Source organism: Streptomyces daliensis (genome assembly GCF_054782395.1).
Genome location: NZ_BAAGSO010000007.1, coordinates 1 through 57,671, shown reverse-complemented (window position 1 = coordinate 57,671; position 57,671 = coordinate 1). Strand labels below are relative to the sequence as shown.

The window sequence follows — 57,671 nt, the reverse complement described above, 5'->3', positions numbered from 1 at the left end:
CGCCCTCCTCGCAAGGTGAGCCGCCTGCGAAGCGCTTCTCGCCGAAGCCGCCGTCCGAGCGCCTCGGGTCGGAGCACCTCGCGTCCCAGCGCCCCTCGCACGATCCCACGGCCAAGCGCGTTCTCCCGGAGTCCGTCGAGCGCTACCTGCCGCAGCAGCCCGAGTCTGCCGACGAGGCGCAGGCCGTCGAGGCGCAGGAGGCCGTCGACGGGCAGGCGGCGGACCTTCAGGCATGGCACCAGGAGCGCGCGAAGGAAGAGGCCATCGAGGTTGGCCTGACCAAGAACCTCGCCACCATGGAGGCGACGCAGGTACTGGAGACCCAGCAGCGGGCGGCGGACAACCCGGGGAGCCGGGGGCACGCCGCGGACGCGGCCGAGTCCCACAGGCGGTGGGCGGTGCGGGACCAGGACTACGAAGAGGCGAAGAGCTTCGCGGCCGATGAGCGGGCCCGAGCGGCGGTGGCCGGGAAGGAAGCCCGCGAAGCGCAGCGCGCACAGGGCAAACAGGACCCGCAGAGCGGGACGGCGTCTCCGGCGAGCGAGGCGGAGTTCCCGAGCACCCAGCGGGCGGCCCAGGCGAGGGTCAACCCGGCGAGCCCGGGCTCCGGCCAGGCGTCAGCGGTCGCTTCGCCTGTCAACGCCACGGCCGTCCGCGCGCACAGCCCGACGCGCGCCAGGGGAGGCCCCTCCCGGGGCACGATGCCCACGTCGGCGACCCGCCCGCCTCTCGCCCCGACCCGCGCTCGCAGCGGCGGTGCGCCCGCGCGCGGCAGGCGCTGAGACGAGCGGTGCCGCCGTCCCGGGGTGATCGCCCCCACCCCGCGCGGGGCCAGGGACACCCTCCCCCGTCTGCCACACTGGATGGACCATGCCTGCACCCGGAGAACTCACTTTCGTCGCGCCGCGCGGGGCCAAGAAGCCGCCGCGGCATCTTGCTGATCTCACTCCCGAGGAGCGCCGTGAGGCGGTTGCCGCGGTGGGGGAGAAGCCGTTTCGTGCCAAGCAGATCTCGCGGCACTACTTCTCGCGGCTGGTCCATGACCCCGCGGAGTGGACCGACGTTCCGGCCGCGGCGCGCGAGAAGCTGGCGGCCGAGCTGCTGCCGGAGCTGATGAGCGTGGTGCGGCACATCAGCTGTGACGACGACACCACCCGTAAGACGCTGTGGAAGCTGCACGACGGGACGCTGGTCGAGTCCGTGCTGATGCGGTACCCGGACCGGGCCACCATGTGCATCAGCTCGCAGGCCGGCTGCGGCATGAACTGCCCGTTCTGCGCGACGGGCCAGGCGGGGCTGGACCGGAACCTGTCGACGGCCGAGATCGTGCACCAGATCGTCGACGGCATCCGGGCGCTGCGCGACGGGGAGGTGCCAGGGGGTACCTCCCAGGCCGGAGGCTCTGGGGGAGGGCCCGCGCGCCTGTCCAACATCGTCTTCATGGGCATGGGCGAGCCGCTCGCCAACTACAAGCGCGTCGTCGGCGCCATCCGGCGGCTGACGGACCCCGAGCCCGACGGGCTCGGCCTCTCGCAGCGCGGGATCACCGTGTCCACCGTCGGCCTCGTCCCCGCGATGCTCCGCTTCGCCGACGAGGGCTTCAAGTGCCGCCTCGCCGTCTCGCTGCACGCGCCTGACGACGAGCTGCGCGACACCCTCGTCCCCGTCAACACCCGCTGGAAGGTCCGCGAGGTGCTGGACGCGGCCTGGGAGTATGCGGCCAAGTCCGGGCGCCGTATCTCCATCGAGTACGCGCTGATCAAGGACATCAACGACCAGGCGTGGCGCGCCGACCTGCTCGGGCGGCTGCTCAAGGGCAAGCGGGTGCACGTCAACCTGATCCCGCTCAACCCGACGCCCGGTTCCAAGTGGACCGCCTCGCGCCCCGAGGACGAGGCCGAGTTCGTGCGGACCCTCGCCTCGCACGGCGTGCCCGTGACCGTACGGGACACCCGCGGCCAGGAGATCGACGGCGCCTGCGGACAGCTCGCCGCCACCGAGCGCTGACCCCTCCGGGGCCGTCCTCTCGTGCCCCGACGCTGATACTGTTCGAAAAGGTGTCGATACTCACCGGCCGTGCCACCGAAGGCGGCCGATGAGTATCGGCACCGCCCACAACACACCGACAGGGGAGCGCTCACAGCGCTGAGAGTGCGGACGCGGACGTCGCGTCACCGCAGACCCTCGAACCTCGCCCGGGTCATGCCGGGTAGGAAGTCGAATGATCAGCATGCACAAGTCCGCGCGGCACACCGCTGCCGCCGTCACCGTCGTCCTCGCCCTCGTGGGCACCCTCGCCGCCTGCGGCGGGGAGTCCGGGAGCGGCGGCTCCAAGACGGTCACTCTCGTGACCCACGACTCCTTCGCGGCCTCGAAGTCCGTGCTCAAGGAGTTCACGAAGAAGACCGGCTACAAGGTCGACGTCCTGCGCGGCGGCGACGCGGGCGCCGCCGTCAACCAGGCGGTGCTCAACAAGGGCAACCCCCAGGGTGACGTCTTCTTCGGCGTCGACAACACGCTCCTCTCGCGCCCCCTCGACGAGGGCGTCTTCGCGCCCTACCGCGCCAAGGACCTCGACAAGGTCCCCGAGAAGCTCCAGCTCGACGCGGAAAAGCACCGGGTCACGCCCATCGACACCGGCGACATCTGCGTCAACTACGACCGCGCGTACTTCGAGAAGAAGAAGCTCGACCCGCCCAGGACGCTGGACGACCTCACGAAGCCCGCGTACAAGAACCTCCTGGTCACCCCGAACGCCGCCACGTCCTCGCCCGGCCTCGGCTTCCTCCTCGCCACCGTCGACAAGTACGGCGACGACGGCTGGCAGGACTACTGGAAGAAGCTCAGGTCCAACGGGGTCGAGGTCACCGACGGCTGGGAGCAGGCGTACAACGACCGGTTCTCCGGCTCGCGCGGCGGCAAGGGCAAGGGGGACAGGCCGCTCGTCGTCTCGTACGCCTCCAGTCCCCCGGTCGAGGTACTGGACAAGAAGCCGCGGCCCGCTCAGGCGCCGACCGGCATCGCGAAGGACACCTGCTTCCGGCAGACCGAGTTCGCCGGGCTGCTCAAGGGCGCGGGGAACGAGAAGGGCGGCAAGGCGCTGCTGGACTTCCTCCTCAGCAAGAGGTTTCAGGAGGACATGCCGCTTCAGATGTTCGTGAACCCGGTCCGTGACGACGCCGAGGTACCGGAGCTGTTCACCAAGTACGGGGAGACCGTCGACGACCCGGCGGCGCTGGCACCGGAGCGGATCGCCGCGCACCGCGAGCAGTGGATCAAGTCGTGGACCTCGCTCGTCGTGAAGTAGCAGCGGGCAGGGGCGCGGGCGCGCGCGCCACCTGGACGCGGCTCGGGCTCATGGCTGTGCCCGCCGCGTTCTTCGCGCTCTTCTTCGCCTACCCCGTCGTCGCCATCGTCGGCCGAGGGCTCCGCCCCGACGGGCAGTGGCACGTGGGGCGGCTCGGCCAGGTGCTCGGCGACCCCGACGTGCTGCGCGTCCTGTGGTTCACGCTCTGGCAGGCGGGCGCCTCGACCGCGCTGACGCTCGCCCTGGCGCTCCCCGGCGCCTACGTCTTCGCGCGCTTCGCCTTCCCCGGCAAGCAACTGCTGCGCGCCGTGCTGACGGTGCCGTTCGTGCTGCCCACCGTCGTCGTGGGCTCGGCCTTCCTGGCGCTCCTGGGGCGCGGCGGGCTGCTCGACGAGTGGTTCGGGGTGCGGCTGGACACCAGCGTGTGGGCCATCCTCCTCGCGCACGTCTTCCTCAACTACGCGGTCGTCCTGCGCACCGTCGGCGGACTCTGGTCCCAGCTCGACCCGCGCCAGGAGGAGGCCGCGCGGGTGCTGGGCGCGGGCCGCTTCGCCGCGTGGCGCCGGGTGACCCTGCCCGCGCTGGCACCGTCCGTCGGCGCGGCGGCACTGATCGTCTTCCTGTTCACCTTCACCTCCTTCGGCGTCATCCAGGTCCTCGGCGGACCCCGCTACGCCACCCTCGAAGTGGAGATCTACCGCCAGACCGCGGCCCTGCTGGACCTGCCCGTCGCCGCCGTCCTCACCCTGACGCAGTTCGCCGCCGTGGCCGCGCTCCTCGGTGTGCACGCGTGGTCCGTGCGCAGGCGGGAGTCCGCGCTGCGGCTGGTCCCCGCGGAGCAGACCGCGCGCCGCCCCTCGGGCGCGGGCCAGTGGACGCTGCTGTGGTCCGTGCTGACGCCGACCGTGCTGCTGGTCCTGACGCCGCTCGCCGTGCTCGTGGAGCGCTCCCTCGACACCCCGGAGGGCTACGGCTTCGGCTTCTACCGCGCCCTGGGCTCCGTGTCCGACGGCGGCACGTTCGTCGTCGCGCCCGTCGAGGCCATCGGCAACTCCCTCGCCTACGCGGCCGTCGCCACCCTCATCGCCCTCGCCGTCGGCGGGCTCGCCGCGGCGGCGCTCACCCGGCGGGCCGGGCGGCTGGTGCGCGGGTTCGACGCGATGCTCATGCTGCCGCTGGGCACCTCGGCCGTCACCGTCGGCTTCGGCTTCCTCATCGCCCTGGACGAGCCGCCCCTCGACCTGCGCTCCTCCTGGATCCTCGTCCCCCTGGCGCAGGCGCTGGTGGGGGTGCCCTTCGTCGTACGGACGATGCTGCCCGTGCTGCGTGCCGTGGACGCCAGGCTGCGGGAGGCGGCGGCGGTGCTGGGGGCCTCGCCGCTGCGGGCCTGGCGCGAGGTGGACCTGCCGCTGGTGCGCAGGGCGCTGCTGGTCGCGGCGGGCTTCGCCTTCGCCGTCTCGCTCGGCGAGTTCGGCGCGACGGTGTTCATCGCGCGGCCCGACGCGCCCACCCTGCCCGTCGCCGTCGCCCGCTTCCTGGGGCGCGCGGGCGAGCTGAACTACGGCCAGGCGATGGCCCTGAGCACCCTGCTGATGCTGGTGTGCGCGGGCACGCTGCTGGCGCTGGAACGCATCCGTACCGACCGCTCGGGAGAGTTCTGATGTTGCGTCTGGACGGAGTGACCGTCCGCTTCGGCGACCGCGCGGCCCTTGACTCCGTCGGCCTTGAAGTGGCCGAGCACGAGACGGTGTGCGTGCTGGGGCCCAGCGGCAGCGGCAAGTCGACGCTGCTGCGCGTCGTCGCGGGGCTCCAGGAGGCCGACGAGGGCAGGGTGCTGCTCTCGGGGCGCGACCAGTCGGGGGTGCCGCCGCACAAGCGGGGCGTCGGCCTCATGTTCCAGGACCACCAGCTCTTCCCGCAGCGTGACGTCGGCGGCAACGTGGCCTTCGGACTGCGGATGCACGGCACGGACAAGGCCGCTTCGGCTGCGCGGGTCGGCGAACTCCTCGACCTCGTCGGCCTCCCGGGGGCGCAGCGGCGCGCGGTGGCCGCGCTGTCCGGGGGCGAGCAGCAGCGCGTCGCGCTCGCCCGCGCGCTCGCGCCGCAGCCCCGGCTGCTGATGCTGGACGAGCCGCTGGGCCAGCTCGACCGCAGCCTGCGCGAGCGCCTCGTCGTCGAACTCCGCGCCCTGTTCCACCGCCTGGGCACCACCGTCCTCGCCGTCACGCACGACCAGGGCGAGGCGTTCGCGCTCGCGGACCGCGTCGTCGTGATGCGCGACGGGCGTGTCGCGCAGGCGGGCACCCCGCTGGAGGTGTGGCGCCGCCCGGCCTCGGAGTTCGTGGCGCGCTTCCTGGGCTTTGACAACGTCGTGGCGGCCACCGTGGAGGGCGAGGCCGCCGTGACGCCCTGGGGCAAGCTGCCGGTGCCCGGCGGTACGGAGCAGGGCGACTGCCTGCTGCTCGTCCGCCCCACCGGGGTGCGGCTGACAGCGCCCGAGGACGGGCTGCGCTGCGCCGTGGAGGCCCGCACCTTCCGGGGCGGCAGCGCCTCGGCCGTGACGCTGCTGCTGCGGCCCGGGGACGGGCCGGTGCTGGAAGCCTCCTGCGGGCTGCGCGAGGCGCCGGAGCCGGGCGAGACGGTCGGCGTCACCTTCGACGCACGGGACGTCGTACGGCTGGAGGGCTGAGGGCCCTCACCGTAGGGGCCTGTACAGCTCCGTACCGCCCCGTACGAACCGCCCGAGCCACCTACGGCCCCCTCAGCGCCCGCCCGCCGCCCTCACAGCGCCCCCCGCGACCACAGCAGCACCCGCTCCAGCAGCCTGGCCTCCTCCCCCAGCCTGGCCAGCCACTCGGCGCCGTACTCCCGCACGGTGCGCGGCATCCGGATCAGCTCGGGCCTGCCCATCACATGGGAGAGCAGCCCTTGGCCGACCAGCCCCTCCACGGTCCGGCCGACGGCCGACCTGGGCAACTGCCTGTCGTGGCACACCGTCTCGGCCGCCGAGCGCGTGAACGTGCCCTCGAACGCGCTGAGCCGCGCCCACAGCAACCGCTCCTGCGGAGCGCACAGTTCATGGCTCAGCCCGTGACACCGGCGCAGGGTCCGGTGCCGCTCGGGCACGCCCTGGCCGCCGCCCGTCAGATCCAGGCAGGCGCCCGCGCGCGACAGCCGCACCAGCAGCTCGCGCGGCGTGCAGCCGGTGAGCTGGCCCGCGGCGAGGCCGACGGCGAGGGGCAGGCTGTCGAGGCGCAGACAGATGCGCCCGGCGGTGACCCTGTCCTCCTCGGCCGAGCCGAGCCGTACGCCGAGCTGACCGGCCCGCAGCTCGAACAGGGTGACGGCGTCGTCCAGGGCGAGCGGGGCCAGCGGCAGCACCGTCTCGCCCGCCGTGCCGAGCCTGCGCCGCGAGGTGGCCAGGACGCGCAGCCCCGGCACCTCCGTCAGGAGCCGCCCGATGGCGGCGGCGCAGGCGGCGGCGAGGTGTTCGCAGTGGTCGACGACGAGCAGTGTGCGCCGCTCGCCCAGCCCTTCGTCCCGCTGGGGGCCCAGGGCGTGGACGAGGGCGTGCCGCGTCAGGTCGGGGTCGCTGAGTTCGGACAGATCGACGGTGCCGATGGTGTGCCCGGTGCGGGCGATGCGCTCCACCGCCTCGGCGGCGAGCGCGCTCTTGCCGACGCCGCCCGGGCCGACGACCGTCACCAGCCGCGAGTCCCGCATCAGCCCGAGCAACCCCTCCGTCGCGGCCTCCCGGCCGATCAGACCTGGTCGCTCCGGTTGTTCGCTCCGTTGCCTCACGGCCCTTCCCCCGAAGATCCCTGGCATCACGATTCCGCTTCTGAACGCTGATTCCTCCATTGCCGTCAGCGTCGTCCAGGGGATGCCGTCCCGGCATCGGTCGGGGGGAGGGATAGGTATACGTACGTTTCGACGTGCGCCGGGAAGTGCCTAGGTATGGCGCGTACGTACCTCGCCGTCCCTGCCGAGGAGCGCGGTGATCTCGGCGCGGGAGGAGAAGCCCAGCTTGGCGAGGATGTGCTCGATATGCGCGTCGGCCGTGCGCTTCGAGATGACGAGCCGTTCCGCGATCTCCCGGTTCGACAGGCCCTCGGCGACCAGCCCCGCCACCTCGCGCTCGCGGCGGGTGAGCACCTCGGCCCCTGACCCGGCGCCGTCGGGGCCGCCCGCGCCGCCGGGGACGAGGGCGCGTGCGCCGTCGGCGCCGCCGCCCCACGCGGTCACCGGCCTGGCACCGGAGCGGTCCGAACGATCCGAACGATCCGAACGGTCCGCGCGGTCCGACTGGAGGGGCTGCCGGGGCACGGTGGGAAGCGTGTCGGTGTCGTTGGCGGCGAGCAGCACGGCCTGGGCCTGCGTGAGCTGCTTGCCCTGCCGCGACGTGCGCTCGAACCGCTCGTCGCCCAGCGCGTCCCTGAGCGTGGCCTCGACGGCCGCGTACACCAGTTGCAGCGCCTCGATGCCGCCGAACCTGGAGTCCCCGCACACGCGCCACTGCTCCAGGGAGGCGCCCAGCAGCCAGGCGGCGCGGCGGTGGCGGCCCTGTTCGGAGGAGACCCAGGCGAGCAGGCTGAGGCTGTAGGCGACGCCCATGACGTCGCCGATGTCGCCCTTGAGCTGCGCGGCGCGGCGTGCCGACTCCGCGCACTCCTCCCGCTGTCCGCGCAAGATGTAGGCGAACCCCTTCACGATCAGCAGATAGCCCTGGTTCCAGCGCTCTCTGCTGTCGGGCCCCAGCTCCCGCAGCCCCTCCTCGCAGGCGGCCAGCGCCTCGTCGGGGCGCCCCACCAGGGCGTGCGCGAGGCCCTTCGCGTAGCAGGCCATCACCAGGGGCAGCCGCTCGCCGGTCTTGCGGGCCAGGGCCACGGCCTCGTCGGTCAGGGTGAGGGCCCGTTCGTGGTCGCCGCTGAAGTTGTACGCCGCTCCCTCGAAGCCGACGGCCCAGGCGTGCGAGAGCCGGTCGCCGATGCGCTCGGCGAGCGCGCGGCCCTCGTGCAGGCGGGGCAGCGCGTCGTCGGGGCAGCCGAGCATGACGGCGAAGAACCCGTACCAGACGAGGGTCTTGGCGCGGTCCGGGCCCGAGCGTTCGCAGGGGGGCGCTGCCAGGGCCTTGTCCATCCAGTAGGTGCCCTCGGTGAGCAGCCCGCCGCAGGTCCAGTAGGGCCACATCGCCGCCGTCATCGCGAGCCCCCCGGCACGGTGGTCCGACGCGCCTTCCGTGGGGTCCTCCCCGTCGTCCCCGTCTTCCGTACGCGCGTCGTTCTCGACGGCGTACTCCAGCGCCGCGCGCAGGTTGTCGTGGTCGTCGGCCAGCGCGCTGTGCAGCGGGAACTGCTGGGAGGAGAGGAAGCGCCGCTCGAAGCCGAGGAGCCGGGCGCGGTAGTGGGCGATGTGGCGGTCGCGGCAGGCGGCGGTCTCGCCCAGCGACTCCAGCCACTCGGCGCCGTACTCGCGGATGGTGTCCAGCAGCCGGTAGCGGCTGGTGCCCCCGTTCTCGACGCGGAGCACGACGGACTTGTCGACGAGGCTGATCAGATGCTGCACCACCTCGCCTGGCGGCAGTTCGGGATCGGTGCACACCTCCTCGACGGCCGCCAGTTCGAAGGTGCCCGCGAAGACCGAAAGACGTGCCCACAGCAGCCGCTCCGGCGCGGTGCACAGCTCGTGGCTCCACCCGATGGTGGTACGCAGCGTCTGGTGCCGGGAGAGCGTGGTGAGACGGCCACCGGCCAGCAGCGCGAAGGTGTCGCCCAGCCGCTCGGCCAGCTCGTCCAGGGGCAGGGCGCGCAGCCGCACCGTGGCCAGCTCGATGGCCAGGGGGATGCCGTCGAGCCTGCGGCACAGCGCCACCGCCTGCGCGCGGTTGGCGTCCGTCAGCGTGAAGCCCGGAACCACGGCCGCAGCCCGTTCGGCGAACAGGGCCAGCGCGCCGCCGTCGCCCTCGCCCGGCTCGCCGGGGAGGGGGAGCGGCGGGACCGTCAGCACATGCTCGCCGGGGACGTCGAGGGGCTGGCGGCTGGTCGTCAGCAGCGTGAGTCCCGGCGCCTCGGGCAGCAGCAGATCGGCGAGCATCGCGCAGGAGTCCAGCACGTGTTCGCAGGTGTCCAGGATCAGCAGCAGCTCGCGCTCGGCGAGATACTCCACGACCAGGTCTATGCGCGGGCGCGAGCACTGTTCGGGCAGATCGAGGGCGGCGGCGATGGTGTGCGGCAGCAGCTCGGGGTCCTTGAGCCCGGACAGCTCGACCAGCCGCACACCGTCGGCGTACAGCTCGGCGCGCTCGATGGCGGAGTGCAGCGCGAGCCGGGTCTTGCCCACCCCGCCCGGGCCGACGAGGCTGACGAGCCGTGCCCGCTCCAGCGTTCTGCCCACGTCGGCCAGTTCGGCCGTTCTGCCCACGAAACTGGTGACCTGCGCGGGCAGTTGCCCGCTGCGGCGACCGCTGAACCCGAATGTCACGGCTTCTGCCCTCCCGGCCCGACGCTAAGGCGGCACCTTAGAGTACGCGCAACGCTACGCGTTGTGAGTGGGTGGCGTCGCCCTGAGGCGCAGGTCAGCCTTCGGTCAGCCGTTCCAGTGCCGCGGGAGCCTCCTCGACGGAGTCCACGAGCGCGATGCGCCGCTCCATGGGACGGCCCTGCGCGAGGGCGGTCAGCAGGGGCCAGGCGGGCAGCGTCTCCGTCCAGTGGGCCTTGTCCACGAGGACCATGGGGGTGGGTGCGCCGCGTGAGCCGTAGTAGTTCGGCGTCGCGTGGTCGAAGATCTCCTGTACGGTTCCGGCCGCGCCCGGCAGGAAGACCACCCCGGCGTTGGAGCGGGCCAGCAGGCCGTCCTCGCGGACCGCGTTCACGAAATATTTGGCGATGTGCTGGGCGAACGCGTTGGGCGGCTCGTGCCCGTAGAACCAGGTCGGGATGCCGACGGAGGCGCCGCCGCCCGGCCAGCCGTCGCGCACCTGGAAGGCGGCCTCGGCCCAGTCGCCGACGGAGGGCTCGAACGACGGGCTCTCGGCCAGCATCTCCAGCGCCTTGCTCAGCATGCCGTCGTCGAAGGGCGCCGCGTACGCGCCCAGGTTGGCCGCCTCCATGGCGCCCGGCCCGCCGCCCGTGGCGACGGTGTGACCCGCGCGCGTGAGGGCGCGCCCGAGGCGCGCCGCGCCCGCGTACGCGTCCGTGCCGCGCTTCAACTTGTGGCCGCCCATGACGCCGACCACGCGCGCTCCGACGAGGTGTTCGTCGAGCGCGTCGGAGACGGCGTCGTCGTGGACGGCGCGGAGCATCGAGGAGAAGACGTCGCCGTCGGCCTTCGTCCGCTGGAACCAGGCGTACGAGCGCGCGTCGGGCGTCGCCTCGTAGCCGCCGTCGGACAGGCCCTCGAACAGCTCCTCCGGCGAGTACAGGCGCCCGCGGTACGGGTCGAAGGGGACGCGCGGCACGGGCGGGAAGACCAGGCCCCCGCCGTCGCGTATCGCGGCCATCGCCTCCGGGGTCATCCGGCAGCCGAGGAAGACGGCGCCCTCGGTCTCGTGCGCGGCCGAGGTCAGCGCCTCGGTGCGGTCGCTGAGGTCGACGGACTGTACGCGCCAGCCGTTCAGCGAGCCGGTGCCCTCGATGACGTGGTCGAACTCTTCGAGGCTCTCGATCTCACGGTCAATCATCGGCCCAGGGTAGGTCGTTGGCCCTCGCGCGGGCACGGGATGTGACGTGGCGCGCACCCCGGGGCCGGGCGGCGGCGGGGTGCGGCGGCTCGGCGGGTCAGCGGGCCAGCAGGCCAGTGGGTCAGTAGTCCGGAGGCCGAGCCCCACCCTGTTGGCCTGTAAATCGAAGGCGGATCGGGCTTCTCGACCTTGGACGCGATCTATTTACGAATCAGGGGAGTACGGGGAGCGAGGCGAGGACGCTCAGCGCCCAGGTGAGGGAGCCCAGCGCGACGAGCAGCACGGCTGCCCGCAGAGCTGCGGCGCGCCGCAGCAGCTTCCGCGGGGCTCCGACGCGTACGAGCGCCGCGTTCGTACGGACGCGTGCCGAGCGCCACTCGGCCGCCGAGGTCAGCACGCTCAGCAGCGCGCAGGCCAGCACGAGCGCGATCCCGAGCGCGGTCATCGGGCCGACGGCCGAGAGGCCGCCGCCGGGAGCCGCGGCGTACAGCCGGGCCGCGACCAGCGTCCCCGCGACCACCGCGCACAGCGTCCCCAGTGGGCGGCCGACCCGCGCCGCCTCCTCGCGCAGCACGCGCCCCGCGAGCAGCCGTACCGCACCGGGCCGGCAGGTGGTGAGGAGCGTCCCGCACAGATGGGTGAGCCCGGGCCCGGCCAGCACGAGGCCGACGGCGATGAGCAGCCAGCCGCCCAGCACGCCGGGCGCGATGCCCTCCAGGGTGCGGGGGACGGGCAGGTGCTGCGAGCGGCTCGCGTACGTCTCCAGGGCGAGCCCGGCCGCGGTCAGCGCAGCGCCCCACGGGAGCGATCCCGGGAGGGGAGCGGGGCCCGTGGTGTCGTCCGTGGCGGGGGCCGCCGTGTCGGCGCCGCCGGAGGAGGCGGCCCGTACGGTCCGCGCCTCCATGGTGGCGCGGTCGCGGTCACGGTCGCCGCCGTGGGCGCGGAGCCGCGCGGGGCGTGCCGTGCGCGCCGACAGGGCGAAGGCGGTGCAGGAGGCCAGCACGGGCGCGACGCACAGCAGCGTCAGCGCGGCGGCCACCGGCAGCGGCCGGTCGGCGGCGAGGAGGCCCGAGGCCGCGCCGTCGAACGGCATCCCGGTCAGCTCGCCGCGCAGGTGGAGGAAGACCAGCAGCGCGACGGCGCTGCCCAGCAGACAGGAGACGGCGGTCGAGACGGCCGCGAGCGCGGGCACGCCCCCTGGGCCCGACCGCACCGTGTCCAGCGCGCTACGGGCCTGGGGTCCCGGATCCGTACGGGCCACGGCGACGGCGAGCTGCACCGCCGCGGCGAGGGGGACGAGGCACCACAGCAGCCGGGCCACCGAGGCGGCGGGCTGCCCGGGGTGGGCGAGCGCGTGACTGAGGCTCGCGAGCAGCAGGAACCCGACCCCCGCCATGGCGCAGGCCACCAGCAGACGGCTGAGGAGGACGAGGGGGTGCGAGCCGCGGATCAGGCGGAGAGCGAGCACGAGGCCCTGCCCTTCGGTTCCTCGGTGCCCTCGGTGCCCTCGGTGCCCTTGGCCGACTCGGCTGTCCCGGTTGTTCCGGCGGCCTCGGCCGTTCCGGCGGTCGCGGGCGACTCGGCCGTTCCGGCGCCCTCGGTCGTTCCGGTTGTTCCGGCGGTCTCGGTTGTTCCGGCGGTCCCGGGCGACTCGGCCGTTCCGGCGCCCTCGGTCGTTCCGGCGGTCCCGGGCGACTCGGCCGCCCTGGCTGCCCCGGTCGCCCCGGTCGCCCCGGCTGTCTCGGTTGTTCCGGCCGACTCGGCCGTCGGAGAACCGTGGTCCTGGCCTTGGGCGGGTTCGTCGCCGTCGTGGCCCTCGCCGTCCGGGGTGAGGCCGTCGGCTACCGGCGCTTGGTACTGGCCGGTGCCGTCGGTGACCGGCGCTTGGTCCTGGCCGGGGCCGTGGCCCGGGGCCGCCGCGCCCTCTCGTTCTCTGTCGCTGTCCGCATCCGCAGCCGTGTCTGCGTCCGTGCTCGTGCCCGCGATTCCGTCCGGGGCCAGACCCGGACCCAGGCCCTGGCTCCGGTTCTGGCCCTGACCTCGGTCCCGGCCCAGCCCCTGGCTTCGCTTCTGATTCTGGCCTTGGTCCCGGTCCTGGCTCTGGCCTTGGCTCTGGTCCCGGTCTTGGTCCTGATTCCGGCCTTGGCCTTGGCCTTGGCCCTGATCCCGGTTCCGGTCCTGGCCTCGGTCCCGGTCACGGTCCTCGTCCTGGGCGGGGTCGCTGCCGGAGTCACCGGGGTACGGCGCCTGGCCGTGCGCCGCACGCGGGCCGGTGTCGTCCTCGTGGTTCGCTTCGTCGGAGGCCCGGCCGTCGTCACCGGCGCCGACGCTGTCGTCATGGGCCCCGTGACCGTGACCGTGACCGAGGCCGAGGCCGGGGCCGGGGGCCTCGTCGGCATCGTCCTGGCGGCCGTCGACGAGGTGGAGGGTGCGGTCGACCAGGACGTGGGCCGAGGTGCGCACCGTGGATGTCACGGCCGGATCGTGTGTCGCGAGCACCATGGTGATGCCGTGCGAGCGGGCCGCCGTGGTGAGGGTGCGCAGCACCTGGGCGCGCTCCGCCTCGTGCAGCGGCGCGGTCGGCTCGTCGGCGAAGACGACGGCGGGCGAGTGCGCCAGCGCGCGGGCGATGGACACCCGCTGGCGCTGGGACTGGAGGAGCGCGGCGGGCCGCTTGCGTGCGCAGGCCGCGACGTCGAGCCGCTCCAGCCACTCGTGCGCCGCTTCGCGGGCCGCGCGGCGGCCGACGCCCGCCATCAGCAGCGGCAGCGCCGCGTTCTCCCAGGCCGTCAGTTCGGGGACGAGGTGCGGCTCGCTGCCGATCCAGCCGAACCTTTCGCGCCGCAGCCGCTCGCGCGAGGAGCGCCGGAGGGAGTGCACGGGGACGTCGTCGAACCAGATCTCCCCGTGGTGCGGGGCCAGGTGCCCGGAGAGGCAGCTCAGCAGCGTGGTCTTACCGCTGCCCCGTGGGCCGGTGACGGAGAGGATCTCTCCCTCGCGCACGCGCACCGACACCCCTTGGAGGGCGGGAGAGCCGCCGTACGCGTAGTGCAGTCCCCGTGCCCAGAGCACGCCCTCTTCCGGTGGTGCTGCCATCGGTGGCACCTTCACTCACCTCTGCTCCGCTGGTTCCGCTGTCCTCTCGTCCCCTGGTCGGGTGAACGACCGTCACGGCGGATCGGTCACTCGCAGGCGGACGCACCGTACGGACAGCCCTGCCGCGTGCGGCGGGCCGTGTCCCGCGGCGCGGGGAAGGTTCCACCGAACGGATTCCGCCGAGCGGATTCCCCGGTCCCGCTTCCGGAACGGCCCCGCTTCCGGAACGGCCCGCTTCCGGATCAGTCCCGCTCCTCCTGGAGGTGGGTGGGGGCGAACATGCGCAGCACCGCGGGCAGGACGACGACCGAGGGCCCCGGCCGCGCCAGCGCGTCGGCGAGGTCGTCGCGCAGCGCGTCCGGGGTGGTGCGGATGGCGGGTACCCCGAAGGACTCCGCGAGCGCGGCGAAGTCCGGGCCGGCCAGTTCGGTGCCCGTCGACTCGCCGAAGGCGTCGTCCATGTACGCGCGCAGGATGCCGTAGCCGCCGTCGTCCACGATCAGCCAGGTGACGGGGAGCCCGTACTGGCGCGCCGTGGCCAGCTCAGCCAGCGAGTACATCGCCCCGCCGTCGCCCGAGACGGCGAGCACCGGGGTCGTGCGGTCGGCGCTGGCGGCGCCGAGCGCGGCGGGGAAGGCGTAGCCGAGGCCGCCCGCGCCCTGGGCCGAGTGGAAGGCGCCCTCGCGCGGGTCGAACGCTGACCACGCCCAGTAGGCGAGGATCGTCATGTCCCAGAAGCTGGGCGAGCCGTCCGGCAGCGCCTCCCTGACGGCCGCGAGCATCCGCTGCTCCTGGCCGAGGTCCTGGCCCGCGATCCTGGCGTGGACGCGGGCGAGCAGTGCGGCGGCCCGCTCAGCGCCGTCGCCCCGCGGCTCCGGCTCCGGCTCCGGGGCGCTCGGCGTGACGGAGACGGCATCGGCCAGCGCGGTCAGCGCCGGGGCCGCGTCGGCGTGGAGCCCGAGCGCCGGGTGGTTGGCCTCCAGCTTGCCGGCGTCGGCCTCGATCTGGATCACTCGGCCGCGCGGCGCGAACGTGTGGTAGTTCGAGGAGAGTTCGCCCAGCCCCGAGCCCACGACCAGCAGGACGTCCGCGTCCTCCAGGAAGTCGGTGGTGTGCCGGTCCTCCAGCCAGGAGCGCAGCGAGAGCGGATGTTCCCAGGGGAAGGCGCCTTTGCCGCCGAACGTCGTGGCCACCGGGGCATCCAGCTTCTCGGCCAGCGTGCGGAGCGGGCCCTGCGCCCCGGCCCGTACGACTCCGCCGCCTGCCAGGATCGCCGGACGCCGCGCCCCGTTCAGCGCGGCGGCGGCCTCGGCGACGAGTTCGGGGCGCGGCGGCAGCGGGCGCGGTGTCGCGGCCAGCTCCGTGACGGGGGGTACGGCGGCGGGCGCGAGCAGCACGTCCTGCGGGATCTCCACCCAGACGGGCCCCGCGGGCGCCTCCAGCGCCGAGGCCCAGGCGGCGGCCAGCGCCGAGGGGATCTGCGAGGCCGCGCGCACGGTGTGCACGGACTTGACGACGTCGCGGAAGGCGGCGGGCTGGTCGCGCAGCTCGTGGAGGTAACCCTTGCGCGCGCCGCCGAGGCCCGGGGTGGGGATCTGGCTGCCGATGCCGAGGACGGGCGCGGAGGCCGCCGCCGACTCCTGGAGCGCGGCCAGCGTCATCAGCGCGCCGGGACCCGTCGAGACAAGCAGCGGGGTGACGCGCCCTGTCGTCCTGGCGAATGCGTCGGCGGCGAACCCCGCGTTGTTCTCCACCCGCAGCCCCACGTACTCCAGCGTGGAGCGGCGCAGCGCGTCGAAGGCGCCGAGCGCGTGCTGGCCCGGCAGCCCGAAGACCGTCGTGGCGCCGAGCGCGGTGAGGGACTCGACGACGAGATCGCCGCCGATGCGGACGGGGGCCGGGTGTGCGCTCATGATGCGGTGCGTGCCTTTTCTCTCGCGGGGCGGGCTGGCGGGCTCTGACGGGGCGACGTGTGCGGGTCTACGGGGCCGTACGGGCCGGAGCGCCCTCCTCCGCCCGCTCCCAGGGCCCGGCCGTCGTGTCCTCGCCCGCCAGGCGCCTGCGCCATGTGTCCAGTACGGCGGGGTCGGTTGGCCGCTGCGCGAGGCTGACGACGACGTGGGTGACCAGGGAAGCCAACAGGCCGTAGTAGATGGGCTCGTTGGCGAGGACGCCCTTCCAGATCATCGTGCCGAGCACGGTCAGGCCGCCCACCGCGACGGCGGCGAGCGCGCCGCCCGCCGTGCCGCGCTTCCACACCAGCCCGCCCAGGATCGGCACCAGCAGCCCGCCGACCAGCAGGTTGTAGGCGACGGTGAGGGCCTCGACCACGTCGTTGAGCAGGATCGAGATGACGACCGTGGCCACGCCCATCACCAAAATGAACACCCGGTTGCCCTTCACCTCGTCGCCCGCCGCGTCCCCGGACTCCGCGGGCACGCCCGCGACCCGCGCCCGCAGCCGCGCCCAGATGTCGTTGTTGGCCACCGTCGCGCAGGCGATCAGCGCGCCCGAGGACGTCGACATGACCGCGGACAGCGCGGCCGCCAGCACCAGCCCCTTCACGCCCACGGGGAGCGCGTCGTCGACGAGGGTCGCGAACGCCGCGTCGGGGCTGTCCAGCTTCGGGTAGAGCACCTTCGCGGCCGTCCCGATGACGGCCCCGGCGAGCGCGTACACCAGGCAGTACGTACCGGCGACGGTGCCGCCCCTGCGGGCGACGGTGTCGCTGCGCGCGGTGAACACCCGCTGCCAGATGTCCTGCCCGATGAGCATGCCGAACGAGTAGATCAGGACGTAGGTGAAGACCGTCTGGACGCCGATGTTCATGGGCGAGAAGTAGTCGTCGGGCAGTTGCTCGCGCATGCCGTCGAGGCCGCCCGCGCGGTGGACGGCGATGGGCAGCAGCAGGAGGAGCACGCCGATGGACTTGACGACGAACTGCACCATGTCCGTCAGCGTGATCGACCACATGCCGCCGAGCGTCGAGTAGGCGATGACGACGGCGCCGCCCAGGACGATCGCGGGTATCCGGTCCAGGCCGAGGACGACGTCGAAGATCGTGGCGTACGCGATGGTCGAGGTGACGGCGAGCATCAGTGTGTACGCCCACATCACGAGGCCGGAGATGAGCCCGGAGGAGCCGCCGTAGCGCAGGTCGAGCATCTGGCTGACGGTGTAGACCCGCAGCCGGGAGATGCGCGCGGAGAAGAACAGGCTCAGCGCCAGCAGCCCGAAGCCGATGGTGAACACGAGCCAGGCGCCCGAGAGTCCGTACTGGTAGCCCAGGCCCACGCCGCCGATGGTGGAGGCGCCGCCCAGCACGATGGCGGCCATGGTGCCCGAGTACATGAACGGGCCGAGCCGCCGTCCCGCGACCAGGAAGTCGCTCTTGGACCTGGCCCTGCGCATCCCCCACCAGCCGACGGCGAGCATGCCCGCCAGATAGACGACGATCACTGCGTAGTCGACAGCCATGAGCGCTCCTCGGTCCTGCGGCGGGGGAGGGAGGGGGAGGGGAGGCGAACGGTGCACGGGGCTCGGTGGTGGGGCGTGCTGGGCGGTGAGCCTAGGTGTCCGCAAGAAGGCCGGGAAGTGTACGTTTCCTCCATCGCACGGCCACGGGCTGTACGAACCATCCATGGAGGCCGTCCCGTGCACGACCCCGTTCCGCCCACCGTCCCCGTCCCGCTCTCCGTGCTCGCCGAGGACGCGGCGCTCGGGCTCCGGCAGATCGCGGGACCGCACAGCCCCGGCACCCCCGTACACGCCGTCCACACCAGCGAGATGGCGGACCCGCGCCCCTACCTGTTCGGCGGCGAACTGCTGCTGAGCGCCGGGGTGCACTGCACCGCCACCACGGGCGACGAAGCCGACGCGCACTGGGACGACTTCGCCGCGCACGCCGTGGAGGCGCGGGCCGCCGCGCCCGTCCACGACACCGTGCCGCCCGCGCTGGCCGCCGCCTGCGACCGGCTCGGGCTGCCGCTGTTCGAGGTGCCGCGCGCGACGCCCTTCACGGCCGTCGCGCGCGCCGTCTGGCAGGCCATGGCCGACCTGCGCCACCACGCGCTGCGCAGGCTCAGCGAGGCACAGCGGACGCTGGCCGCCGCTGCCGCGCGCCAGCACCCCGTGCCCGCCGTGCTGCGGCAGCTCGCGCAGCATCTCGACGGCTGGGCCGCGCTGTTCGGCCCCGAGGGCACCGAACTCGCCTCGGCCGGTGCCCCGCCCGGCGAGGCGGCCCGCGCCGAACTGGCCTCCCTCACCGCGCTGCTGCGCCCAGGGCCCTCCTCGGCCGCCGGTGCCCACGGCGAACTCCGGTTGAGCGTCTACGGGCTCGGCGGGCGCGGACGCCTGGCCCTGGGCATCTGCGTGCCGCACCGTGACGGCACGGACGACGCCGTCGCCGGAGTGGCCGTCGTGCTGCTCTCGCTGCTCACCGAACCGCGTGTGGCGGCCACCGACGCGCGCCGCTCGGCCGCGCTCGTCCGGCTGCTGCTCGGCGCCCCGGCGCGGGAGGCCGCCGCGCTGCTGGGCGACGGCGGCGGTGATGGCGGCGACGGCGGCGACGGTGACGGTGACGGCGAGTGGACCGTCGTACGGGGACGCGCACGTGCCGGAGCGGCAGTCGGGGAGGGTCCGGGCGACGACCCGTTCGCGCTCTCCGCGCTGGCCGCCGGGCTCGGCACCCACCTGCTCGACGTGACGGGCGGGGAACTGCGCGCCCTGGTGCCCCCGTCGCCCGGCGGGCCCGTACCCGTCGAGCCGCAGCCGCACTGGACGCTCGGCGTCTCGGCGCCCGTCACCGCCGACGAACTGGCGCGCGGCGACGCGGAGGCGGCACGGGCGCTGCGCCGCGCGCTGGCACAGCGGAGCCCTCTCGTCCGCCAGGGAACGGAGACACCGGGCGGCGTCGGCGTGGCCTCGCTGGTGCCGCCCGAGGAGCGCGCGGCGTACGCGCGGGCACGGCTCGCGCCGCTCGACGGGGCGCCCGCGCTCGTGGAGACGCTGCGCATGTGGCTCTCGCTGCACGGGAGCTGGGACCGTACGGCGGTCGCGCTCTCGGTGCACCGCAACACGGTGCGGCAGCGGATCGCGCGCGCCGGCGAACTCCTGGGCACCGACCTGGGCGAGGCGGACGCGCGCATGGAACTGTGGTTCGCGCTGACCTGGCGCTGAGGCGCGGTGCGGTGCGTTGCTGTGGGGGCGGCGGTGCGGCGAGCGTGCCCGTACCGCACCGGTGTGAGCGGGTCCGGCTGGCTCACGGGCGCGAGCGGGCCCCGTAGCCCACCCGCGCGAGCGCGCCCGCGCTCCACCGGCGCCGGCGCTTCCGTGGGCGCCCGCTCTCAGCGGGGCGCCGGGTGTCGGCCGTCCGGTGCGCCGGGCCCACCGGCGCACCGGACGGACCGGCGCACCGGAACGTCGGACTGCCAGGCCGTCAGGCCATCAAAGCTTCGTCCACGCCTCCGTCAGCACCGAGCGCAGGATCTGCTCGGCCTCGTCGAAGACCTTCTGGTCCGAGATCAGCGGCGGCGCGAGCTGGACGACCGGATCGCCCCTGTCGTCGGCGCGGCAGTAGAGCCCCGCCTCGAAGAGGGCCTTGGAGAGGAAGCCGTAGAGGACCCGCTCGGACTCCTCGTCGGTGAAGGTCTCCTTGGTGGCCTTGTCCTTGACCAGCTCGATTCCGTAGAAGTAGCCGTTGCCGCGCACGTCGCCGACGATCGGCAGATCGTGCAGCTTCTGGAGCGTGCGCAGGAAGGCGCCCTCGTTGTCGAGCACGTGCTGGTTCAGGCCCTCGCGCTCGAAGATGTCCAGGTTGGCCAGGGCCACGGCGGCCGACACCGGGTGGCCGCCGAAGGTGTAGCCGTGCAGGAAGGTGTTGTCGCCCTTCCAGAAGGGCTCGGCGATGCGGTCCGAGATGATCGCGGCGCCGATCGGGGAGTAGCCCGACGTCATGCCCTTGGCGCAGGTGATGATGTCCGGCACGTAGCCGAACTTGTCGCAGGCGAAGACCGTGCCGAGCCGTCCGAAGGCGCAGATGACCTCGTCCGAGACGAGCAGCACGCCGTACTGGTCGCAGATCTCGCGCACCCGCTGGAAGTAGCCGGGCGGCGGCGGGAAGCAGCCGCCCGCGTTCTGCACCGGCTCCAGGAAGACCGCCGCGACGGTCTCGGGGCCCTCGAAGAGGATCTGCTGCTCGATCTGGTCGGCGGCCCAGCGCCCGAACGCCTCGGGGTCGTCACCGTGGATCGGGGCGCGGTAGATGTTGGTGTTCGGCACCTTGTGCGCACCGGGGACCAGCGGTTCGAAGGGGGCCTTGAGGGCGGGGAGCCCGGTGATGGACAGGGCGCCCTGCGGGGTGCCGTGGTAGGCGACGGCCCGGGATATGACCTTGTACTTGCCGGGGTTGCCGGTGAGCTTGTGGTACTGCTTGGCCAGCTTCCACGCGGTCTCGACGGCCTCGCCGCCGCCCGTCGTGAAGAAGACCTTGTTCAGATCGCCCGGGGCGTAGTCAGCGAGCCGCTCGGCCAACTCGACGGCCTTGGGGTGCGCGTAGGACCAGATCGGGAAGAAACCCAGCTCCTGGGCCTGCTTGTTGGCGGCCTCGGCCAGTTCGGTGCGGCCGTGGCCCGCCTGCACCACGAAGAGGCCCGCGAGGCCGTCGAGGTAGCGCTTGCCCTCCGTGTCGTAGATGTAGGTGCCCTCGCCGCGGACGATGGTCGGTACTGGCGCCTTCTCGTACGACGACATGCGGGTGAAGTGCATCCACAGGTGGTCGTAGGCGGTCTTGGAGAGGTCCTTGCTCACGGTTATCGAGTTCCCCAGGTGTAGGTCTGCTTGCGCAGCTTGAGGTAGACGAAGCTCTCGGTGGAGCGCACGCCCGGGAGAGCGCGTATGCGCTTGGTGATCATCTCCAGGAGGTGTTCGTCGTCCTGGCAGACGATCTCCACCAGCAGATCGAACGAGCCCGCGGTGACCACCACGTAGTCGACCTCGTCGATCTCGGCGAGAGCGTCGGCCATGGCCTCGGGATCGCCTTCGACGTTGATGCCGACCATCGCCTGCCGCATGAAGCCGACAGTGAGGGGATCCGTCACGGCGACGATCTGCATGACGCCCTGTTCCTGGAGCTTCTGGACGCGCTGGCGCACGGCCGCCTCCGACAGGCCCACGGCCTTGCCGATGGCGGCGTACGGGCGCCTGCCGTCCTCCTGAAGCTGTTCGATGATCGCCAGGGATACGGCGTCGAGCGACCGGGTGCCGTTCGTCTTCTTCGCGTCACGAGCCACGTGAGTCACTCTGCATGAGACCTCCTCCGTCCCGCAACCCGTGAGCGATGTAATCCGCAGCTAAATCGACGATCCGTCACTGATTCCGTCGTCGTCGCCGTGTGGGTATATCGAAAGCGTTGCGCTCGTGGTTAGGCTTGCGGTCTCACCCATTGGACAACGGAGCAGGAGGGGTGCGAAGTGACCACCGAGCTGCGTCGGCTGCGCAACTACATCGACGGGGAGTTCCGGGACGCCGCTGACGGCCGGACCACGGAGGTGGTCAACCCGGCGACGGGCGAGGCGTACGCGAGCGCGCCGCTGTCCGGCGCCGCGGACGTCGACGCCGCCATGGCGGCCGCCGAGGCCGCCTTCCCGGCCTGGCGCGACGCCACACCGTCGGCGCGCCAGCGCGCGATCCTGAAGATCGCCGACGCGCTGGAGGCCAGGGCCGACGAGTTCCTCGCCGTCGAGTGCGAGAACTGCGGCAAGCCGCTGGAGCTGACCCGGCAGGAAGAACTGCCGATGATGCTCGACCAGATCCGCTTCTTCGCGGGCGCGGCGCGCATGCTGGAGGGCAAGTCCGCCGGTGAGTACATGGAGGGGCTCACCTCCTACGTGCGCCGCGAGCCCGTCGGCGTCTGCGCGCAGGTCGCGCCGTGGAACTACCCGGCGATGATGGCGGTCTGGAAGTTCGCCCCGGCGCTGGCCGCGGGCAACACCGTCGTGCTCAAGCCCTCGGACACCACGCCCGCCTCCGCGGTCTTCCTGGCCGAGGTGATGGGCGAGGTGCTGCCCAAGGGTGTCTTCAACGTCGTCTGCGGCGACCGCGACACAGGCCGTCTGATGGTCGAGCACAAGACGCCCGCGATGGCCTCCATCACGGGCTCCGTGCGCGCGGGCATCGAGGTCGCGGGCAGCGCGGCCAAGGACGTCAAGCGCGTCCACCTGGAGCTGGGCGGCAAGGCGCCGTGCGTCGTCTTCGACGACGCGGACATCCCCTCCGCCGTCGAGGGCATCCGCGACGGCGGCTTCTTCAACGCGGGCCAGGACTGCACGGCCGCCACCCGGGTGCTGGTGCAGGAGGGCGTGTACGACGAGTTCGTCACCGCGCTCGCCAAGGCGGCGGCCGAGGTCAAGACCGGCGATCTGAGCGACGAGGACTGCTTCTACGGCCCGCTCAACAACCCCACGCACCTGGAGAAGGTGGCCGGCTTCATCGACCGCCTCCCAGCGCACGCGAAGGTCGAGTCCGGCGGCGAACGGGTCGGCGACAAGGGCTACTTCTACGCGCCCACCGTCGTCTCCGGGCTGAAGCAGGACGACGAGATCATCCAGAACGAGGTCTTCGGCCCCGTCATCACCGTTCAGAAGTTCCGGGACGAGGACCAGGCCGTCGAGTGGGCGAACGGCGTCGAGTACGCGCTGGCCTCCTCCGTCTGGACGACGGACCACGGGCGCGCGATGCGGCTGTCCAGGACGCTGGACTTCGGCTGCGTCTGGATCAACACGCACATCCCGCTCGTCGCGGAGATGCCGCACGGCGGCTTCAAGAAGTCCGGCTACGGCAAGGACCTGTCCGCGTACGGGCTGGAGGACTACACGCGCGTCAAGCATGTGATGTCCGCGCTCTGAGCCCGTCCGCGCTCTGAATCCTGTCGGCCCCGGGGGGGCATCGCCGCCCCGGGGCCGCGTGCGTGCGGTCACGCATGGTGACGACGGGAAAATTTCGCGGCGGGTCAAATCGGTCACCCTGCGGTTCTCGTACGCGCACGCCCGCCGGGACGGCTTGGCATTCACGGGAAATAGTGCGCATGACCCTCACCTTCAGAGGTAAACAGTCGCATACGGTGAGGTGATTGAAGGGTTAACGGGAGGTGTGAGACAGGGGCGTTTCAGAGCGGGCGCGGAAACAGCAGGCTATAGCGTCCGCCGCATGTCCCAGCTCCTCCATCGCTCAGCGACCGGTGGGACGGACAGGGACGGCGCTGCCCACAGCGAGGAGATCAGGGCCAAGGGGCTCAGCGAGAACTCCGTGGGTCTCACCGGCAGCGCCGTCATCGGTCTCTCCACCGTCGCCCCCGTCTACTGCCTCACCAGCACCCTCGGTCCCACCGTCGGCGAGGTCGGTCCCCAGATGCCCGCCGTCTTCCTCGCGGGCTTCCTCCCCATGCTCCTGGTCGCCTTCGCCTACCGGGAGCTGAACAACGCCGTGCCGGACTGCGGCACCTCCTTCACCTGGACCGTCAAGGCGTTCGGCCCCCGGGTGGGCTGGATGTGCGGCTGGGGTCTCGTGATCGCCACCGTCATCGTGCTCTCGAACCTGGCGGGCGTCGCGGCCGAGTTCCTCTATCTGCTCCTCGGCGAGATCACCGGCAGCCAGGCCGTGGTCGACTTCGGCGGCGGCACGGCCGCACACGTCCTCACCGTGCTCGTCCTCATCGCCGCCGCCACCGCCATCAGCTACCGCGGCATGACGGCCACCAAGTGGTTCCAGTACGCGCTCGTGGCGCTCCAGATGACCGTCCTCGTGCTGTTCGTCGTAATGGCCTTCGCGCGCGCCGGGGACACGCCAGGCGCGCACTCCCTGGACTTCTCCTGGAGCTGGGCCGACCCGTTCTCGGTCTCGTCCTTCGCCGCCTTCACCGCGGGCCTGTCCCTCTCGATCTTCATCTACTGGGGCTGGGACACCTCCCTGACCGTCAACGAGGAGACCTCGGGCAGCGACAAGACCCCGGGGCGCGCCGCGATGATCTCGATGGTCGTGCTCGTCACCTCGTACGTGCTGACCGCCGTGGCGGCCATGAGGTTCGCCGGAACCGGCGACGAGGGCCTCGGCCTGGGCAACCCGGGCACAGCGGACAACGTCTTCGCCGCCCTCGCCGAGCCCGTCATGGGCCCGCTCGGGGTGCTGCTCTTCGTCGCCGTGCTGGCCAGCGCCGCCGCCAGCCTCCAGACCACGTTCCTGCCCGTGGCCCGCACGATGCTGGCGATGAGCACCTACGAGGCCATGCCCCGCTCGTTCGCGAAGGTGCACCCGCGCTTCCGCACACCGGCCCGCGCGACCGTCGCGGCAGGGGTCGCGACCAGCGTCTTCTACACGCTTATGGCCGTGCTCAGCGAGAACGTCCTCGTCGACACCATCTACGCGCTGGGCCTCATGATCTGCTTCTACTACGCGCTGACGGCCTTCGCGTGCGTCTGGTACTTCCGCCGCGAGCTGACCGGGAGCGTGCGCGACGCGCTGTGCAAGGGCGTCCTGCCGCTGCTGGGCGCCCTGCTGCTGAGCGCCGTCTTCGTCAAGACCCTCGTGGACATGTGGGACCCGGCCTACGGCTCCGGCAGCTCCGTCGCCGGGGTCGGCAGCGTCTTCGTGATCGGCGTGGGCGTGCTGCTCCTGGGCGCGGTCCTGATGGAGGTCCAGCGCCGGGTGAACCCCGCCTTCTTCCGGGGCCGCGTCCTCACCAGGGAGACCCCGGCGATGGTCGTCGAGGACTGATCCGCCGAGGACTGATCCGTCGAGGACCGGTCCGGGGAAAGTGACACGGGCCCGAGCCCGTGACCTGTGCGATCCCAGGCCCCCTCGCGAAAGGCGGGGGGCTTGGGGCAGTGTCGTTACGTGGATCCCTTGACGCGTGGTGTGCGCCGGGTGGTTGGCTACGGAGCGACAATCGCATATGTACGCACTCGGGAAGGAAGACCCTGTCGTGCTCATCTTCGGAACCTCGTCCAAAGTGGTTCAGCTCGCGATGCTGAACCTGCTGTGCGCCTTCTGCGGCAACCCGTCGGCCCACGCGCTGCGCAAGCGGGTCACCAAGTTCAGCCTCTTCTTCATCCCCCTGTTCCCGATCGCACCGGCGAAGCACACCCTCCAGTGCACGTTCTGCGGCGGGACGAGCGACGTCACCAAGGAGAACGCCGACCAGCTCATGGCCCAGGGCGGCGCCCCCGGAGCCGGTCAGCAGGGCGGCCCGCAGCAGTACGGGCAGGGCCAGCCGTCCGCACAGGGCAACCCCTTCGCCGGGCAGTACCAGCAGCCCCAGGGCGGCCAGCAGCCGCGCAACCCGTACCAGTCCTGACGCCCGGATCACCGAGCGGCGGATTCGTGTATGCCGGGAAGTCTGCTGGGCCGAGTGATCGACGCCATCCAGTCCGCTCCCGTGACGGAGCAGGGCAAGCGTGAACTCCTGTCCTACGTGGTCGCCGGGGAGTACGCCCTCGCGGTGGAACTGCTCTGCGACCGCCTCGGCGAGGGGGACCACGCGCTCTCGGAGAACCAGTTCCAGCGTCTGGCCGGGCTCTGCGGGGAGCTGGAGGTGCCGCGGGGGCACCTCGATCCCGTAGCGGAGCTGCTGGCGGAACGCGGCGTCAGCGGGGAAGACGGGGACAGCGGGGGAGGCGGTACCGGGGGAGAGGAGGACGGGGGCTGAGCGTGACGAGGGGGGCGGTGCGGCGCGCCACGGCGGTGACCGCCGCCCCCTTCGCCGTCGGACCCCTCGTCACGGGCGGTTCTGCCAGGAGGCGAGATACGTGTCGATCTCGCTCCGGATACGGGACTTGCCGTCCTCGTCGAGGAACGAGGCGTCCACGGCGTTCCGGGCCAGGGCCGCGACCCCGGTCGGGTCCAGGCTCAGCAGCCGGGCCGCGATGGCGTACTCCGTGTTCAGGTCCGTGCCGAACATCGGCGGGTCGTCGCTGTTGATGGTGACCAGGACGCCCGCCTTCACCATCTCCTTGACCGGGTGCTCCTCCAGGTCGGCCACCGCGCGGGTGGCGATGTTGGAGGTGGGGCAGACCTCCAGCGGGACACGGCGCTCCGCGAGGTGCTCCAGCAGCCGCCGGTCCTGGACGGCACTGGTGCCGTGGCCGATCCGCTCGGCGCGCAGGGAGGTGAGGGCGTCCCAGACGGTCTCCGGGCCCGTCGTCTCGCCCGCGTGCGGGACGCTGCGCAGCCCCGAGGCGATGGCGCGGTCGAAGTAGGGCTTGAACTGCGGTCGCGGCACGCCGATCTCGGGCCCGCCGAGACCGAAGGAGACCAGCCCCTCGGGGCGCAGCCGCTCGTCGGTCGCGATGCGCGTCGTCTCCTCGGCCGCGGGCAGCCCGGCCTCGCCGGGGATGTCGAACGACCAGCGCAGCACGACGCCCAGTTCCTTCTCGGCCGAGTGCCGGGCGTGCTCGATCGCCTCGACGAAGGCGGCGTCCGGGATGCCGCGGCTGGTGGAGCTGAACGGTGTGACGGTCAGCTCCGCGTAGCGGACCTGCTGGCGCGCCATGTCGCGGGCGACCTCGTACGTCAGCAGCCGTACGTCCTCCGCGTCGCGGATCAGGTCGACGACGGAGAGGTAGACCTGGATGAAGTGGGCGAAGTCGGTGAAGGTGAAGTAGTCGGCCAGCGCCTCGGGGTCGGCCGGGACCTTGGAGTCCGGGTGGCGCGCGGCCAGCTCGGCCACGATGCGCGGGGAGGCGGAGCCCACGTGGTGCACATGCAGCTCGGCTTTGGGAAGCCCGGCGATGAACGCGGTGAGATCGGACAAGGGAGCCTCCGCTCAGAAGGGGACCGGATCATCGTATGCGGGGTGTCTGAGCAGGCGAATAGCATGGCTGGACGAGCAACGCAGGAGGGGTCATGGCAGACGAGTCAGGACGGTCCGGGCAGTCAGGGGACGAGCAGCGGAACCCGTGGGCGCCGCCGGGGTCCGAGGCGGGCGAGGACGTGAAGGGGCGCTCCGTGGCGGATCAGCCCACGGTGACGGGGCCCGGCGGGATGGGGGCCGGGGTCGGGCCACCGCCGATACCGCCCGCGCCGTCGGCTCCCTCGGCTCCCTCGGCGCCTCCGGGCGCGCAGGGCGGCCAGGCGGCGCACCCGGGACAGCAGGGGCAGCAGGCGTACCCGGGGCAGCAGGGCTATCCGGGCCAGGCCCGGCCAGGGCCCTCCGGTTACGCGGCTCCGGGGTACGGGCAGGGCCACGATCCGTACGCGTACGGCGGCCCCGGCCCCGCTTCCGGTCCCGCTCCTGGCCACGGCCCAGCGCCGGGTGCGGCGTACGGCTACCCCGCGGCTCCCCCGCCCTACGGCGCGGGCATGCCGGGCGCTCCGGGCGCCCCGGGTGCTTACGGCTACGGCGGCGGCCCGTACGGCGGGGGCTATGGCTGGCCGGGCCCGCCGCTGCCCACGGGCATGTCGGTCGCCTCCATGGTGCTCGGCATCATCAGCCTGGTGCTCGTGCTCACGTGCTGGGGCAGCTTCCTCGGCATCATCACGGCACCCGTCGCGCTGGGCCTGGGCGTCTCCGCGCGGCGCAAGGTGGACCGCGGCGAGCTGGGCGGGCGGGGCCAGGCGACGTCGGGGCTGGTCATGGGGGTCATCGGGACGGTCGCCTCGGCCCTCGTCGTCGTCCTCATCGTCCTGATGTTCACCGTATGGGCCGACGAGATCGAGGAGTCCGACCCCGGGACCGGACCCGGCGGTTCGTCCATCGACGCACGCGGCTCCGTCACCCTTGTCATGGATCGGTAGGCAACTGCCCCCTTCGAGTACAGATTCCGTCGCGTAACCAAAAGGCAACGACGGAATCCCTTGTTGAATAGGTGCTCCCCTGTCAGGATCGGCGATCAACACCGGCTGACGCCACATCACCGTAGGCAGGCAGGAGAGCCAGATGGTCCAGCGCTTCGACGTGTCCACGCGGTTCGCTGACGGTGCCCAGTACGTCGCTGGGCGCCTCGGGGCCGGAACCTCGGGCCGTACGCACGCGGTCGTCGATCCGGCGACGGGGGAAGCGGTCCTCACCTACGCGCTCGCGGGCGCCGCCGATGTCGACGCGGCCGTCGGCGCCGCGCAGCGCGCCCTGCCCGAGTGGGCGGGCGCGACGCCCGGCGAGCGCTCGGACGCGATGCACCGCTGGGCCGCCGAACTCCACCGCCGCACCGGGGACTTCGTGTACGCCGAGTCCCTCCAGTGCGGCAAGCCGCTCAAGCTGTCCGAGGAGTTCGACGTCCCCGGCTCCTTCGACAACGTCTCCTTCTTCGCGGGCGCCGCACGCCAACTGCCCGGGGTGGCCGCCGCCGAGTACAGCGGCGACCACACCTCGTACGTGCGCCGCGAGCCCATCGGCGTCGTCGGCTCCATCGCGCCCTGGAACTACCCGCTCCAGATGGCCGCCTGGAAGATCCTCCCTGCCGTGGCCGCCGGCAACACCATCGTTCTCAAGCCCTCCGAACTGACCCCGCTCACCTCGCTGATGTTCGCCGACGCCGCCCGCGAGGCGGGCATCCCCGACGGGGTCGTCAACATCGTCACTGGAGGTGGCAAGGAAGCGGGCGAGGCGCTGGTCGGGCACCCCACGGTCGCCATGACCTCCTTCACCGGATCGACGGCGGTCGGCAAGCGCGTCGCCGAGATCGCCACGGCCGCCGTGAAGCGGGTCCATCTGGAACTGGGCGGCAAGGCGCCGTTCCTCGTCTTCGACGACGCGGACCTGGAGGCAGCCGTGCAGGGCGCCGTCGCCGGATCGCTGATCAACACGGGCCAGGACTGCACAGCCGCCACCCGCGCCTACGTCCAGCGCCCGCTGTACGACGCCTTCGTGAGCGGCGTCGCCGAGCTGATGGCCCAGGTGCGGGTGGGCGACCCCTTCGCCACGGGCACCGACCTGGGCCCGCTCATCTCGCACGCGCACCGGGACCGGGTCGCCGCCTTCGTCGAGCGGGCGCGCGGCTACGCCACCGTCGTCACCGGGGGCGAGGCGCCGGGCGGCGAACTGGCGAAGGGCGCGTACTACCTGCCGACGCTCATCACCGGGGCCCCGCAGGACAGCGAGATCGTCCAGGCCGAGATCTTCGGCCCCGTCCTCACCGTCCTGCCCTTCGACAGCGACGACGAGGGCATCGCGCTCGCCAACGACACCCCGTACGGACTGGCCGCCTCCGCCTGGAGCCGCGACGTCTTCCGTACGGGGCGGGCCTCGCGCGAGATGCGGGCCGGGTGCGTGTGGATCAACGACCACATCCCGATCATCAGCGAGATGCCGCACGGCGGCTACAAGCAGTCCGGCTTCGGCAAGGACATGTCCGCCTACTCCTTCGAGGAGTACACGCAGCTCAAGCACGTCATGCAGGACACCACCGGCGCGGCGCGCAAGGACTGGCACCGCACCGTCTTCGGCGACCGCTGAGCCCGTACGCCGTAGGCCGTATGCCGCAGGCCGTCTGCTGCACGCTGTCTGCCGTACGCCGTACGCCGTACGCGCCGGGCCCGTACAACCACACCCCCCACTCCTTCCCTGACCCCTCCCTGGAAGGCAGTACCGAATGGACCTGTACGAAGGCATGCCAGAGCCCGTGCGCAGGGCGTGGGAGCGCAGCCTCACCACCGGCCGCGCCGCGATGTCGCGGCGGCGGCTGCTCGGCGCCGCCGGGCTCGCGGCGGGCGGCACGCTGCTCACGGCCTGCGGCATCCCCCCTGCACAGGGCAGCAGGAACGGCGGCCCAGAGGACACCCCGGACCACTCCAAGAAGGAGAAGGTCCTCAACTTCGCCAACTGGCCCCTCTACATCGACGTCGACGACCACGACAAGAAGAAGCGCCCCACACTCGACCGCTTCGAGCGGGAGACGGGGATCAGGGTCAAGTACGTCGAGGACATCAACGACAACAACGAGTTCTACGGCAAGATCAAGCCCCAGCTCGCCGCGGGCCAGGACACCGGGCGCGATCTGGTCTGCCTCTCCGACTGGATGGCGGGGCGCGTCATCCGCCAGGGCTGGGCGCAGCGCCTCGACCCGGCCAACCTGCCGCACGCCGTGACCAACCTGGAGGACCGCTTCCGCGCGGCGGCCCACGACCCGGGCCGCCAGTACAGCTACCCGTGGGCGGGCACGGCCTGCATCGTCGCCTACAACAAGAAGGCGACGAAGGGGAAGAAGGTCACCAGCGTCACACAGCTCCTGGAGGACGAGTCCCTGAAGGGCCGGGTGTCGATGCTCACCGAGATGACCGACACCGTGGGCCTGACGATGCTCGACATGGGCGTCGACGCGGAGAAGTTCCAGGATGACGACTTCGACGCCGCCATCGCCCGCATCCAGAAGGCCGTCGACCGCAAGCAGCTCCGGCGCTTCAGCGGCAACGACTACATGGACGAGCTGAACTCCGGCGACATCGCCGCCTGCCTGGCCTGGGCGGGCGACGTGGTGCAGCTCCAGCTCGACAACCCGGACGTGGAGTTCGCGGTGCCCGACAGCGGCTACCTCTTCGGCACGGACGACCTCCTCGTCCCCGCGAAGGCCCGCCACCAGGACAACGCCGAAGCGCTGATCGACTACTACTACCGGCCCAAGGAGGCCGCGGAACTCGCCGCCTGGGTCAACTACATCTGTCCCGTCGCCGGAGCAAAGGCCGAGATGGAGAAGATCGACAAGAACCTGGCCGAGGACGAACTGATCTTTCCCGGCGCGGACATGGTCGCCAAGGGCAAGAACTTCCGTCCGATGACGAGCGAGCAAGAGGTCGCGTACGAGGAGAAGTTCTCCAAGCTGATCGGCGCGTAGCGGACGCACGGTTTCCGCCGACGTCCCGCCCTGTTCTCCCTCCCCGTTCTCCCGTTCTCCTTCCGCTTCCGCCCTTTCCGAGGTACGGCCATGACCATCACCCTGTCCGGGGTCAGCAAGGTCTTCGGCGACTTCACCGCCGTCCACCCGCTCGACCTCACCATCCCCGAGGGCTCCTTCTTCGCCCTCCTCGGCGCCTCCGGGTGCGGCAAGACCACCACGCTCCGCATGATCGCCGGGCTGGAGGCGCCCACCTCAGGCAGCGTGCTGCTCGGCGAGGAGGACATCACCTCGCTGCCGCCGCACCGTCGCCCCGTCAACACCGTCTTCCAGAACTACGCGCTCTTCCCGCACCTCGACGTCCAGGACAACGTGGCCTTCGGGCTGCGCAGGCGGGGGATCAAGCCGGTGAAGAAGCAGGTCGACGAGATGCTGGAGCTGGTACAGCTCGGGCCCTTGGCGCGACGCAGGCCGGCGCAGTTGTCCGGCGGCCAGCAGCAGCGCGTCGCGCTGGCCCGTGCGCTGATCAACCGCCCACGGGTGCTGCTGCTCGACGAGCCGCTGGGCGCCCTCGACCTCAAGCTGCGGCGTCAGATGCAGCTCGAACTCAAGCGCATACAGACCGAGGTCGGCATCACCTTCGTGCACGTCACGCACGACCAGGAGGAGGCCATGACGATGGCCGACACGGTCGCCGTGATGTACGCCGGGCGCGTGGAGCAGCGGGGCGCGCCCGCCGAGCTGTACGAGAACCCGCGCTCCACCTTCGTCGCCAACTTCCTGGGCACCTCCAACCTCGTGGCGGCCGAGATCACGGCGGTGGACGCCGCCGGGATACAGCTCAGGACGGACGGTTCGGGGGGTTCGGCCGACGGTGCGGACGACAAGCTGCGGCTGCCGGTGGAGCGGTGCGCCGTCGAGGGCGCGGCGGCGGGGGACAAGGTCCTCGTGGGGGTGCGCCCCGAGAAGATCGCGCTCGCCCTCGCCGCCGACGCCTCGTCCGTACCGCCGGACCGCAACCGCCTCACCGGGCGCATCCGCGACGCGAGCTACCTCGGCGTCTCCACGCAGTACGTCATCGACAGCCCCGCCTGCCCCGAACTCGCGGTCTACGAGCAGAACGTGGCGCGGGACGCCCGGCTGGCCCCCGGCGCCGACGTCGTCCTGCACTGGGACCCGGCGCACACGTTCGCGCTCGACGCCGCGCAGGACGCGGAGGCCGGGACAGGGGAGGAGGCGCTGTGAGCGCCGTCGTCCCGGCGGGGACGTCGGCGGAGGCGGGCGGAACGGGCGGGGCAGGCGGAACGGGCGGACTCGGCGGAACCGGAGCCTCCGCCACCGCACCGGCTCCGGAGCAGGGCGCCAAGCCCGGCGGACGCCGCCGTCTCACCCCGTACTGGCTGCTGCTCCCCGCCGCGCTCTGGCTGGCCGTCTTCTTCGTCGCGCCGCTCTTCTACCAGGCGTCGACGTCCGTGCAGAGCGGTTCGCTGGAGGACGGCTTCCGCGTCACCTGGCACTTCGCCAACTACACGGACGCGCTCTCCGCCTACGGCGAGCACTTCGCGCGCTCCTTCCTCTACGCGGCCGTCGCCACCCTGCTCTGCCTGCTGATCGGCTACCCGCTCGCGTACATGATCGCCTTCCGCGCTGGCCGCTGGCGGAACCTGCTGCTGGTGATGGTCATCGCGCCCTTCTTCACCAGCTTCCTCATCCGCACGCTGGCCTGGAAGACGATCCTGTCCGACGGCGGCCCCGTCGTCGCGGCGCTCAAGAGCCTGCACATCCTCGACGTCACCAGCACGCTCGGCCTCACCGGCGACGAACGGGTGCTGGCCACGCCGCTCGCCGTGGTGTGCGGGCTGACGTACAACTTCCTGCCGTTCATGATCCTGCCGCTCTACAGCTCGCTGGAGCGCATCGACACCTCGCTCCACGAGGCGGCCCGCGACCTGTACGCCACCCCCGCCACCACCTTCCGGAAGGTGACCTTCCCGCTCTCGCTCCCTGGCGTCGTCGCGGGCACCCTGCTGACCTTCATCCCCGCCTCGGGGGACTACATCAACGCACAGCTCCTGGGCTCGCCGAACGAGCAGATGGTCGGCAACGCGATCCAGAAGCAGTTCCTCAACGTCCTCGACTACCCCACGGCGGCGGCCATGTCCTTCCTCCTGATGGCTCTCATCCTCATCGTCGTCACGCTCTACATGCGCAAGGCGGGAACGGAGGAACTGGTCTGATGTCCGGGATGTCCGGGACTCCCGCACGCGCCGCCACGGCGCCCCTGCGCTGGCTGCGGCGCCATGCCGTCGTGCTGGCGGGCGGCGCGGCGCTCGCGTATCTGCTGCTGCCGAACGTGGTGGTGATGCTCTTCTCGTTCAACAGGCCTGCCGGGCGCTTCAACTACGAGTGGCAACGCTTCTCCACCGACGCGTGGACGGACCCCTGCGGCGTCGCCGACATGTGCGGCTCGCTCGGGCTGAGCCTGCGGATCGCGGCGCTCGCGACGCTGGCGGCGACCGCCTTCGGCACGCTCGCCGCCTTCGCCCTCGCCCGCTACCGCTTCCGGGGCAGGAGCACCACCAACGCGCTGATCTTCCTCCCCATGGCCATGCCCGAGGTCGTGATGGCAGCCTCCCTCGGCACCCTGTTCCTCAACATGCGTGTCGCCTTCGGCTTCGCCACGATCCTCATCGCCCACATCATGTTCTGCCTGAGCTTCGTGGTCGTCGCGGTCAAGGCGCGGGTGATGAGCATGGACCCACGCCTTGAGGAGGCGGCGCGCGATCTGTACGCGGGGCCTGTGCAGACCTTCCTGCGGGTCACGCTGCCGCTCGCCGCGCCCGGGATCGCGGCGGGGGCGCTGCTGAGCTTCGCCCTCTCCTTCGACGACATCATCGTGACGCAGTTCAACGCCGGGCCCTCCACCGTGACCTTCCCGATGTTCGTCTGGGGCGCCGCGCAGCGCGGTGTCCCCGTGCAGGTGAACGTGATCGGGACGGCGATGTTCGTCGTCGCCGTCGCGATCGTGCTCGGCGGCCAGCTCACCGCCAACCGCCGCAAGAGGAGCCGATGACCATGACCGACTCACCCGCGTCCTCCGCCTCTCCCGTCGCCCTGCGGGCGCTCGCGGGCGCGCGCCCCGAGCCGTACTGGCTGGACGACCCGGAGCACCGCCCCGAGCCCGGCGCCGCGCTCGTCGGCGATGAGCGGTGCGACCTGCTCGTCGTCGGAGGCGGCTACAGCGGACTGTGGACCGCGCTCCTCGCCAAGGAGCGCGACCCCGGGCGCGACGTGGTGCTGATCGAGGGCAGGGAACTGGGCTGGGCCGCCTCGGGCCGCAACGGCGGCTTCTGCGCGGCCTCCCTCACCCACGGCTTCGCGAACGGCCTCGCCCGCTGGCCCGGGGAGATCGCCCGGCTCGAAGAGCTGGGGCACCGCAACCTCGACGCCATCGAAGAGGCCGTCCAGCGCTACGGCATCGACTGCGACTTCGAGCGCACCGGCGAGATCGCCCTCGCGACGGAGCCGCACCAGGCCGAGGAGCTGCGGGAGGCGGCCGAGGACGCGCGCCGCCTCGGCCTGGACGAGGGCCTGACCTTCCTGGACGGCGACGCCGTACGCGAACACGTCGACTCCCCCACCTTCCTCGCGGGGCTGTGGGACCGGCGCGGCGTCGCCATGCTCAACCCGGCACGCCTCGCCTGGGGCCTGGGGCGGGCGTGCGCGGAGGCGGGCGTACGCGTCTACGAGCGCACACCCGCGCGCGAACTCGCGGCCTACGGGGACGGGGTGGCCGCGCGCACCCCGTACGGGCGCGTCTTCGCCCGGCGGGCGGCGCTGGGCACCAACGCGTTCCCCTCGCTGGTCCGGCGGGTGCGCCCGTACATCGTGCCCGTATACGACTACGCCCTGATGACCGAGCCGCTGAGCGCGCGGCAGCTCGCCTCGGTGGGCTGGTCGGGACGGCAGGGGCTCAGCGACAGCGCCAACCACTTCCACTACTTCCGGCTCACCGCCGACAACCGCATCCTGTGGGGCGGCTACGACATCCTCTACCACTACGGCAGCCGCATCGCCGCCGAACACGACCAGCGCCCGGAGACCTTCCGCAAGCTCGCGGCGCACTTCTTCCGCTGCTTCCCGCAGCTGGAGGGGCTCGGGTTCAGCCACACCTGGGGCGGCGTCATCGACACCTGCTCCCGCTTCTCGCCCTTCTTCGGCACCTCCCACGGCGGACGGGTCGGCTACGCGGCGGGCTTCACCGGGCTCGGCGTCGGCGCGACGCGCTTCGGGGCCGAGGTGATGCTCGACCTGCTGAGCGGCGAGCGGACGGAGCGCACCGAACTGGAACTGGTCCGCAAGAAGCCCCTTCCCTTCCCGCCCGAGCCCGTGCGCTGGGCCGGGATCGGGCTCACCCAGTGGTCCCTGGCCCGTGCCGACGCGCGGGGCGGGCGGCGCAACCTGTGGCTGCGGGCCATGGACGGCGTGGGCATGGGCTTCGACAGCTGAGTTGAGCTGAGCTGACGTGACCTGACGTGCGGGCCGACACGTGGCCGGGCCCCGCGTCTTTTTCCAAGGAATCTTCGTAAACCGTGTAAGGATCCCGCGCGCCCTCCCTCTCCCTCGTGAGCGGACCGACCGACCACGAGTGGCACGAGTGAGTGAGGAGTGGCGACCATGAGCGGCACAGCGGGGGCGAAGAGCGCGGTCGAGTGGCTTGCGTCGGTGGCACCCGATCCGGAAGCGTGCCGGTGGGAGTGGGAACGGAACCCGCTCGGCGTGGCCCTGCTGCCCGCCGGGCGGCGCTGGGACGTCCTGATCGTCAGCGGCGAACTCGGCTACCCCACCCTCGACATCCTCACCAACTGCCTCGACAGGCCGGGCCCCGTCCTCGCCGACTTCGGCGAATCCCGCATCGGCTGGTTCGTGCCACCGGGCACGGCGACGCGCTGGCTCGGCACCGGCATCCGCTGCGCGGGCCAGGGCACCTGGATCGTCGTCCCGTATCCGGGGCGGGTGACGGGCGGGGTCCGCTGGCTGATCCCGCCCGACGGGTCGGGGACCCTGACGGACCCCGTGATCCTGGAGATGGCGCTGCACGAGGCCGCGGCGCGGATCGCGGGCGAGGGCGGCGACTGACGGTCTGGTCGGCCCATGAACCGGCCCGCGGCACCCGCGACGGACCAGTTCACGGCCCGACCAGGCCCCGGCCCCTTCTTCCGGGCCCTGGCCCCCCGTGGTCCCGGCTACCCCGGCGGCTCGGGGGAGGCCGGAGCGGTGCGCGAGGCGACGGCGTACGCCGCCGTCAGCAGGACCCAGGCCAGGCACCAGCTCGCCAGGACGTCCAGGGGCCAGTGGTAGCCGCGCCACACCAGCCCAGGGCCGTTGAGCAGGGTGAGCGCGACGGCCGCCGCGAGGGGCGGCCACCCCCGTCGGACATGGGGGAGGAGCAGCAGCGCGGCCCCTCCGAAGGCGACCGCTGCCGTGGCCGCGTGCCCCGAGGGATAGAAGCCGCTCCCGCCCAGCGGTCCGGCTCTGCCGATCCACGCCTTGAGGAGGGACACGACGAGGGGCACGGCCGCCATGGCCACCGCGTAGGGGAGGACGGCGTAGCGCAGAACGGGTTTCCGTCGCCGCGCGCGCCAGAGCGCGCAAGCCATTGCTACGGCGAGGGCGCTCAGGGCGACTTCCATGTTGCCGAGATCGGCGAGGAGTTCGGCGAGCGGGACGGGCGGGGAGGCGCGCCGCATCGCGTCGCCGAGGCGCTCGTCCGCCGCGCGCAGCGGGCCGCGCGAGGCGATCTGCCAGGTGACGGCCGAGAGGACCAGCAGGCAGAACGCGGCGGTGAGGACGGCCCGCAGCCGCGCGGACCCGGGGCGCTCGGGGCGTTCCGGGCGCCCGGCACGCCCCGGGAATCCGAGGCGTCGGAGAAAGGAGATCGACCGCTCCGGAACAGGGGGGAGAGTCCCGGAGCGGTCGTGTCGACCGGTGTTCCGCAGGTCCCGGGGGGTGTGGGACAAGCGGCCATCCGATCGGTGAGGAGCGTGCGCGAGGGCACGACCGGGCCCGTCTTGGGGAGAGACTGGCTCGGGCCGGGAATCCGGGGACATGCCCCGGACAACCCGGCATCTGCAGAAACCGTACGGCAGGACTTCCGGCCCGGACAGGCCGATTACGGTCCGGACATCGGCCCCGCACACATTCTTCACGGGGAGCGCTCCCGTCTCTCCCGCGACTCTCCCGCGACCTCCCTCAGAGGGTGGAAAGCGCGTTCTCCAGGACGTCCAGACCCTCGTTGAGCAGGTCCTCGCCGATCACGAGCGGGGGGAGGAAGCGCATGACGTTGCCGTAGGTGCCGGTGGTGAGCACGAGCAGGCCGTTCTGGTGGCACGCCTTGGCGAGCGCGGCGGTCGCCTCCGGGTTGGGCTCCTTGCCGCCCGGCTTGACCAGCTCGATGGCGAGCATCGCGCCACGGCCGCGGACGTCGCCGATCACCTCGTGCTGTCCTGCCAGCTTCTGGAGGCGGGGCTTCATGACCTCCTCGATGCGCTTGGCGCGGGCCGGGAGGTCCAGCTCGCGCATCGTCTCGATCGAGCCGAGCGCCGCGGCGCAGGCGACGGGGTTGCCGCCGTAGGTGCCGCCCAGACCGCCCGTGTGCGCCGAGTCCATGATCTCCGCGCGCCCGGTGACGGCCGCCAGCGGAAGGCCGCCCGCGATGCCCTTCGCGGTGGTGATCAGGTCCGGGACGATGTCCTCGTCCTCGCAGGCGAACCACTGGCCCGTACGGCAGAAGCCGGACTGGATCTCGTCGGCGACGAAGACGATGCCGTTCTCCTTGGCGAACCGCGCCAACTGCGGCAGGAAGCCCTTCGCGGGCTCGATGAAACCGCCCTCGCCGAGGACCGGCTCGATCACGATCGCGGCGACGTTCTCGGCGCCGATCTGCTTGCTGATCTGGTCGATGGCCTGGGCCGCGGCCTCGTCGGCACAGTTCTCCGGGCCGGTCAGCCAGCGGTACGGGTAGGCGACGGGCACGCGGTACACCTCGGGCGCGAACGGCCCGAAGCTGTGCTTGTAGGGCATGTTCTTGGAGGTCAGGGCCATCGTGAGGTTCGTACGGCCGTGGTAGCCGTGGTCGAAGACGACGACCGCCTGGCGCTTGGTGTGCGCACGCGCGATCTTGACGGCGTTCTCGACCGCCTCGGCGCCGGAGTTGAACAGGGCGCTCTTCTTGGCGTGGTCGCCCGGGGTGAGCCGCGCCAGCTCCTCGCAGACCTCCACGTAGGGCTCGTACGGCGTCACCATCACACACGTGTGGGTGTAGTCGGCGAGCTGCTGGGTCGCGCGGCGGACCACGGCCTCGGCGCTGTTGCCGACAGAGGTCACGGCGATGCCGGAGCCGAAGTCGATGAACGAGTTCCCGTCGACGTCCTCCAGGACACCGCCGCCCGCGCGCCGCGCGAAGACCGGCATCACCGTGCCGATCCCACTCGCGACCGCGGCCTCCTTCCTGGCCATGAGCTCCCGCGACTTCGGACCGGGAATGGCGGTGACGACGCGGCGCTCCTGGGGGAGGGCGGGGCCTCCGGACAGTTCCGTCATCGTGGTCATAGCGCTCTCCTCAGGAGGAAGGGGTTGTGCACGTTCTTCGCAGGCTAGGGGCAGGGGAAGGGCCGAGACATGCACCGCTCCGGAGAAGTATCCACGGCGTGTTGGCCGCGACGGCTATAGGCGGCCACGGGGGCGCGACGGGCCCGGCCCGACGCCCCGTCCGGGCCGGGCGCGTGCCGCGTTCCCGGGCTTGTCGACGGCTCGCCCGTGGGCGCCCCGCGCCCGGCACCGTCGCGCTGTCCCGCCCTTCGGACGGTCGCGGGCCAACTGTCGCACTTGGCGGCTAGATTGGGCGCAGGAGTGGAGACGCAGGCTGGGCAGGGAGCAAGGGAGTAGAGGCGGCACATGGAGATGGGGTCTCCCCACCGGAGGCAGGACACGGAGTCGCCCCGCCGGGGACAGGGCATCGAGGACGCGGGTCCCGCGGACCCCCGCACCGGCACGCCCGACCCACCCGGCCCGCCCCCGCCGACCCCCGGCACGCCACCCCCACGGCGGCCCGCCCCGTCGCGTCCTGAGCCTTACGGGGCGGGGACGGAGCCCTCGGCCGTGGCACCCTCCCAGGCCGTCCCGCCCATGCCGCTGCGGGCCCCCACGGCGGGGCCCCCGCTCGCCGACTGGCTGCGCGCACCGCGCCCCGAGGCGCAGCCCGGCATCTGGCGCTGCGGCCACGAGCCCCGGCCCCCCGAGGAGCCCGACCGGATCGATGGCCGGCAACTGCTGGGCGGAGCCGCACTGGCGCTGATCCTGGGACTGCTCACCTGGTCGCTGTTCTGGAACGACTATCTGCCCTTCCTCACCCGCCCCCTCGTCTGGTTCACCCCCGACCACTGGCGCACGACAGGGGACCGCGCCGCGTTCTCCGTCGCGGTGCGGATCTATCAGTTCCTGATCGCTGCCCTCATGACGTTCGCCTTCGGCCGCGCGGGCCGCTGGGCGGAGGTGTGGCGCCGGTACTGCGCGCCGCTCCTCAAGAAGGCGGTGACGGAGGACCCCTCTGGCCGCGGGTCCTCCGGCGCGTCGGCGCCGTCCCTCGCCGCCGACGACCGCGCCGCCTGGCCGGAGGTGCGCGCCGCCGGTGAGCACGGGGCGGCGGACCTGCTCGCGGCCGAGGCGCTGTCGGGCCGGATGAACGACGTCGACTACGCCCGTATCGACCGCGCCTGGCAAGGCGTGCGGGCCCAGCCCGCGAGGCTCCCCGACTTCGCCGAAGAGGTCAGGCAGCGCGGAGCCACCGCGTATGTGCACCCGTCGGGCACGCGTGATCTGCCCGTGCGCGCCGCGCACCACGACCTGGTCACCGGGCAGGTGCGGCTCGGCGCGGCGCCCGACGAGAAGCGGAATCCGTACGCCTACCGGGGCACGGCCATCGCGCTGGAGCCGAGCCTCCTCAGCACCTCGCTCCTGGTCGTCGGGCCCTCGGGCGCGGGGAAGACGCGCAAGGTCGTGCGGCCCGTGGTGGAGGCACTCTCGCTCCAGGCGCTCGCCAGGCGGACGGCCGTCGTGGCCGTCGGAGCCTCCGGTGCTGGACTCGGCCCCGACGACGCGTACGACGTCGTGATCAAGATCGGCGACCCGGACTCGGTGTACGACCTCGACCTCTACGGCGGGAGCACCGATCCCGACGAGGCCGCCGCCGTCCTCGCCGAGGCGCTGGCCGGTGACGAGGCGGAGGCTGACCCCCGGCGCGTGGCCACGGTCATCGCCCAGCTCATCGGCCCCTTCCGTATCGCACACGGCCGTTTCCCCTCCGTTCCCGAGCTGCGCGAGCTGGCGGACGGCGTGCCGGTCGCTCTCGCGTCGCTGCGGGAGGCGTGCGAGGCGGCCGGTCCCTCCGCGGGCGCGGCGCTGCGCGAGCTGGACGCGCGGGAGCGCCAGGCCACCCGGCCGGGAGACCTTGGCGCCGTCGTCGCGGACCGCCTCGCGCTTCTCGACCGTCCGGCGTTCGCGGGTTTCTTCGACGCCAGTGGTCGCACGCGGCCCTTCTCGATGCGCGCGATCGACCACCCCCTGCGCGTGCGCGTGGACCTGCCCGAGCGCGGACACTCCGAGGCGTCGCGGCTGCTGGCCCGCCTGCTGCTCGCCCAGTTCTGCGCCAGCGCGCTCGCCCGCAAGGACCAGTCGCGGTTCGTCTGCCTGGTCCTCGACGACGCGGCCCACACCCTGACCGCCTCCTCCGTCCGGGAGATCCAGCGGCTGCGCTCCGCGCACGCGGGCGTCGTCCTCGGCCTCCGCACGCTCGACGACGTACCGGAGCAACTGCGCGCCACGGTGCTGGCGGCGGTCGGCTGCCGGGTGGCGCTCTCCGGCCTGAGCACCTGGGACGGGGAGGTGTTCGCGCAGGCGTGGGGCCGTGACTGGGTGGAGACCGAGGACATCACGCACGCCCCCGACTTCCACGGCGGCCTCGTGACGCGCTGGGTGCGCGGGATCCGCACCCTTTTCACCGGGGTGCGCGCCACGGCCAAGTCCGTCACCGTCCGCACCGTCCAGCGCGAGCGCTGGTCCGCGTCCGATCTGGCCAATGACGTGCCGCCCGGTCACGCCGTGTTGTCGCTGATGACCGTGCGCGGTGAGCGGACTCCGCCGATACTGGCGAAGCTGGGGGAGTGACTTCGGGAATGACCGAATTGAGTTGGACGCCTGTACGGTGAGGATCGTTATGCCACCGACTCTTGCCACGCTTGTTCAGCACTCCGCTCTCCGGCTCTCCGTGCTCGCGGGGCAGGACCGGCTGGACACTCCTGTGCGCTGGGCGCACGCCAGTGAGCTGGCCGATCCGACGCCCTATCTCGACGGCGGCGAGCTGCTTCTGGTCACCGCGCTCAAGCTGGACGCCGAGGACGCGGAGGCCATGCGCGGCTATGTGCGGCAGCTCGCCGACAAGGGTGTCGTCGGGCTGGGCTTCGCCGCCGGGGTCAACTACGAGAAGGTGCCCGAGGCGCTCGTCGACGCCTGCCGCCGCGTCGACCTCCCGCTCCTGGAGGTGCCGCGCCGCACCCCGTTCATCGCCATCAGCAAGGCCGTCTCGGCGGCCATCGCCGCCGAGCAGTACCGCGCGGTGACCGCGGGCTTCGACGCGCAGCGCGAGATGACCCGCGCCGCGCTCTCCCAGGAGGGCCCCGCCGCGCTGCTGGCCAAGCTGGCCTCGGAGGTGGACGGTTGGGCGGCGCTGTACGACGCGTCGGGCGCCGTCGTCGCCACCGCGCCGACGTGGGCCGTGCGCCGCGCGGCCCGCTTCATCGGCGACGCCGAGCGGCTGCGCGACCGTCCCGCGCCCGCCAGCGCCGTCGTCAGCGAGGCCGAGGCGGGGGACGACCGGGTCGAGTTGCAGTCGGTGGGCAGCGGCCGTCGGGCCAAGGCGGTGCTGGCCGTCGGCACCGCCGCGCCCCTGGGCACCGCCGAGCGCTACGCCGTGCACTCGGCCATCGCGCTCCTCACGCTCACCATGGAGCGCTCGCGCGCGCTCCAGGAGGCCGAACAGCGGCTGGGCGCCGCGGTGATGCGGATGCTGCTCTCCGGGGAGGCCGATCACGCCCGCGCGGTGGCCGGGCGGCTCTACGGCGGCCTCCTGGACGCCCCCATGCGCGTGATCGTCGCGGAACCGGCCTCGGGCGCGGCGGCCCGCTACGCCAACTCGCACTCCCACCCCCACTCCGCCTCCTCCTCGAACTCCCCGAACTCCGCGCGCTCCTCCGGCGGCACAGGCGGCACCGGCACCGGCACCGGCACCGGCGCCGTCGGCTCCCGGCAGCGCGGCGCCGCCTCCGCGCCCCCCGCCCTCGTGACGCTCGCCGAGACGGGACCCGGCGTCAGCGTCTCCGTGCCCGCGCCCGAGGCCGTGCCCTCCGCGCTCGCCGGTCCGCTCGACGGGCTGGCCGACGCGATCGAGACCGCGGCGGCCCGCAGCGGCGAAGCGGTGCTGGTCATCCCGGACGGCACCCGCCTCGTGGTGCTCGCCGCCGACGGCGGCGCGGCGGTAACGGCCTGCGCCCAGTACGCGGCGGCCTGCGTGGACGCAGCGACGGAGCCCAACGGCGCGGGCGGGCCCAGCGGTGCCGGCAGCGCGGGCGGCCAGGGAAGCCAGGAGGACGTCGCGTTCATCGGTGTCTCGGCGCCCGCCGGGCTCCCCGCCGTCGCCGTCGCCTTCAAGCAGGCCGATCAGGCGCTCTCCGTGGCGCGAAGACGCGGCGTCCCGCTCGTGGAGCACGAGGACGTGGCGGCGGGCTCCGTGCTGCCCCTCCTCGCCGACGACGCGGTGCGCGCCTTCGCCGACGGACTGCTGCGCTCGCTCCGCGAGCACGACGCCAACGGGCGCGGCGATCTCGTCGCCTCCCTGCGCGCCTGGCTCTCGCGCCACGGCCAGTGGGACGCCGCCGCGGCCGACCTCGGCGTCCACCGGCACACGCTGCGCTACCGCATGCGCCGGGTCGAGGAGATCCTCGGCCGCTCCCTCGACGACCCTGACGTGCGCATGGAGCTGTGGCTGGCCCTCAAGGCGACGGGCTGACGGGCAGGCTCACCGTCCCCGGGCTCCGCTCCGCCCGCCGCCCCCCGGGCCCCCGTGCCTCGTCCCCCCCCGTTGGCCCGTACCCCCGTACCTCTACGGAGCGGCTACGCCGCCGGGCAGTACTGCGCCTCCTTGCCGATGGACCGGTACATGCAGTCGGCGTTCTCCAGGAGGATCAGGACGGCCTCCTTGTTGCGGGAGGTCTGCGCCGGGATGACCTCGTCGGGCGGATAGAAGCCGCCGGAGCCGCCAGGACCCGGGTACATCTCGAAGGTGTAGCTGAAGATGCCCTGGTCACCCCAGGCCCAGTCGTTGATCGAGCCGTCCGTGATGTAGAGGTCGCTGGACTGCTGCGGCGTGTACCCGTTGCTGCGGGCCATCTGCGTCCCCACGGCGGCGAAGGCGTTGCGGTCGTCCTGGGTGAGGGGTCCTCCGGTGTCGTTGTAGGTGTAGCCCCAGGGCCACAGCACCAGTTCGCTGTAGGTGTGGAAGTCGATGTGGGCCGTGATCTGCTGCTGGCCGCCGATCACCCGGCTCCGCATGAAGTCCGCGACGACGCGGGTCTCGGGCGCCGAAGCGGCCGACGGTCCTCGGTAGGTCTCCGACGACGTGCTGCCCGAGGAGCCGCCGCAGCAGCCCCACCGGTAGGCCCAGTTGCGGTTCAGGTCGGTGCCGACGTACGACGAGCCCGTGTTCGGCTGCCGGTTCTTGCGCCACATCCGGTAGCTGCCCGTCTGGATGTCGTACTCGCCGCCGTCCGGGTTGACGTCGGGGATCAGCCACAGCTCGCGCCCGTTGACCATGTTGGTGATCCGGCTCTCGGAGCCGTACTTGGACCCGAACTCGTTCATCGTGTAGAGCGCCATCTCGACGGTGAGGTGCTCGCGCGCGTGCTGGTGGTGGGTGAAGAGCACCTCGGGCTCGGCCTCGTCCTGCCCGACGCTGTCGCTGATCTTGACGGCGACGATCTGGCGGCCCTGGTAGGAGGTGCCGATGACCTGCTTGCTCATGATGTTCGGGTACCGCGCGACGTAGCCGTCGATGGCGGCCATGGTCTCGGCGTAGTTGTGGTAGTTCGAGTCCGCCGGCGGGAAGTCCATCGTGCTCGGGGGCTCGTCCGTGCCCGTCCCCGAGCGGTCGGGGGGCCCGGCGAGCGGTGTCACCTCGTGGCCGAGGCGCTCGATGTGGCGCAGGCTCGACGCGTCGGCCGTGACCGTCACCGAGCTGTTCCGTACGGCGTCGATGGAGGCGCCGGTCGCCGCGATCGCGGAGCGCTCGGCCCTGGTGGTGACGCCGTCGATCTCGTAGCGGCCAGGTTCACTGTCGGCAGCCTCGGTGCTGGTCGCGCCGGTCGCGCCGGTCGCGCCGGTCGCGCTGGTCGCACCGGACGTCTCTGCCGTCGCGTCGGGTGAGGCCGTGGCCTGCGCGGTGAGGGGCACCGCCAGCGCCAGGGCGAGCAGCGTGGCGGTGGCCGTCGTGCGGGTTCTGCGGCCCCGCCTCGTGCGGGTACGGGGCGGGGTGCCGCTCGTTCCGGCGGGTCTCGCGGTTCCGGTGGTTTCCGTTGTGCCGCGTCTGCGTAGTCGCATCGCGTCTCCTGGGGTGTCCAGTGCGACGGGTGGGGGGCTGTGCTGTACGGCGTGCCTCGTGCCTCGTGCCTTGTGCCTCGTGCCGTCGTGCCGTACGGGCGTGCCGTACGCGCGTGCTGTGCGGGCATCGTGGCGCCGTGGCATGACCCGGTCAACGGTGATTCGGGTCAACCTCTCTGCCGCCTCGCCCTTCCCGTCGCCAGCCGCCAATCCGGCGTGGGCGCGGACGGGACTGCGCCGCGTCGGACAAGAAGGAGTCGTGGTCCGAGCCCCTACGGTGGACCGCAGAGAGTCATGGAGTGCCGGTCCGGCACCCTCCCCACCATTCCGGAAGGGCGATCCGCAGTGACAACAGCGACTTCCCCTCACGCGTTCTGGCTCGCCGGCCGCCCGGCCACCGGCGACGACACGCTCGATGTCACCTCGCCCTGGGACGGCCGCCATGTCGGCACCGTCAGCGTTCCCAGCGACGCCCAGGTCGAGGAGGCGGTGGCCGCGGCGGCCGCCGTGGCCGAGGAGTTCTCGGCCACGCCCGCACATGTGCGGGCCGCCGCGCTCGACCACGTGGTGACCCGCCTCGTCGAGCGCTCCGAGGAGATCGCGGCGCTGATCTCCGCCGAGAACGGCAAGCCCATGAAGTGGGCGCGCGGCGAGGTCGGCCGGTGCGTCTCCGTCTTCCGCTGGGCGGCCGAGGAGGCGCGCCGCTTCAACGGCGGCGAGGCCCAGCGGCTGGACTCCGACGCGGGCGGCGTGGGCCGTCTCGCCTACACCCGGCGCTTCCCCTACGGGCCCGTGCTGGGCATCGCGCCCTTCAACTTCCCGCTCAACCTCTGCGCCCACAAGGTCGCCCCGGCCCTCGCCGTCGGCACCCCGATCATCCTCAAGCCCGCCCCGGCCACGCCCCTCTCCGGGCTGCTGCTCGGCGAGCTGCTGGCGGAGACGGACCTGCCGGAGGGTTCGTGGTCGGTGCTGCCCGTGCCCAACGACCGGATGCCTGACCTGGTGCAGGATGAGCGGCTGCCGATCATCTCCTTCACGGGCTCGGCCCCGGTCGGCTGGTCCATCCTCGACTCGGCCCCGCGCAAGCGCGTCACCCTGGAGCTGGGGGGCAACGGTGCGGCCATCGTGCTCGCCGACTTCGCCGACGAGGCCGACATCGACTGGGCCGCACAGCGCATCGCGACCTTCTCCAACTACCAGGCGGGCCAGTCCTGCATCTCGGTGCAGCGCGTCATCGCGCACCAGTCGGTCTACGACCGGCTGCTGCCCAAGGTCGTCACGGCCGTCGAGGCGCTCCAGACGGGCGACCCGTCCGACCCGGCCACCGACGTCGGCCCGCTGGTGAGCGAGGAGGCGGCCAAGCGCGTCGAGTCGTGGGTGGAGGAGGCCGTCTCGCGCGGCGCGAAGCTGCTCACGGGCGGCAAGCGCGAGGGTGCCACCTACGCGCCGACCGTCCTGGAGGACGTCCCCGCCGACACCAACATCGGCTGTGAGGAGGTCTTCGGCCCCGTCATGTCGTTCACGCGGGTCGACAGCGAGGAGGCGGCGTTCGCCGCCGCCAACGACTCCAAGTACGGCCTCCAGGCGGGCCTGTTCACCCACGACATCCAGGCCGCCTTCCGCGCGCACCGCGCGCTGGAGATGGGCGGTGTCGTGGTGGGCGACGTCCCGTCCTACCGCGCCGACCAGATGCCCTACGGCGGCGCCAAGCAGTCGGGCGTCGGGCGCGAGGGCGTGCGGTTCGCGATGGAGGACTACACCTACGAGCGCGTCATGGTGCTGACCGGCCTGGAGCTGTAGCGGCGCGCGGGGCACATGGGGTCGGCGGGGCAGGTGGCACCCATCAGGCAATCGACAATCGTTTTCATGTAGCCTGACGGTGTCCCCGACCCCGGAGGTTCCCGTGGCTGTCCCCAAGCGCAAGATGTCGCGCAGCAACACCCGTCACCGCCGCTCCAACTGGAAGGCGGCGACCCCCGATCTGGTGCCGATCACCGTCGAGGGCCGCGAGATCAAGGTGCCGCGGCGCCTCGTGCGCGCCTACGAGCGCGGGCTGCTCGGCCCCGAGGGCTGATCCGCCCCTGGGTCCCCGCCCCTCCGGTCCCCTCGCCGGTTCGTGCCGCGTCCCGCCGTGGTGCGGACCGGCGACGTCTTGACGTTCTGTACCTACTGGTATGTACAGTGCGGCCATGACACCCCGCGAGCGGCCCGGACCCGGACCGGTGAACGGCTCCGCGAAAGGCTCCGGCACCGCCGAGAAGCTGATCGAGGCGACCCGCGAACTCCTCTGGGACCGCGGCTACGTCGGCACCAGCCCGAAGGCCATCCAGCAGCGCGCAGGCGCGGGCCAGGGCAGCATGTACCACCACTTCGACGGCAAGCCCGACCTCGCGCGCACGGCCGTGCGCCGCAGCGCGGAGGCGATGCGCGCCACCGCGGCGGCCGACCTGGGCGGTGAGGGGAGCGCGTACGAGCGGGTGCGCGGCTATCTGCTGCGCGAGCGCGCCGTGCTGCGCGGCTGCCGCGTCGGCGGCCTCGCACAGGACCCGGACATCGTCGCGGAACCGGCGCTGCGCGAGCCGCTGGAGGAGACGTTCGCCTGGCTGCGCGGGCGGCTGGCCGAGGTGCTCGAAGAGGGCCGCGCGAGCGGCGAGTTCGACGGCGCGCTCGACCCGCCGGGCACGGCGGCGGCCATCGTCGCCGTCGTCCAGGGCGGCTACGTCCTCGCGCGCGCCGCGGGCGACCCAGCGCCCTTCCGGCAGGCGGTCGAGGGGCTGCTCGGCCTGCTGGACGCCCGCACCCGCCCCTGACGCGCACTCGCGCTCGCACCCGCTCCTGAGACTCCTGGAAGGGCCCGCCTCCGTGCATGCCATGCAGTACGAGATCACGCTGCCCGCCGACTACGACATGGGCTTCATCCGCCGCCGCGTCGCGGCCAAGGGGCATCTGCTCGACGGTCACCAGGGGCTCGGGCTCAAGGCGTACGCCATCCGCGAGCGGGCGGCGGAGGACGCGCCGGGGCCGCGGCAGCCCGTGAACCAGTACGCGCCCTTCTACCTCTGGGAGGACCCGTCGGCGCTCACGGACTTTCTGCGCGGGCCCGGATTCCAGGGCCTGAGCGCCGACTTCGGCCGTCCGACGGTACGGAACTGGCACGGGCTCGGGCACGCGGACGGCCCGGCGAGGGGCGCCGTCCCCCGTGCCGCCGAGCGGCGCACCTGGGTGCTGCCTCCCGGCGAGGACGTGGGCGCCCACGCCGGGGCGGCCTTGGACGGGCTGCGGGAGCTGGCCCGTCAGCCCGGTGTGCACACGGCGGCGCTCGGGCTCGACCCGCACCGGTGGGAGCTGGTCCGCTTCGTCCTCCGCGACGGCACGACGGCGCCGGGCGAGGGCGACGGCAACGGCGAGGACGCGTACTACGAGGTGCTGCACCTGTCCGAGGGGCCGGGCCTGTGACCCCCACGGGGAGCGGCGGCCCGGCCGTCCGCACCGTGCTCGGCGACGTGCCCGGCGCGGCCCTGGGCGTGTGCGACGCGCACGACCACCTGTTCCTGCGCAGCCCGCGCCTGCCCGGCCAGGAACTGGCCGACCTCGAAGCGGCGGAGGCCGAGCTGCGCGGGTTCGCGGCCCTGGGCGGCCGGTCGGTCGTCCAGTGGACCCCGTACGGCATGGGCCGCCGCTCGGGCGCGCTCGTCGAACTCGCCCGCCGAACCGGCGTCCATCTGGTGGCGGCGACGGGGCTGCACCAGGCCGCGCACTACGCGCCAGGCGCGTCGGGGGAGCCGGGGGACGTGTCAGCGCGGGACCTGCCGGGGTACGGGAGCGACGATCCCTCGGAGGGGCTCGCGGAACTCGCCGACCTCTTCACCGAGGAGCTGACACAGGGCGTGCGCGGCGGGGTCTGCGGGGAGCGCGCCCGAGCGGGCCTCATCAAGGTCGCTGGCGGCTGCCACGGCCTGGACCCGCACGCGCGGCGCACCCTCGGCGCCGCGGCCCGCGCACACCACGGGACCGGCGCGCCCGTCGCCGTCCACCTGGAGGGCGGCACGGCGGCCCCGGACGTCCTCGCGCTGCTCTGCGGCGAACTCGGCGTACCCGCGCGCAGCGTCCTCCTCGGCCACCTGGGCCGGTTCCCCGACACCGGTCTGCACCGCGAGGTGGCAGAGGCGGGCGCCTGGCTCGTTTTCGACGGTCCCTCGCGCGCCCACCACGCCACCGACCGGCGCCTGTTCGACTGCCTCGCCGCGCTGGTCGAGGACGGGCACGGGGCGCGGCTGCTGGTCGGCGCCGACACGACCACGGCGGCGGCGCGCGGTGCCCCCGGCATGCCGTATCTGCTGCGGACGCTCCGGCCGCGCATGGAGCGCGAGTTCGGCCCGGAGCTCGCCGAGCAGGTCTTCGTCCGCAACCCGGCCCGCGCCTTCGCCGCCGACTGGGCCGGCGTACCGGCCGCACCGGCTCCACCGGCCGCATGACCCCGGTACTTCACGCCAGAACCGAACGGAAGAGGCCCAGCATGTTCGTCTTCGCGCAGCTCAGCGACATACACCTCGGCCAGGACAAGGGGGACGGAGGCGTGCGGGCGCGGGAGCGGGCCGAGCGCGTGCTGCGGTACCTCGACGCGCTCCCCGGCGAGCTGGACGCCGTCCTCCTCACCGGGGACATCGCCGACCACGGCGCTCCGGAGGAGTACGAGACGGCCGTCAAGCTGCTCGCGGGCTCGCGGCACGCGCCCCTGCTGTGCCCCGGCAACCACGACGCGCGCGGCCCCTACCGCGCCGCCTTCCTCGGCGGCGACCCCGCGGACACCTCGCCCGTCAACGAGTTCCACGTCCTGCCCGGCGCCACGTTCGCCATGTGCGACTCCAGCATCCCGGCGCGTGGCGACGGCTACCTCGACGACGGCACCCTCGCGTGGCTCGACCGGTCGCTGGCCGGGGCGCCGAAGGACCGGCCCGCTTTCGTCTGCTTCCACCACCCGCCGGTGCCGCTGCACGGCCAGTACGTCGACCCCATCAGACAGTTCGGCGAGGACCGCCTCGCCGAGGTCGTCGGACGGCACCCGCACGTCGCGGCCCTGCTGTGCGGCCACAGCCACACGCCCGCTGTGACCACGTTCGCCTCGCTGCCCCTCGTCGCGGCGCCCGGCGTCGTCTCCACGCTCCGCATGCCGTGGGAGGGGGCGGGCGAGGGGCCGCTCGACTACGCGCTGCCGCCGATGCTCGCCTTCCACGTACACGACGACGAGGGGCGGCTGACGACCCACTTCCGGGTGGTGCCGTAACGGCGGCCACGGCCGGTACGGAGCCGGAAGGGGGCCGGAGCGGGGCCGGAGGGGGGCCGGAGCGGGGCCCGGAGTAGCGCTCCCGTGTGCCCGGTGTGTGTCCGATGCGTGCCGGTACGCGGGGGTGCGGAACCGTCGGCCGGACGCGGACGTCTGCCGGGGAGGATTGCGCGGTGATCAAGCGTGGCAGGAGCCCCACGAGCACCATGCACCCCACAAGCAGCGCAGGACGGCCCGACGCGATACGTCGAACGCCGGGCGGCGAGAAGGCGGGAGCGGAGAGCGAGATGAGCGTGCCGGCACCTGAGCCCGCGGAGCGGGCGGACGCCACCGAGCTGGAGGAGATCCTCCGGGACATCGCGGCGAAGCTCGCCTCCGGAATGAAGCCGGGCTGGTCGGAGGTGACCATCGAGTGGACCGCGCTCTCCGGTGCCGGTCACCTCTCCTCCTGCTCGGTCGTGGACGACAGAGGGCGCAGCAGGGGCGCCTCCATCCCGCCCGACGTCAACGACCTGTGCGAGCGGCTGCGCGACGGCATGTACCGGGAGGGCGTGGGCACCTGGTTCACGCTGACCTTCCGGCTCTCGCGCTGCGGCGGCCGTACCGCCTACGACTACGAGGCGAGCTACGACTACGAGGGCAGGCCCAGCGAACTCTTCCGGCCCGAGAGCTACGCCCGTGACCTGCGACGCTACCCGCGCGACGACGCCCATCTGCCGGACTGGCTCCGCGAGCAGCTGCGCGGCCTCCCCAACGTCTACGGAGGCATCCACCTGGAACCGGGACCCGACCCCGATCCGGGACCCGACCCCGACCTCGACCCCGATCCGGGTTCCGGTTCCGGTTCCGCCGGACCGGCCGCGCCCGTGCACACGGCGGACGACGGAGACCCGCACGCGCCCGTCCCTGTGAACCTCCTCGCGGCGGAGCCCGTGGCGGCGCCGGAGGCCGAGGTCCTCGTGCCCACCCCGCAGGAGTTCGTCGAGGTCCTGCGCGGCGAGGGCTGGGAGGTCGGCGACGGCGAATACCGGGGCGAGTTCACGTTCTCGAACGACTGGGCGTCCTTCCAGACGATGTCGGGCCCGCGGCTCGTGCGCTTCGCCGGGCACGTCGATCCCGCGCGGTGGGACGAGCTGGAGGCGATGTTCGCCCGTACGGGATGGAACGTGGGCATCGACTTCCATGGTGAGGACGGCGAGGTCAGCCGCGAGATACTCGCGCGAGGCAGCGTCCGGGACACCGTCAGGGGCAACCTTCACGCGTCGGGCGGCGACTGAGGGGCGTCAGCGCATCCGCGCACCCCAAGGAGTCCCCGTGAGCCGCAGACACCCCACACCTGCCCCCACCACCCCCAGAACCCGGACCGCCCGCACCCCGCGCACCCGCCGCACCCTCCGCGCCCTCGTCCTCGCGCCGCTCCTCGCGGCCCTCGGCCTCTTCGGCTCGCTCGCCGCGCCCTCCCAGGCGGCCCCGGCCTCCCCGGCGGCGGCCTGGGAGACCTGCGACCAGTGGGGCACGTGGCAGAACGGCGGCTACACCCTCTACAACAACATCTGGGGCCAGGGCGCGGGCTCCCAGTGCATCGCAGCCGACTCGGCCTCCCGCTGGACCGTGCGCGCCGACCACCCCAACACGGGCGGCGTGAAGTCGTACCCGAACGCCAAGTACGTCGTGGGCAGGCCCATCAGCGGGATCTCGACGCTGAACAGCACCTTCGACGTGACGGTCCCGAGCGCGGGCGCGTACAACACCTCGTACGACGTCTGGGACTCGGACCACCAGCACGAGATCATGATCTGGCCCAACTGGCACGGCGCCGTGGGACCCATCGGCGGGAAGGTCACCGACGTCAGCCTCGGCGGGCGCCAGTGGGCCGTGTACAAGGGCTCCAACGGCAACAACAACGTCTACTCGTTCCTCGCGGCGCAGCAGACGAAGTCGGGCCGGATCGACATCAAGCCGGTGCTCGACTGGATCGTGCGCCAGGGCTGGATGCCCTCCAACGAGGTCATCGGCGACGTCCAGTTCGGCTACGAGATCACCTCGTCGTCCGGCGGCCTCGACTTCAGGACGAACTCCTTCGGCGTGACCGCGAACTGATCCCGGTCACCCCTGTCCCCGCGCACCCCCTGCTGACCCCTGCGTACAGCGCCGCGCCCCGGCCCTTCCCCCGTGTGACCCGCGTCCGTATCCCCCTGCGGAACGCCGGTCCCCTGTCCGGGGCGCGGCGAGCTGTACCGGAACGACGGTACGGCGCCCCCGTGCCTCCGGTCGTCAGCGCTCAGCGGTAAGAGGAACCCGTCCTTCTGCGGTATGCGGAGGGCCGCGTCGTACCAGCGCGGTAGGCGGGACCCCCGGCGTACAGCGCGACCGGTGGATGTTGGGCCCGGCACGGCGCGGTTACGCTGCGGCGATGGGGAGGGCATCCGGACTACGGCGCCGCGCGGACAAGGTGCCGTCCTGGGCCTACGACACCGCCGTCGCGCTGGCGATCACCGTCGTCAGCGTCCTGCTCGGACACGACAACGTGCCCGTCGGCTGGCAGGGCCTCGACACCCGTGGCACCCTCCTGACCTGCGCCGTCAACCTCCCGATGGCGGCCCGTCGCAAGGCGCCGCTCGCGCTGGCCCTCGGCTCCTACGCGGTGTGGACCACCTACATCGCCCTCGACTACTGGCCCGTCGTCAACACCCTGGGCCCCCTCCTCGCCCTCTACACCGTCGCCTCCCTCCGCCCGCTGCGGCAGACGGTGCTGTGCGCGCTGCTGCTCGCGGCGATCTGGAACTACGCGGGCACGACGGGCGCCGAGGCGAGCCCGGCGACCGTGCTCGGCCAGAGCATCCTCTACACCGCCGTCATCTGCGGCTTCGGCAGGCTCGCGGGGAAGGCGGCGCGGCGCAGCGTGCGGCTGGCCGAACTCGCGGAGCAACTGCGGCGCGAGCGCGCGGCGGGGGAGCGCAGGGCGGTGGCCGAGGAGCGGGTGCGCATCGCGCGTGAACTGCACGACGTCGTCGCCCACCACATGTCCGTGATCTCCGTCCAGGCGGGCCTGGCCGACTACGTCTTCCGCTCCGACCCGCCCACCGCGCGCGGCGCGCTGGCCACGATCGCCGAGACCTCGGGCGAGGCGCTGGCCGAGCTGCGGCGGCTGCTGGCCGTGCTGCGCGTCGACGAGAACGGCGAACTGACCGGCGGCGACGAGGCGTACGTACCGGCCCCGGGCCTGGACGGCCTCGGGGAGCTGACCGCGCGGGTGCGCAAGGCGGGGGTGCGGGTGCGTCTCACCGTCACGGGCCAGGTGCGCGAACTGCCGCCAGGCGTGGGCCAGTGCGCCTACCGCGTCGTCCAGGAGGCCCTCACCAACGTCCTCAAGCACGCCCGCGCGGCCACCGCCGAGGTCACCGTGGGCTACGGGGCACGGCAACTGGAGGTGACCGTCACCGACGACGGAACCGGAAGCAAGCCCACCGCGAGAACCGGCCACCACGCCGCCGACGTCCCCGTGAGCGGCGGCGGTCACGGCTTGATAGGCATGCGCGAGCGCGCCAGGATCTACGGGGGCTCGCTGACGGCGGGCCCCAGGCCCGGCGGCGGATACGAGGTGCGGCTCACCCTCCCCGCCTGACGGCGGAGTCGCGGGGCTACGGGGTTACGGGGCCGGCGGGGGGAGACCACAGCGATGGCGACACGGGTGCTCGTCGTCGACGACCAGGTGCTCATACGGGCCGGGGTCGCCGCTCTGCTCCGCGCCGCGCCCGGCATGGAGGTGGTCGGGGAGGCGTCCGACGGCGAGGAGGCGGTGCGGCTCGCCGGGCGCGAACGGCCCGACGTCGTCCTGATGGACATCAGGATGCCCGGGGTCAACGGCATCGCGGCCACCGCACGCATCCTGGAGGCGGCAGGCGAACTCCGCCCGCGCGTCCTGGTGCTGACCACCTTCGACCTGGACGAATACGTCTACGAGGCGCTGCGCGCCGGGGCCAGCGGCTTCCTGCTCAAGGACACGGGGCCGCAGCGGCTGCTGGCGGCCGTCGCCGCCGTGGCTGAGGGGGACACGCTCTTCGCGCCGAGCGTCACCCGCCGCCTGGTCGAGGCGTACGCGCGACGCCAGGAACCGGAGCGCGTGGCGCCGCCCGAGGTGCTGGAGGCGCTGACCGGGCGGGAGACCGACGTGCTGCGGCTGGTGGCCGGGGGGCTCTCCAACCCGGAGATCGCCGACCGGCTCGTCATCACCGAGTCCACCGTCAAGACCCATCTCAACCGCACCATGGCCAAGCTGAACCTCGGCAGCAGGGCGCAGGCTGTGGTCCTCGCGTACGAGACGGGACTCGTCACTCCGGGCCATTCCGTCTCGTCCCGCGCGCCCGGTCGGCCCGGACACTGATCCGTGGGAGCGGGGACGGTGACGGGCCGCGGGCGGTAGGGGGCGCGGGCGGTGACGGCGCGTCACCTCGCGGCGGGCGCCGGGCCCGTGCTGGCCCGCACCGTCAGCTCGGGCGGCAGCAGCTCGACCCGGTCAGCCAGGTCCTCGCCGCGCTCCCTCGCCCCGCTCCGCGCCATCACCAGGTCCACGGCGCGCCGCCCCATCTCGTGCGCGGGCACCGCGACGGAGGTGAGGGGCACGGACGCGTCCGTGGCGACCTGTTCGGGGCACACGGCGACCACCGAGACGTCCTCCGGCACGGCGCGGCCCTGCCGCCGCAGCAGGCTGAGCAGCGGATCGACGGCCTTCTCGTTCTGGACCACGAAGCCGGTGGTGCCGGGACGTTCGTCGAAGACGCGGGCGAGGGTGGCGGCCATCGCGTCGTAACCGCCCTCGCAGGGCCGGTGCAGCATCCGCAGCCCGAGCGCCGCGGCCCGCTCGCGCAGCCCCGCCACCGTCCGCTCGGCGAAGCCGGTGTGCCGCTCGTAGACGGCCGCCGCCTCGCCCACCACGGCGATCTCCCGATGGCCCAGCGAGGCCAGATGCGCGGCGCACAGCGCGCCCGCGGCGGCGAAGTCGAGATCGACGCAGGTCAGGCCCGTCGTGTCGGCGGGCAGCCCGATCAGCACGGCGGGGGTGCCGGAGGCGGCGAGCTGGGGGAGCCTGGCGTCGTCCAGCTCCACGTCCATCAGGATCATCGCGTCGGCCAGCCCGCTCCCCACCACACGGCGGACGGCCTCCGGCCCCTCCTCGCCGGTCAGCAGCAGCACGTCGTGCCCGTAGGAGCGTGCCGTCGTGGCGACCGCCACGGCGATCTCCATCATCACCGGCACGTACATGTCGGTGCGCAGCGGCATCATCAGCGCGATGATGTCCGACCTGCTGCTGGCGAGGGCGCGGGCTCCGGCGTGCGGGTGGTAGCCCAGCTCGGCGATGCTGCGCGTGACGCGCTCGCGGGTGGCCGCCGAGATCGAGCGCTTGCCGCTGAGGACGTAGCTCACCGTGCTGGCGGAGACCCCTGCGTGCCGGGCGACATCGGCGAGGGTGACCATCGTGCTCTCCCGGTGGTGCTCGGTGCTCGGCGGCTGTGGTTGCGGCTGCGATCGCCGACGCGGCTGCCCGACCCTAGACCGCCCCGCGAAGGCCTGTCCAGGGTGCGGAAACGCCCGGTTGGAGCGCTTCAACCGGGCTGCGGCATCCGTGGATTGCCGCGCGCGGAGCCTGGTACGGAACGTATGTATCGGGTAGATACGAGCGAGTAGCACCGACCGGTAGTTCACGCCGATACCCCTCGTGACCCATCGGCACCCATCGGCCCCACAGACCGCGGCGAGGTGAGTGACATGACCGTCTCCGAGCGCGAAGCACGAGAGGTCGCCGAGGAAGCCCGTGAGAAGGACTGGCGCAAGCCCAGCTTCGCCAAGGAGCTGTTCCTCGGGCGCTTCCGGCTGGACCTGATCCACCCGCACCCCGAACCCGCGGCCGAGGACAAGCAGCGGGGCGAGGAGTTCCTCGCCAGGCTCAAGGACTTCTGCGAGACCGAGATCGACAGCGCCCTCATCGAGCGCGAGGCCCGCATCCCCGACCGGGTCGTCAACGGGCTCAAGGAGATCGGCGCCCTGGGCATGAAGGTCGGCACCGAGTACGGCGGGCTCGGCCTCACGCAGGTCTACTACAACAAGGCCCTCGCCATGGTCTCCTCGGCCAACCCGGCGGTGGGCGCCCTGCTCTCGGCGCACCAGTCCATCGGCGTACCGCAGCCGCTGAAGCTCTTCGGCACCCAGGAGCAGAAGGAGACCTTCCTGCCCCGCTGCGCCCGCACCGACATCTCCGCCTTCCTGCTCACCGAGCCCGACGTCGGCTCCGACCCGGCGCGCCTGGCCACCACAGCCGTGCCCGACGGCGACGACTACGTACTGGACGGCGTCAAACTGTGGACCACCAACGGCGTCGTCGCCGACCTGCTCGTCGTCATGGCCCGCGTGCCCAGGTCCGAGGGGCACAGGGGCGGCATCACCGCGTTCGTGGTGGAGGGCGGCGCCGAGGGCGTCACCGTCGAGAACCGCAACGCGTTCATGGGCCTGCGCGGGCTGGAGAACGGCGTCACCCGCTTCCACCAGGTCCGCGTCCCCGCCGCCCACCGCATCGGCGGCGAGGGCGCCGGGCTGAAGATCGCGCTGACCACGCTGAACACGGGACGGCTCTCGCTGCCCGCCACCTGCGTCGGCGCGGGCAAGTGGTGCCTGAAGATCGCCCGCGAGTGGGGCGCGGCGCGCGTCCAGTGGGGGCGGCCCGTCGCCGAGCACGAGGCCGTCGGCGCCAAGATGTCCTTCATCGCCGCGACGACGTTCGCGCTGGAGGCCGTGCTCGACCTCTCCTCGCAGATGGCGGACGAGGAGCGCAACGACATCCGCATCGAGGCCGCGCTCGCCAAGCTCTTCGGCAGCGAGATGGCCTGGCTGATGGCCGACGAGCTGGTGCAGATCCGCGGCGGCCGGGGCTTCGAGACCGCCGAGTCCCTCGCCGCGCGCGGCGAGCGCGCCGTCCCCGCCGAGCAGGTGCTGCGCGACCTGCGCATCAACCGCATCTTCGAGGGCTCGACGGAGATCATGCACCTGCTCATCGCGCGCGAGGCCGTCGACGCGCACCTCTCCGTCGCGGGCGACCTGATCGACCCGGAGAAGTCCCTCGGCGAGAAGCGCAAGGCCGCCCTGGCGGCGGGCGGCTTCTACGCGCGCTGGCTGCCCAAACTCGTCGCGGGCCCCGGCCAGCTCCCCCGCACGTACGCCGAGTTCGGCGAGCTGTCGGCGCATCTGCGCTACGTCGAGCGCACGTCACGCAAACTCGCCCGCTCCACCTTCTACGCCATGTCCCGCTGGCAGGGCCGGATGGAGACCAAGCAGGGCTTCCTGAGCCGGATCGTGGACATCGGCGCCGAGCTGTTCGCGATGAGCGCGGCCTGCGTACGCGCGGAGAAGCTGCGCCGCGACGGGACGAGCGGCAAGGCCGCGCACCAGTTGGCGCACGCCTTCTGCGAGCAGTCCAAGGTGCGGATCGAGGAGCTGTTCGGGCGGCTGTGGACCAACACGGACGACGTCGACCGCAAGGTCGTGCGCGGGCTCCTCGACGGCGCGTACACATGGCTGGAGGAGGGCGTCGTCGACCCGTCGAAGGACGGGCCCTGGATCGCCGAGGCCGAGCCTGGCCCCTCCAAGAAGGAGAACGTGCACAGGCCCGTCCGGTGAGCGCGGCGGCTCCCCGGGCACCCCGGACTCCCCGGGCGCGCGCCCCGGCGCCGGGGCGCGGCGAGGCGGTCTGACGGCGCCGCCGCAGGGCGCCCGCACGGCGCACGCGGGCCC

The 57,671-nt window shown here is 72.7% G+C and carries 44 protein-coding genes and 1 pseudogene (1 of these 45 running past the window's edge); 31 read left to right on the top strand and 14 right to left on the bottom strand.

What is annotated here, in order from left to right; translation table 11 throughout:
• The 5 genes from ACYVOO_RS01855 to ACYVOO_RS01835 all read left to right on the top strand — a co-directional run.
• Window positions 1-782: the 3' portion of a hypothetical protein gene (locus ACYVOO_RS01855; RefSeq protein WP_461013898.1), read on the top strand. 19 nt of this gene lie to the left of the window's left edge; the window shows 782 of its 801 coding nt (coding positions 20-801); the start codon falls outside the window, past its left edge; the stop codon is at window positions 780-782.
• Between the two features lie 88 nt (window positions 783-870).
• Window positions 871-2,007, top strand: coding sequence for a dual-specificity RNA methyltransferase RlmN (gene rlmN, locus ACYVOO_RS01850; RefSeq protein ID WP_461013897.1), 1,137 nt, complete (start codon window positions 871-873; stop codon window positions 2,005-2,007).
• A 223-nt stretch (window positions 2,008-2,230) separates the two neighbouring features.
• A complete protein-coding gene (locus ACYVOO_RS01845) occupies window positions 2,231-3,307 on the top strand; it encodes a thiamine ABC transporter substrate-binding protein (RefSeq protein ID WP_461013936.1) in 1,077 nt (358 codons plus the stop codon).
• A gap of 50 nt (window positions 3,308-3,357) precedes the next feature.
• On the top strand, window positions 3,358-4,968 hold the full coding sequence (locus ACYVOO_RS01840; RefSeq protein WP_461013935.1) for an ABC transporter permease: 1,611 nt from the start codon (window positions 3,358-3,360) through the stop codon (window positions 4,966-4,968).
• Entirely contained in the window at window positions 4,968-5,996 is a 1,029-nt protein-coding gene (locus tag ACYVOO_RS01835; RefSeq protein WP_461013896.1) for an ABC transporter ATP-binding protein, read from the top strand. Before ACYVOO_RS01840 ends, ACYVOO_RS01835 begins: the two co-directional genes overlap by 1 nt.
• Before the next feature lie 92 nt (window positions 5,997-6,088).
• On the opposite strand, the gene ACYVOO_RS01830 is transcribed toward ACYVOO_RS01835, so the two are convergent.
• The 7 genes and pseudogenes from ACYVOO_RS01830 to ACYVOO_RS01800 all read right to left on the bottom strand — a co-directional run bounded on the left by ACYVOO_RS01830 (window position 6,089) and on the right by ACYVOO_RS01800 (window position 17,558).
• Window positions 6,089-7,108: an ATP-binding protein gene (locus tag ACYVOO_RS01830; RefSeq protein ID WP_461013895.1), complete on the bottom strand. Its 1,020-nt coding sequence runs from the start codon at window positions 7,106-7,108 to the stop codon at window positions 6,089-6,091.
• A 150-nt stretch (window positions 7,109-7,258) separates the two neighbouring features.
• Window positions 7,259-9,787 (bottom strand): ATP-binding protein, encoded by a 2,529-nt coding sequence (locus ACYVOO_RS01825; protein ID WP_461013894.1) that lies wholly within the window; start codon window positions 9,785-9,787, stop codon window positions 7,259-7,261.
• A 94-nt stretch (window positions 9,788-9,881) separates the two neighbouring features.
• Entirely contained in the window at window positions 9,882-10,985 is a 1,104-nt protein-coding gene (locus ACYVOO_RS01820; RefSeq protein WP_461013893.1) for an LOG family protein, read from the bottom strand.
• A 211-nt stretch (window positions 10,986-11,196) separates the two neighbouring features.
• Window positions 11,197-12,453, bottom strand: coding sequence for a hypothetical protein (locus ACYVOO_RS01815; protein ID WP_461013892.1), 1,257 nt, complete (start codon window positions 12,451-12,453; stop codon window positions 11,197-11,199).
• A gap of 914 nt (window positions 12,454-13,367) precedes the next feature.
• Window positions 13,368-14,081, bottom strand: a pseudogene (locus ACYVOO_RS01810) (ABC transporter ATP-binding protein); the annotation flags it as partial.
• Between the two features lie 242 nt (window positions 14,082-14,323).
• Window positions 14,324-15,994: a thiamine pyrophosphate-binding protein gene (locus tag ACYVOO_RS01805; RefSeq protein ID WP_461013891.1), complete on the bottom strand. Its 1,671-nt coding sequence runs from the start codon at window positions 15,992-15,994 to the stop codon at window positions 14,324-14,326.
• Between the two features lie 67 nt (window positions 15,995-16,061).
• Window positions 16,062-17,558 (bottom strand): sodium:solute symporter family protein, encoded by a 1,497-nt coding sequence (locus ACYVOO_RS01800; RefSeq protein WP_461013890.1) that lies wholly within the window; start codon window positions 17,556-17,558, stop codon window positions 16,062-16,064.
• A gap of 177 nt (window positions 17,559-17,735) precedes the next feature.
• Here ACYVOO_RS01800 and ACYVOO_RS01795 point away from each other — a divergent pair, with 177 nt between their 5' ends.
• Window positions 17,736-19,259 carry a PucR family transcriptional regulator gene (locus ACYVOO_RS01795; protein ID WP_461013889.1) on the top strand — a complete coding sequence of 508 codons (1,524 nt, stop codon included), beginning with the start codon at window positions 17,736-17,738 and terminating at the stop codon, window positions 19,257-19,259.
• A 267-nt stretch (window positions 19,260-19,526) separates the two neighbouring features.
• Here ACYVOO_RS01795 and ACYVOO_RS01790 read toward each other — a convergent pair whose 3' ends face one another.
• Both ACYVOO_RS01790 and ACYVOO_RS01785 read right to left on the bottom strand, forming a co-directional pair.
• Window positions 19,527-20,906, bottom strand: coding sequence for an aspartate aminotransferase family protein (locus ACYVOO_RS01790; protein WP_461013934.1), 1,380 nt, complete (start codon window positions 20,904-20,906; stop codon window positions 19,527-19,529).
• Window positions 20,891-21,379, bottom strand: a complete 489-nt coding sequence (locus ACYVOO_RS01785) for an Lrp/AsnC family transcriptional regulator (RefSeq protein WP_453350559.1) — start codon at window positions 21,377-21,379, stop codon at window positions 20,891-20,893. The genes ACYVOO_RS01790 and ACYVOO_RS01785 overlap by 16 nt, the downstream gene beginning before the upstream one ends.
• Window positions 21,380-21,550: 171 nt before the next feature.
• Between ACYVOO_RS01785 and ACYVOO_RS01780 the strand changes: the two genes are divergently transcribed.
• From ACYVOO_RS01780 to ACYVOO_RS01765, 4 genes are all read left to right on the top strand, one after another.
• Window positions 21,551-22,984 (top strand): gamma-aminobutyraldehyde dehydrogenase, encoded by a 1,434-nt coding sequence (locus ACYVOO_RS01780; protein ID WP_461013888.1) that lies wholly within the window; start codon window positions 21,551-21,553, stop codon window positions 22,982-22,984.
• Between the two features lie 301 nt (window positions 22,985-23,285).
• Window positions 23,286-24,848: an APC family permease gene (locus tag ACYVOO_RS01775; RefSeq protein WP_461013887.1), complete on the top strand. Its 1,563-nt coding sequence runs from the start codon at window positions 23,286-23,288 to the stop codon at window positions 24,846-24,848.
• Between the two features lie 208 nt (window positions 24,849-25,056).
• Window positions 25,057-25,428, top strand: a complete 372-nt coding sequence (locus ACYVOO_RS01770; protein WP_461013886.1) for a zinc-ribbon domain-containing protein — start codon at window positions 25,057-25,059, stop codon at window positions 25,426-25,428.
• A 30-nt stretch (window positions 25,429-25,458) separates the two neighbouring features.
• Window positions 25,459-25,779 carry a MafI family immunity protein gene (locus tag ACYVOO_RS01765; protein ID WP_461013885.1) on the top strand — a complete coding sequence of 107 codons (321 nt, stop codon included), beginning with the start codon at window positions 25,459-25,461 and terminating at the stop codon, window positions 25,777-25,779.
• A gap of 69 nt (window positions 25,780-25,848) precedes the next feature.
• On the opposite strand, the gene ACYVOO_RS01760 is transcribed toward ACYVOO_RS01765, so the two are convergent.
• The gene (locus tag ACYVOO_RS01760) at window positions 25,849-26,883 is read right to left on the bottom strand and encodes an adenosine deaminase (protein ID WP_461013884.1); all 1,035 of its coding nucleotides are present in this window, start codon (window positions 26,881-26,883) and stop codon (window positions 25,849-25,851) included.
• A 92-nt stretch (window positions 26,884-26,975) separates the two neighbouring features.
• Between ACYVOO_RS01760 and ACYVOO_RS01755 the strand changes: the two genes are divergently transcribed.
• The 8 genes from ACYVOO_RS01755 (at window position 26,976) to ACYVOO_RS01720 (ending at window position 36,037) form a co-directional block, all read left to right on the top strand.
• Window positions 26,976-27,866 carry a DUF4190 domain-containing protein gene (locus ACYVOO_RS01755; protein ID WP_461013883.1) on the top strand — a complete coding sequence of 297 codons (891 nt, stop codon included), beginning with the start codon at window positions 26,976-26,978 and terminating at the stop codon, window positions 27,864-27,866.
• A 142-nt stretch (window positions 27,867-28,008) separates the two neighbouring features.
• Window positions 28,009-29,523 (top strand): gamma-aminobutyraldehyde dehydrogenase, encoded by a 1,515-nt coding sequence (locus ACYVOO_RS01750; RefSeq protein ID WP_461013882.1) that lies wholly within the window; start codon window positions 28,009-28,011, stop codon window positions 29,521-29,523.
• A gap of 136 nt (window positions 29,524-29,659) precedes the next feature.
• Window positions 29,660-30,898 carry a polyamine ABC transporter substrate-binding protein gene (locus tag ACYVOO_RS01745; protein WP_461013881.1) on the top strand — a complete coding sequence of 413 codons (1,239 nt, stop codon included), beginning with the start codon at window positions 29,660-29,662 and terminating at the stop codon, window positions 30,896-30,898.
• A 90-nt stretch (window positions 30,899-30,988) separates the two neighbouring features.
• Window positions 30,989-32,143: an ABC transporter ATP-binding protein gene (locus ACYVOO_RS01740; RefSeq protein ID WP_461013880.1), complete on the top strand. Its 1,155-nt coding sequence runs from the start codon at window positions 30,989-30,991 to the stop codon at window positions 32,141-32,143.
• Complete coding sequence (locus tag ACYVOO_RS01735) at window positions 32,140-33,135, top strand: ABC transporter permease (protein ID WP_461013879.1); 996 nt, start codon at window positions 32,140-32,142, stop codon at window positions 33,133-33,135. The genes ACYVOO_RS01740 and ACYVOO_RS01735 overlap by 4 nt, the downstream gene beginning before the upstream one ends.
• Entirely contained in the window at window positions 33,135-33,971 is an 837-nt protein-coding gene (locus tag ACYVOO_RS01730; RefSeq protein WP_461013878.1) for an ABC transporter permease, read from the top strand. The genes ACYVOO_RS01735 and ACYVOO_RS01730 overlap by 1 nt, the downstream gene beginning before the upstream one ends.
• A gap of 2 nt (window positions 33,972-33,973) precedes the next feature.
• Window positions 33,974-35,407, top strand: a complete 1,434-nt coding sequence (locus ACYVOO_RS01725; RefSeq protein ID WP_461013877.1) for an NAD(P)/FAD-dependent oxidoreductase — start codon at window positions 33,974-33,976, stop codon at window positions 35,405-35,407.
• A gap of 168 nt (window positions 35,408-35,575) precedes the next feature.
• Window positions 35,576-36,037, top strand: a complete 462-nt coding sequence (locus ACYVOO_RS01720) for a hypothetical protein (RefSeq protein ID WP_461013876.1) — start codon at window positions 35,576-35,578, stop codon at window positions 36,035-36,037.
• Window positions 36,038-36,144: 107 nt separating this feature from the next.
• On the opposite strand, the gene ACYVOO_RS01715 is transcribed toward ACYVOO_RS01720, so the two are convergent.
• A complete protein-coding gene (locus ACYVOO_RS01715; protein WP_461013875.1) occupies window positions 36,145-36,918 on the bottom strand; it encodes a phosphatase PAP2 family protein in 774 nt (257 codons plus the stop codon).
• A gap of 232 nt (window positions 36,919-37,150) precedes the next feature.
• Entirely contained in the window at window positions 37,151-38,500 is a 1,350-nt protein-coding gene (gene gabT, locus ACYVOO_RS01710; protein WP_453350589.1) for a 4-aminobutyrate--2-oxoglutarate transaminase, read from the bottom strand.
• A 354-nt stretch (window positions 38,501-38,854) separates the two neighbouring features.
• Between gabT and ACYVOO_RS01705 the strand changes: the two genes are divergently transcribed.
• Both ACYVOO_RS01705 and ACYVOO_RS01700 read left to right on the top strand, forming a co-directional pair.
• A complete protein-coding gene (locus ACYVOO_RS01705; RefSeq protein WP_461013874.1) occupies window positions 38,855-41,122 on the top strand; it encodes an ATP-binding protein in 2,268 nt (755 codons plus the stop codon).
• A gap of 49 nt (window positions 41,123-41,171) precedes the next feature.
• On the top strand, window positions 41,172-43,019 hold the full coding sequence (locus ACYVOO_RS01700) for a PucR family transcriptional regulator (RefSeq protein ID WP_461013873.1): 1,848 nt from the start codon (window positions 41,172-41,174) through the stop codon (window positions 43,017-43,019).
• A gap of 104 nt (window positions 43,020-43,123) precedes the next feature.
• Here the strand turns inward: ACYVOO_RS01700 and ACYVOO_RS01695 are convergent, their stop codons facing one another.
• On the bottom strand, window positions 43,124-44,605 hold the full coding sequence (locus ACYVOO_RS01695) for a M14 family metallopeptidase (protein ID WP_461013872.1): 1,482 nt from the start codon (window positions 44,603-44,605) through the stop codon (window positions 43,124-43,126).
• A gap of 345 nt (window positions 44,606-44,950) precedes the next feature.
• On the opposite strand from ACYVOO_RS01695, the gene ACYVOO_RS01690 reads away from it, so the two are divergent.
• The 10 genes from ACYVOO_RS01690 (at window position 44,951) to ACYVOO_RS01645 (ending at window position 54,273) form a co-directional block, all read left to right on the top strand.
• Window positions 44,951-46,405, top strand: coding sequence for an aldehyde dehydrogenase family protein (locus ACYVOO_RS01690; protein WP_461013871.1), 1,455 nt, complete (start codon window positions 44,951-44,953; stop codon window positions 46,403-46,405).
• Between the two features lie 103 nt (window positions 46,406-46,508).
• Complete coding sequence (gene rpmF, locus ACYVOO_RS01685) at window positions 46,509-46,679, top strand: 50S ribosomal protein L32 (RefSeq protein WP_461013870.1); 171 nt, start codon at window positions 46,509-46,511, stop codon at window positions 46,677-46,679.
• A gap of 115 nt (window positions 46,680-46,794) precedes the next feature.
• Window positions 46,795-47,415, top strand: coding sequence for a TetR/AcrR family transcriptional regulator (locus tag ACYVOO_RS01680; protein WP_461013869.1), 621 nt, complete (start codon window positions 46,795-46,797; stop codon window positions 47,413-47,415).
• 52 nt (window positions 47,416-47,467) lie between these two features.
• Window positions 47,468-48,061 (top strand): DUF4865 family protein, encoded by a 594-nt coding sequence (locus ACYVOO_RS01675; RefSeq protein ID WP_461013868.1) that lies wholly within the window; start codon window positions 47,468-47,470, stop codon window positions 48,059-48,061.
• Complete coding sequence (locus ACYVOO_RS01670) at window positions 48,058-49,080, top strand: phosphotriesterase family protein (RefSeq protein WP_461013867.1); 1,023 nt, start codon at window positions 48,058-48,060, stop codon at window positions 49,078-49,080. Before ACYVOO_RS01675 ends, ACYVOO_RS01670 begins: the two co-directional genes overlap by 4 nt.
• A 41-nt stretch (window positions 49,081-49,121) precedes the next feature.
• Entirely contained in the window at window positions 49,122-49,889 is a 768-nt protein-coding gene (locus ACYVOO_RS01665) for a metallophosphoesterase (RefSeq protein ID WP_461013866.1), read from the top strand.
• 287 nt (window positions 49,890-50,176) lie between these two features.
• A complete protein-coding gene (locus ACYVOO_RS01660; RefSeq protein ID WP_461013865.1) occupies window positions 50,177-51,166 on the top strand; it encodes a hypothetical protein in 990 nt (329 codons plus the stop codon).
• Between the two features lie 37 nt (window positions 51,167-51,203).
• Entirely contained in the window at window positions 51,204-51,989 is a 786-nt protein-coding gene (locus tag ACYVOO_RS01655; RefSeq protein WP_461013864.1) for a GH12 family glycosyl hydrolase domain-containing protein, read from the top strand.
• A 313-nt stretch (window positions 51,990-52,302) separates the two neighbouring features.
• Window positions 52,303-53,514 carry a sensor histidine kinase gene (locus ACYVOO_RS01650; protein ID WP_461013863.1) on the top strand — a complete coding sequence of 404 codons (1,212 nt, stop codon included), beginning with the start codon at window positions 52,303-52,305 and terminating at the stop codon, window positions 53,512-53,514.
• 54 nt (window positions 53,515-53,568) lie between these two features.
• Entirely contained in the window at window positions 53,569-54,273 is a 705-nt protein-coding gene (locus ACYVOO_RS01645) for a response regulator (RefSeq protein WP_461013862.1), read from the top strand.
• A gap of 62 nt (window positions 54,274-54,335) precedes the next feature.
• Here the strand turns inward: ACYVOO_RS01645 and ACYVOO_RS01640 are convergent, their stop codons facing one another.
• Entirely contained in the window at window positions 54,336-55,364 is a 1,029-nt protein-coding gene (locus ACYVOO_RS01640; RefSeq protein ID WP_461013861.1) for a LacI family DNA-binding transcriptional regulator, read from the bottom strand.
• Between the two features lie 291 nt (window positions 55,365-55,655).
• On the opposite strand from ACYVOO_RS01640, the gene ACYVOO_RS01635 reads away from it, so the two are divergent.
• Complete coding sequence (locus ACYVOO_RS01635; protein WP_461013860.1) at window positions 55,656-57,557, top strand: acyl-CoA dehydrogenase family protein; 1,902 nt, start codon at window positions 55,656-55,658, stop codon at window positions 57,555-57,557.
• Window positions 57,558-57,671 lie beyond the last annotated feature (114 nt).

Coding starts and splice junctions, on each gene's coding strand:
- rlmN (WP_461013897.1), top strand. CDS start 871: ATGCCTGCACCCGGAGAACTCACTTTCGTCGCGCCGCGCGGGGCCAAG.
- ACYVOO_RS01840 (WP_461013935.1), top strand. CDS start 3,358: ATGGCTGTGCCCGCCGCGTTCTTCGCGCTCTTCTTCGCCTACCCCGTC.
- ACYVOO_RS01765 (WP_461013885.1), top strand. CDS start 25,459: ATGCCGGGAAGTCTGCTGGGCCGAGTGATCGACGCCATCCAGTCCGCT.
- ACYVOO_RS01700 (WP_461013873.1), top strand. CDS start 41,172: ATGCCACCGACTCTTGCCACGCTTGTTCAGCACTCCGCTCTCCGGCTC.
- ACYVOO_RS01680 (WP_461013869.1), top strand. CDS start 46,795: ATGACACCCCGCGAGCGGCCCGGACCCGGACCGGTGAACGGCTCCGCG.
- ACYVOO_RS01720 (WP_461013876.1), top strand. CDS start 35,576: ATGAGCGGCACAGCGGGGGCGAAGAGCGCGGTCGAGTGGCTTGCGTCG.
- ACYVOO_RS01805 (WP_461013891.1), bottom strand. CDS start 15,994: ATGAGCGCACACCCGGCCCCCGTCCGCATCGGCGGCGATCTCGTCGTC.
- ACYVOO_RS01845 (WP_461013936.1), top strand. CDS start 2,231: ATGCACAAGTCCGCGCGGCACACCGCTGCCGCCGTCACCGTCGTCCTC.
- ACYVOO_RS01725 (WP_461013877.1), top strand. CDS start 33,974: ATGACCGACTCACCCGCGTCCTCCGCCTCTCCCGTCGCCCTGCGGGCG.
- ACYVOO_RS01745 (WP_461013881.1), top strand. CDS start 29,660: ATGGACCTGTACGAAGGCATGCCAGAGCCCGTGCGCAGGGCGTGGGAG.
- ACYVOO_RS01820 (WP_461013893.1), bottom strand. CDS start 10,985: ATGATTGACCGTGAGATCGAGAGCCTCGAAGAGTTCGACCACGTCATC.
- ACYVOO_RS01740 (WP_461013880.1), top strand. CDS start 30,989: ATGACCATCACCCTGTCCGGGGTCAGCAAGGTCTTCGGCGACTTCACC.
- ACYVOO_RS01660 (WP_461013865.1), top strand. CDS start 50,177: ATGAGCGTGCCGGCACCTGAGCCCGCGGAGCGGGCGGACGCCACCGAG.
- ACYVOO_RS01665 (WP_461013866.1), top strand. CDS start 49,122: ATGTTCGTCTTCGCGCAGCTCAGCGACATACACCTCGGCCAGGACAAG.
- ACYVOO_RS01635 (WP_461013860.1), top strand. CDS start 55,656: ATGACCGTCTCCGAGCGCGAAGCACGAGAGGTCGCCGAGGAAGCCCGT.
- ACYVOO_RS01645 (WP_461013862.1), top strand. CDS start 53,569: ATGGCGACACGGGTGCTCGTCGTCGACGACCAGGTGCTCATACGGGCC.
- ACYVOO_RS01695 (WP_461013872.1), bottom strand. CDS start 44,605: ATGCGACTACGCAGACGCGGCACAACGGAAACCACCGGAACCGCGAGA.
- ACYVOO_RS01835 (WP_461013896.1), top strand. CDS start 4,968: ATGTTGCGTCTGGACGGAGTGACCGTCCGCTTCGGCGACCGCGCGGCC.
- ACYVOO_RS01705 (WP_461013874.1), top strand. CDS start 38,855: ATGGAGATGGGGTCTCCCCACCGGAGGCAGGACACGGAGTCGCCCCGC.
- ACYVOO_RS01650 (WP_461013863.1), top strand. CDS start 52,303: ATGGGGAGGGCATCCGGACTACGGCGCCGCGCGGACAAGGTGCCGTCC.
- gabT (WP_453350589.1), bottom strand. CDS start 38,500: ATGACGGAACTGTCCGGAGGCCCCGCCCTCCCCCAGGAGCGCCGCGTC.
- ACYVOO_RS01750 (WP_461013882.1), top strand. CDS start 28,009: ATGGTCCAGCGCTTCGACGTGTCCACGCGGTTCGCTGACGGTGCCCAG.
- ACYVOO_RS01775 (WP_461013887.1), top strand. CDS start 23,286: ATGTCCCAGCTCCTCCATCGCTCAGCGACCGGTGGGACGGACAGGGAC.
- ACYVOO_RS01800 (WP_461013890.1), bottom strand. CDS start 17,558: ATGGCTGTCGACTACGCAGTGATCGTCGTCTATCTGGCGGGCATGCTC.
- ACYVOO_RS01640 (WP_461013861.1), bottom strand. CDS start 55,364: ATGGTCACCCTCGCCGATGTCGCCCGGCACGCAGGGGTCTCCGCCAGC.
- ACYVOO_RS01755 (WP_461013883.1), top strand. CDS start 26,976: ATGGCAGACGAGTCAGGACGGTCCGGGCAGTCAGGGGACGAGCAGCGG.
- ACYVOO_RS01730 (WP_461013878.1), top strand. CDS start 33,135: ATGTCCGGGATGTCCGGGACTCCCGCACGCGCCGCCACGGCGCCCCTG.